General features: G+C 56.5%; 40 protein-coding genes. 22 read left to right on the top strand and 18 right to left on the bottom strand.

The features are described from left to right. Positions 1 to 43: 43 nt before the first annotated feature. A complete protein-coding gene (locus RT018_RS09975; protein ID WP_312941525.1) occupies positions 44 to 970 on the bottom strand; it encodes a MoxR family ATPase in 927 nt (308 codons plus the stop codon). Between the two features lie 168 nt (positions 971 to 1,138). On the opposite strand from RT018_RS09975, the gene RT018_RS09970 reads away from it, so the two are divergent. The 3 genes from RT018_RS09970 (at position 1,139) to RT018_RS09960 (ending at position 2,252) form a co-directional block, all read left to right on the top strand. Beyond that, on the top strand, positions 1,139 to 1,330 hold the full coding sequence (locus tag RT018_RS09970) for an iron hydrogenase small subunit (RefSeq protein ID WP_312941524.1): 192 nt from the start codon (positions 1,139 to 1,141) through the stop codon (positions 1,328 to 1,330). A 65-nt stretch (positions 1,331 to 1,395) separates the two neighbouring features. Then, on the top strand, positions 1,396 to 1,767 hold the full coding sequence (locus tag RT018_RS09965; RefSeq protein ID WP_312941522.1) for a RidA family protein: 372 nt from the start codon (positions 1,396 to 1,398) through the stop codon (positions 1,765 to 1,767). Positions 1,768 to 1,910: 143 nt separating this feature from the next. Then, positions 1,911 to 2,252, top strand: a complete 342-nt coding sequence (locus RT018_RS09960) for a phenylpyruvate tautomerase MIF-related protein (protein ID WP_312941520.1) — start codon at positions 1,911 to 1,913, stop codon at positions 2,250 to 2,252. 178 nt (positions 2,253 to 2,430) lie between these two features. On the opposite strand, the gene rpoC is transcribed toward RT018_RS09960, so the two are convergent. The 16 genes from rpoC to smc all read right to left on the bottom strand — a co-directional run bounded on the left by rpoC (position 2,431) and on the right by smc (position 28,240). Beyond that, positions 2,431 to 6,219 carry a DNA-directed RNA polymerase subunit beta' gene (gene rpoC / locus RT018_RS09955; protein WP_312941518.1) on the bottom strand — a complete coding sequence of 1,263 codons (3,789 nt, stop codon included), beginning with the start codon at positions 6,217 to 6,219 and terminating at the stop codon, positions 2,431 to 2,433. A gap of 67 nt (positions 6,220 to 6,286) precedes the next feature. Then, on the bottom strand, positions 6,287 to 10,006 hold the full coding sequence (rpoB, locus tag RT018_RS09950; protein ID WP_312941516.1) for a DNA-directed RNA polymerase subunit beta: 3,720 nt from the start codon (positions 10,004 to 10,006) through the stop codon (positions 6,287 to 6,289). 349 nt (positions 10,007 to 10,355) lie between these two features. After that, on the bottom strand, positions 10,356 to 10,541 hold the full coding sequence (locus tag RT018_RS09945) for a hypothetical protein (protein WP_294855775.1): 186 nt from the start codon (positions 10,539 to 10,541) through the stop codon (positions 10,356 to 10,358). A 150-nt stretch (positions 10,542 to 10,691) separates the two neighbouring features. Further along, entirely contained in the window at positions 10,692 to 10,883 is a 192-nt protein-coding gene (locus RT018_RS09940; protein ID WP_312941514.1) for a hypothetical protein, read from the bottom strand. Between the two features lie 223 nt (positions 10,884 to 11,106). Beyond that, complete coding sequence (locus RT018_RS09935; RefSeq protein WP_312941512.1) at positions 11,107 to 13,239, bottom strand: methyl-accepting chemotaxis protein; 2,133 nt, start codon at positions 13,237 to 13,239, stop codon at positions 11,107 to 11,109. Positions 13,240 to 13,388: 149 nt separating this feature from the next. Beyond that, positions 13,389 to 14,498: a redox-regulated ATPase YchF gene (ychF, locus tag RT018_RS09930; protein WP_312941511.1), complete on the bottom strand. Its 1,110-nt coding sequence runs from the start codon at positions 14,496 to 14,498 to the stop codon at positions 13,389 to 13,391. Between the two features lie 1,050 nt (positions 14,499 to 15,548). Then, positions 15,549 to 17,975 carry a leucine--tRNA ligase gene (leuS, locus tag RT018_RS09925; protein ID WP_312941509.1) on the bottom strand — a complete coding sequence of 809 codons (2,427 nt, stop codon included), beginning with the start codon at positions 17,973 to 17,975 and terminating at the stop codon, positions 15,549 to 15,551. 419 nt (positions 17,976 to 18,394) lie between these two features. Beyond that, entirely contained in the window at positions 18,395 to 18,754 is a 360-nt protein-coding gene (rsfS, locus tag RT018_RS09920) for a ribosome silencing factor (RefSeq protein ID WP_312941507.1), read from the bottom strand. An 84-nt stretch (positions 18,755 to 18,838) separates the two neighbouring features. Further along, positions 18,839 to 20,449, bottom strand: a complete 1,611-nt coding sequence (locus RT018_RS09915) for an LCP family protein (protein WP_312941505.1) — start codon at positions 20,447 to 20,449, stop codon at positions 18,839 to 18,841. A 10-nt stretch (positions 20,450 to 20,459) separates the two neighbouring features. Beyond that, positions 20,460 to 21,653, bottom strand: coding sequence for a bis(5'-nucleosyl)-tetraphosphatase (symmetrical) YqeK (gene yqeK, locus RT018_RS09910; RefSeq protein ID WP_312941503.1), 1,194 nt, complete (start codon positions 21,651 to 21,653; stop codon positions 20,460 to 20,462). Positions 21,654 to 21,680: 27 nt separating this feature from the next. Next, positions 21,681 to 22,013, bottom strand: coding sequence for a YhbY family RNA-binding protein (locus tag RT018_RS09905; RefSeq protein WP_312941501.1), 333 nt, complete (start codon positions 22,011 to 22,013; stop codon positions 21,681 to 21,683). 170 nt (positions 22,014 to 22,183) lie between these two features. After that, entirely contained in the window at positions 22,184 to 22,783 is a 600-nt protein-coding gene (gene rdgB, locus RT018_RS09900; protein WP_312941499.1) for an RdgB/HAM1 family non-canonical purine NTP pyrophosphatase, read from the bottom strand. A 2-nt stretch (positions 22,784 to 22,785) separates the two neighbouring features. Further along, the gene (gene rph, locus RT018_RS09895) at positions 22,786 to 23,502 is read right to left on the bottom strand and encodes a ribonuclease PH (protein ID WP_312941497.1); all 717 of its coding nucleotides are present in this window, start codon (positions 23,500 to 23,502) and stop codon (positions 22,786 to 22,788) included. A 14-nt stretch (positions 23,503 to 23,516) separates the two neighbouring features. Next, positions 23,517 to 24,395: a signal recognition particle-docking protein FtsY gene (gene ftsY / locus RT018_RS09890; protein ID WP_312941495.1), complete on the bottom strand. Its 879-nt coding sequence runs from the start codon at positions 24,393 to 24,395 to the stop codon at positions 23,517 to 23,519. Positions 24,396 to 24,414: 19 nt separating this feature from the next. Beyond that, complete coding sequence (locus RT018_RS09885; RefSeq protein WP_312941493.1) at positions 24,415 to 24,651, bottom strand: hypothetical protein; 237 nt, start codon at positions 24,649 to 24,651, stop codon at positions 24,415 to 24,417. A 13-nt stretch (positions 24,652 to 24,664) separates the two neighbouring features. Continuing rightward, on the bottom strand, positions 24,665 to 28,240 hold the full coding sequence (gene smc / locus RT018_RS09880; protein ID WP_312941532.1) for a chromosome segregation protein SMC: 3,576 nt from the start codon (positions 28,238 to 28,240) through the stop codon (positions 24,665 to 24,667). A 202-nt stretch (positions 28,241 to 28,442) separates the two neighbouring features. Between smc and RT018_RS09875 the strand changes: the two genes are divergently transcribed. Then, positions 28,443 to 29,024, top strand: a complete 582-nt coding sequence (locus RT018_RS09875; RefSeq protein ID WP_312941491.1) for a helix-turn-helix domain-containing protein — start codon at positions 28,443 to 28,445, stop codon at positions 29,022 to 29,024. Between the two features lie 73 nt (positions 29,025 to 29,097). Here the strand turns inward: RT018_RS09875 and RT018_RS09870 are convergent, their stop codons facing one another. Continuing rightward, on the bottom strand, positions 29,098 to 29,862 hold the full coding sequence (locus RT018_RS09870; RefSeq protein ID WP_312941489.1) for an ATP-dependent Clp protease proteolytic subunit: 765 nt from the start codon (positions 29,860 to 29,862) through the stop codon (positions 29,098 to 29,100). Between the two features lie 135 nt (positions 29,863 to 29,997). Here RT018_RS09870 and proB point away from each other — a divergent pair, with 135 nt between their 5' ends. From proB to rpmA, 18 genes are all read left to right on the top strand, one after another. Then, complete coding sequence (gene proB, locus RT018_RS09865; protein ID WP_312941488.1) at positions 29,998 to 30,792, top strand: glutamate 5-kinase; 795 nt, start codon at positions 29,998 to 30,000, stop codon at positions 30,790 to 30,792. Between the two features lie 22 nt (positions 30,793 to 30,814). Beyond that, the gene (locus RT018_RS09860; protein ID WP_312941530.1) at positions 30,815 to 32,065 is read left to right on the top strand and encodes a glutamate-5-semialdehyde dehydrogenase; all 1,251 of its coding nucleotides are present in this window, start codon (positions 30,815 to 30,817) and stop codon (positions 32,063 to 32,065) included. Between the two features lie 63 nt (positions 32,066 to 32,128). Further along, positions 32,129 to 32,929, top strand: a complete 801-nt coding sequence (gene proC, locus RT018_RS09855) for a pyrroline-5-carboxylate reductase (RefSeq protein WP_312941487.1) — start codon at positions 32,129 to 32,131, stop codon at positions 32,927 to 32,929. Between the two features lie 272 nt (positions 32,930 to 33,201). Further along, on the top strand, positions 33,202 to 33,687 hold the full coding sequence (locus RT018_RS09850) for a sigma-70 family RNA polymerase sigma factor (RefSeq protein WP_312941485.1): 486 nt from the start codon (positions 33,202 to 33,204) through the stop codon (positions 33,685 to 33,687). Continuing rightward, a complete protein-coding gene (locus tag RT018_RS09845) occupies positions 33,677 to 34,711 on the top strand; it encodes a hypothetical protein (protein ID WP_312941483.1) in 1,035 nt (344 codons plus the stop codon). The genes RT018_RS09850 and RT018_RS09845 overlap by 11 nt, the downstream gene beginning before the upstream one ends. 147 nt (positions 34,712 to 34,858) lie before the next feature. Continuing rightward, a complete protein-coding gene (locus tag RT018_RS09840; RefSeq protein WP_312941482.1) occupies positions 34,859 to 35,314 on the top strand; it encodes a spore coat protein in 456 nt (151 codons plus the stop codon). A 171-nt stretch (positions 35,315 to 35,485) separates the two neighbouring features. After that, positions 35,486 to 36,202: a hypothetical protein gene (locus tag RT018_RS09835; RefSeq protein WP_312941480.1), complete on the top strand. Its 717-nt coding sequence runs from the start codon at positions 35,486 to 35,488 to the stop codon at positions 36,200 to 36,202. Positions 36,203 to 36,243: 41 nt separating this feature from the next. Continuing rightward, on the top strand, positions 36,244 to 37,179 hold the full coding sequence (locus tag RT018_RS09830) for a hypothetical protein (protein ID WP_312941479.1): 936 nt from the start codon (positions 36,244 to 36,246) through the stop codon (positions 37,177 to 37,179). 6 nt (positions 37,180 to 37,185) lie between these two features. Further along, positions 37,186 to 37,875, top strand: a complete 690-nt coding sequence (locus RT018_RS09825) for a hypothetical protein (protein WP_312941478.1) — start codon at positions 37,186 to 37,188, stop codon at positions 37,873 to 37,875. A gap of 4 nt (positions 37,876 to 37,879) precedes the next feature. Then, the gene (locus RT018_RS09820) at positions 37,880 to 38,347 is read left to right on the top strand and encodes a hypothetical protein (RefSeq protein ID WP_312941476.1); all 468 of its coding nucleotides are present in this window, start codon (positions 37,880 to 37,882) and stop codon (positions 38,345 to 38,347) included. A 20-nt stretch (positions 38,348 to 38,367) separates the two neighbouring features. Next, a complete protein-coding gene (locus RT018_RS09815) occupies positions 38,368 to 38,493 on the top strand; it encodes a hypothetical protein (RefSeq protein ID WP_312941474.1) in 126 nt (41 codons plus the stop codon). A 2-nt stretch (positions 38,494 to 38,495) separates the two neighbouring features. Next, complete coding sequence (locus RT018_RS09810; protein ID WP_312941473.1) at positions 38,496 to 39,188, top strand: hypothetical protein; 693 nt, start codon at positions 38,496 to 38,498, stop codon at positions 39,186 to 39,188. 4 nt (positions 39,189 to 39,192) lie between these two features. Further along, complete coding sequence (locus tag RT018_RS09805; protein ID WP_312941471.1) at positions 39,193 to 39,660, top strand: hypothetical protein; 468 nt, start codon at positions 39,193 to 39,195, stop codon at positions 39,658 to 39,660. Between the two features lie 214 nt (positions 39,661 to 39,874). Continuing rightward, positions 39,875 to 40,558 carry a 5'-methylthioadenosine/S-adenosylhomocysteine nucleosidase gene (gene mtnN, locus RT018_RS09800; protein ID WP_312941469.1) on the top strand — a complete coding sequence of 228 codons (684 nt, stop codon included), beginning with the start codon at positions 39,875 to 39,877 and terminating at the stop codon, positions 40,556 to 40,558. Between the two features lie 12 nt (positions 40,559 to 40,570). Further along, positions 40,571 to 41,161: a DUF3841 domain-containing protein gene (locus tag RT018_RS09795; protein ID WP_312941467.1), complete on the top strand. Its 591-nt coding sequence runs from the start codon at positions 40,571 to 40,573 to the stop codon at positions 41,159 to 41,161. Positions 41,162 to 41,306: 145 nt separating this feature from the next. Then, a complete protein-coding gene (gene rplU, locus RT018_RS09790) occupies positions 41,307 to 41,618 on the top strand; it encodes a 50S ribosomal protein L21 (protein WP_312941465.1) in 312 nt (103 codons plus the stop codon). Positions 41,619 to 41,621: 3 nt separating this feature from the next. Continuing rightward, entirely contained in the window at positions 41,622 to 41,951 is a 330-nt protein-coding gene (locus tag RT018_RS09785) for a ribosomal-processing cysteine protease Prp (RefSeq protein ID WP_312941462.1), read from the top strand. A 48-nt stretch (positions 41,952 to 41,999) separates the two neighbouring features. Next, positions 42,000 to 42,281 carry a 50S ribosomal protein L27 gene (gene rpmA, locus RT018_RS09780; protein ID WP_312941460.1) on the top strand — a complete coding sequence of 94 codons (282 nt, stop codon included), beginning with the start codon at positions 42,000 to 42,002 and terminating at the stop codon, positions 42,279 to 42,281. Positions 42,282 to 42,283: the final 2 nt, after the last annotated feature.

Genomic DNA, 42,283 nt, shown 5'->3' with positions numbered 1-42,283 from the left:
CTCTGATTTTTTGCCCGGCGCTGCTCGTGTTCGTGAATCTCCATCAGAGCGCAAACGCCTCGTGGCCTGACAGGTCCTCCGGCACCCGGCTTTTCACCACATCCTCCACCAACTGGCGCTCGAACTCGTCAAAGCACTTGTTCACGATGCCAAGCTCCAGCGCCCGGCCGGCGGGCAAACCCTGCCGCATCAGGCGGACAGCGGCAAGCAAGCCCCGCAGGTCCAGCGCCTTGGTGGAAATCTCCGCACTGTCGCATTTTCTGCGGATGTCGGAAAACAAGCTCGTCATCTGGTCAGCATAGGCGGGCTTCAACTCCGGAAACTCCCGGTGCAGTAACTTTAGAAGATTTTCCTCCGTAATGGACGGCATGTTGATGACAAGAAATCGGGAGGCCAGCGCTTCATTCAATTCTCGCGTTCCGGCGTAGCCATAGTTCATGGTGGCGATAAAGCGGGTGGCATCGGACAAGGGGATTCGGTCATAACCCGGTACGTCAATGCAGCGGCGAAAGTCCAGCGCAGCATGAAGAACCGCCAACGATTCATTTTTTGCCATGTTGATCTCGTCCAGCACACCGAAGCCTCCCTCCAGCGCGCAGCGGGCAATCGGCCCATGGCGCAGGGAAACCTCCCCTCCGCAAAGGGTATCCGTTCCGATCAGGGAGGCTGCGTCGGTGTTGATGTAAAACGACACGTCCCATTGGGGTCGTCCGAACAGGGCGGAGAGGTTCTCTGCCAAATCGTTTTTGCCCGTGGCTTTAGGGCCTGCCAGCAGAAGGTGCTCGCCGCTTAAAAGAGCGGAGATAGCCTCCTCCCAGATTTCCTTGCCGTAATAGGGATAGCGGGGCTTCGGAATGCGGTGGGCCACCGCCGCCCGGACCGGAAGCTGGTGATTTTTCCAATCCTCCGTCGCTTTCAAAAGAGCCTCACTCACACCCTCGGCCCGTAAAAACTCCATCAGCTCGACCATATCGTCCTCCGTTCCATAGGCGGCTGTACGCCGCCTGCTCGCGTTTTACCTTCTTTTGTTATACGCGGGTTTTTCCGTCTTGTCAAACTTCACCCCGAACTTCCAACAGTATTTTATGAAAAACCGACAAAAGACGGTTGGAGCTGATGGAAGCGGTGGAGAGAGGTGATGGCCTCTCCCCGGGGCGACCTGCTCTGGAAGTTGGACGTGGCCAGCAAGCTCCGCTTCTCCCATGAAAATCCCGATGTGAAAAGCCTGTACAGCAAATATCTCCGGGAGCCGCTGAGAAAACGGCCCCACCATCTGCTGCATACAAACCATTCCGCCTGGGTGATTTCCTTCGAGAATCATTCCCGGTAAAGGGTTGAAATTTTCCAGCACATGAAGTACCATAAAAGAAACCGGAATTTGGAAAGGAGCTTCTTATGAAACTGATTCACACTGAATACGCCCCTGCCGCCATAGGCCCCTATTCTCAGGGCTATGTTGTAAACGGCCTGCTGTTCACCTCCGGTCAACTGGGGCTGGACCCCGCCACCGGCGCGATGGCAGGCGAGGACATCGTCTCTCAATCCGAGCAGGTAATGAAAAACCTGTGCGCTCTGCTGGCCGCTGCGGGCAGCGATCCCTCCCGCGTGGTGAAAGCCACCTGCTTCCTCTCCGACATGGGGAACTTCGCCGCTTTTAACGAGGTGTACGGTAAATACTTTACCGAAAAACCCGCCCGCTCTTGCGTGGCCGTGAAAACCCTGCCCAAGGACGGACTTGTGGAAGTGGAAATCATCGCGGAGGTCTGATGCTTACGTTTGCCGGGTGAATTTTTAAAGACTCACTTCCCCGCCCACGGGAGACCCAGCATTCAGAACGGCGTTCGCATCAATTTCGCAAAAGCATATAAGAAGGGCATTCAATTTATCCTGTTAAAATGGAGGGCAGCTCTATGCCTTATATTGGGATTAACATCTCAAAGCTTCTGTCCGACCCGCAGAAGGACACACTGAAAACCGCGCTGGGTGCGAAAATTTCGCTGATTCCTGGGAAGAGCGAAAGCAAGCTGATGGTGGACATTTCCGACGGGCACACCATGTATCTGGCCGGTGAGAAGCGGGATCTTGCCTATGTGGACGTGAAGTGCTTCGGTGCCGCCGAGTTTGCGCACAAAAAGACGTTTACTGAGGCTGCGTTTGAGGCAATCCAGCAGACCACCGGCCTGCCGCAGGACGGCATTTATCTCACATACAGCGAGTTTGAACACTGGGGCACTCAAGGCACGATGAAATAAGTCGCCGATTCCCTTCGCAAGCGGTTTTTTTCCTTCTGCACGAGAAGGCACCAGCAAGTCCCTGTGCTTTGGAGAACTTTGTATTTTTGAGCTCATTAGTATGCTCTATCCTGCCAACATATGAAAACCGCCCGGACGCAATCGCGTCCGGGCGGGTTTTGTAAGCTCAATGTGGAATTCAGTCCTCATACGCGGGGAGTTCATCTCCCGCGCCGACCATGGCCGGAGCAGGAACCAGCTCCTCCGCAAATTCCTTGTAGGCCGCAAGGCCGGTACCGGCGGGAATCAGCTTGCCGATAATCACGTTCTCCTTCAGACCCAGCAGATGGTCCACCTTGCCCTTGATAGCGGCCTCGGTCAGAACCTTGGTCGTCTCCTGGAAGGAGGCTGCGGACAGGAAGGATTCAGTGGCCAGAGACGCCTTGGTGATACCCATGAGAAGCTGGGATCCCGACGCGTGGCGCAGAAGTTCGCCGTCTTCCCGACGCTCGCCCACCGCGTTGCGGCGGTCAACCTGTTCGTTGGCGTCCTCCAGATCCAGAAGATCCACCATGGAGCCGTCCAGCAGTTTGGTGTCGCCCGCGTCCTCCAGACGGACCTTGCGCATCATCTGGCGGACAATTACTTCGATGTGCTTGTCGTTGATATCCACGCCCTGCTGGCGATAAACCCGCAGGACTTCCTGAATGAGATAGTTGTACACCGCATCGCTGCCCCGCAGGCGCAAAACCTCGTGGGGATTCAGCGCGCCGTAGGTCAGGGCAACGCCCTGCGCCACGCGGTCCCCGTCCTTTACCAGAAGGCCGGTGTGCGGCACGGAATAGATGCGGGAATCGCCGTCATCCGCAGTGATAATGATATTCAATAGGCTACCCTTGGTGGCCTCTTCAAACTTAATTACGCCGGAAATTTCCGCCAGTTGCGCCATCCGCTTGGGCTTGCGGGCCTCGAACAGTTCTTCCACTCGGGGAAGGCCCTGCGTGATGTCGCCACCCGCCAGACCGCCGGTGTGGAAGGTTCGCATGGTCAACTGGGTACCGGGTTCGCCGATGGACTGAGCCGCGATGATTCCAACCGCCTCACCAGGGCCAACGGGCTGGGAGGTGGCAAGGTTCATACCGTAGCACCGGGCGCAAACGCCGCTGTGCGCTCCGCAGGTAAGCACCGTGCGGATCATCACCGTGGGCTTTCCGCCCTTTTCCGGATCAAAGGAGCACATGTCTCCCTCCCGGTTGTTTTTCTGAATCCAACGGCGGCCTTCCAGCAGCTTGGCGTCGTTTTCGTCCATCATCCGTTCGCTGGAGATCAGTTCCTCACCGGTGTCTGCATCCAAAACGCTGCTCACCAGGAACCGGCCCCGTAGACGGTCGGAGAATTTCTCGATGACCTGCCCATTTTCGCTGATTTCGGAAACACGGATGCCGTGGGTGGAGCCACAATCCTGCTGACGGATAATCACGTCCTGAGAAACGTCCACCATTCGGCGGGTCAGATAGCCGGAGTCCGCCGTACGAAGGGCGGTGTCGGCCAGGCCCTTTCGCGCGCCTCTGGAGGAAATGAAATACTCCAGCGCGGTCAGGCCCTCGCGGTAGTTTGCCTTGATGGGGATTTCGATGGTGCGGCCCGCCGTGTTGGCGATCAGGCCGCGCATGCCCGCAAGCTGACGAATCTGCTTCATGGAACCACGGGCGCCGGAGTCCGCCATCATGAAGATGGGGTTATACCGGTCCAGGTTCTTTTGCAGCGCGTCGGAAACCTCATTGGTGGTCTTTTCCCACTCGGCCACCACCTGCTTATAGCGCTCCTGATTGGTCATGAAGCCCATTTTATACTGGCTTTCAATGTCCAGCACCCGCTTTTCCGTCTGGGCCACCAGCTCGTATTTTCTGGGGGGGACGGCCATGTCCGCGATGGACACGGTAATGGCAGCGCGAGTGGAGTACTGATAGCCGGTGGCCTTCACCGCGTCCAGCACTTCGGCGGCGATGGTGAAGCCGTGCTTATTAATAGTGCGGTCCACGATGCGGCTCAGTTCTTTCTTGCCGCACTGGAAGGCCACCTCATAATCCAGCGCCTTATCCGTGTCGCTGCGGTCCACAAAGCCCAGATCCTGAGGAATATTGCGGTTGAAAATGATGCGGCCCGCAGTGCCCCGGATGATTCCGGTGCGCTCTACCCCGTCCACGGTCCGGGTGACCCGCACCAGAATCGGGCAGTGGGGGCCGATAACGTGGCTGTTGTAAGCCATCAGTGCTTCGTCCTCGCCCGCGTAGACATGGACGGGCCGGAAGGTGGCTTCCTTCTTCCCCTCGTTCTTCGCTGCCTTGTTGACGGCTAGGAACTCGTCGGCATCCACCTCCGCATCGGGGGTAAGGCCGGTTTCGCCCGCGTCGTCCACATACACCGTCTCCGCGCCCGTCTCGGCCTTGCCGATGCGCTCGTAGGTCAGGTAATAGGCGCCCAGCACCATGTCCTGCGTGGGCACGGTGACGGGGCCTCCGTCCTGCGGACGCAGGAGGTTATTGGCGGAAAGCATGAGAATCCGGGCCTCGGCCTGCGCTTCGGCGGACAGGGGCACGTGAATGGCCATCTGGTCGCCGTCAAAGTCGGCGTTGAACGCCGTGCAGTTCAGGGGATGGAGCTTTAATGCACGGCCGTCCACCAGCACCGGCTCGAAGGCCTGAATGCCCAGACGGTGCAGCGTGGGGGCGCGGTTGAGCATAACCGGGTGATCCTTGATAATCATGTCCAGCGCATCCCACACGTCGGTAGTGCCCTTATCCACCATTTTCTTGGCGGACTTGATGTTGTTGGCAGTGCCGTCCTCCACCAGCTTTTTCATGATGAAGGGACGGAACAACTCCACAGCCATCTCCTTGGGTACGCCGCACTGGTAAATTTTCATCTCAGGACCGACGACGATAACACTTCGGCCGGAGTAGTCCACGCGCTTACCCAACAGGTTCTGACGGAACCGGCCCTGCTTGCCCTTGAGCAGATCGCTCAGGGATTTCAGTGCCCGGTTGTTTGCGCCGGTGACGGCGCGGCCACGGCGGCCGTTGTCAATTAGAGCATCCACAGCCTCCTGAAGCATCCGCTTCTCGTTGCGCACGATAATGTCGGGTGCATTGAGCTGGATGAGCCGCTTGAGGCGGTTATTACGGTTGATGACCCGGCGGTAAAGGTCGTTGAGGTCGGACGTTGCAAACCGTCCGCCGTCCAGCTGCACCATGGGACGCAGCTCTGGCGGAATCACCGGCAGCACGTCAATCACCATCCACTCGGGCTTGTTTTGAGAGATGCGGAACGCGTCCACCACCTCAAGACGCTTGACAATCCGAGCCTTTTTCTGGCCGGAAGCGTCCTTCAGTTCGGTGTGGAGCTGCTGGGAAAGTTGATCCAGATCCACATCCTGAAGCAGCTTTTTCACGGCCTCCGCGCCCATTCCGGCGTGGAAATCGTCCTCATACTTCTCCCGATAGTCCCGATATTCCTTCTCAGAGAGAATCTGATTGCGTATCAGGGGCGTTTCGCCGGGGTCGGTGACGATATAGTTTGCGAAATACAGGACCTTCTCCAGAATCCGGGGGCTGATGTCCAGCAGCAGGCCCATCCGGGATGGAATGCCTTTGAAATACCAGATGTGGGAGACAGGGGTGGCCAGTTCGATGTGGCCCATGCGCTCCCGGCGCACCTTGGCCCGGGTAACTTCCACGCCGCAGCGGTCGCAGACCTTCCCCTTGTAGCGGATTTTCTTATACTTTCCGCAGTGGCACTCCCAGTCCTTGGTGGGCCCGAAAATCTTCTCACAGAATAACCCGTCCCGCTCGGGCTTTAAGGTGCGGTAGTTGATCGTCTCCGGCTTTTTGACCTCGCCGTAGGACCACTCTATAATCTGTTCGGGAGAGGCCATGCCGATTTTAATCGCGTCAAAGGCAACATTGTTGCCGGTAGCAGTGTCAATCATTTGGTTTCCTCCTATCATGATTCAGAAATGATGAGTTCTTCCGTATTGGTATCGCTCAAGCTCTGAATCACTCGTCGTCAAACCCGGTTTCCTCGCTCACGTCAAGGCCAGCGTCTGCGCCGGCATCTTCGGGAGCGTCCTCAATGTCAAATCCGGACTCCTTGAACTCCGTCTCCTCCACCACCGTTTGGTGGCGCTCTTCCTCAGCGTCCATGCGGGCCAGGTTAAAGGTGTCCATGGCGTCCTCGTCTTCCTTCAGCTCGATCTGGTTGCCGTTCTCGTCCAGCACCCGGATGTCCAGGCACAGGGATTGCAGCTCCTTCACCAGCACCTTGAAGGCCTCCGGCACGCCGGGCTCGGGCACATTGTGGCCCTTGACAATCGCCTCATAGGTCTTCACACGGCCCGTCACGTCATCGGACTTAACCGTGAGCATTTCCCGCAGGGTATACGCCGCGCCATAGGCTTCCAGCGCCCACATTTCCATCTCGCCGAAGCGCTGGCCACCAAATTGGGCCTTGCCGCCCAAGGGCTGCTGGGTTACCAGAGAGTAGGGGCCGGTGGACCGGGCGTGAATCTTATCGTCCACCAGATGGTGGAGCTTGAGGAAGTACACATAACCCACGGTTACTTTATTGTCAAAGGGCTCACCGGTCCGTCCGTCATACAGCAAGCTCTTGCCCTCGGGGTCCAGCCCCGCCTGCTGAAGCATGTCGGTGATGTCGGCTTCGTCGGCTCCGTCGAAAATGGGGGTGGCCACCTTGCAGCCAAGTGCATGGGCCGCATAGCCCAGATGGACCTCCAGCACCTGCCCGATGTTCATACGGGAGGGCACGCCCAGAGGGTTCAGTACGATGTCCAGCGGCGTACCGTCGGGCATGAAGGGCATATCTTCCTGCGGCAGAACCCGGGAAACCACGCCCTTGTTGCCGTGGCGGCCGGCCATCTTGTCACCCACCTGAATCTTACGGCGCTGGGCCACGTATACGCGAACCACCTGATTCACGCCCGGCCCCAGCTCGTCGCCCGCCTCGCGGGTGAACACCTTCGCGTCCACCACGATGCCGGTTTCGCCATGGGGAACCTTCAAAGAGGTGTCCCGGACCTCACGGGCCTTTTCACCGAAAATGGCCCGCAGAAGCCGCTCTTCAGCAGTGAGATCCGTCTCGCCCTTGGGCGTGACTTTTCCCACCAGAATGTCGCCGGCGTGGACCTCAGCGCCGATACGGATGATGCCGTTTTCGTCCAGATCCTTCAGCGCGTCCTCGCCCACGTTGGGGATATCACGGGTAATCTCCTCGGGACCAAGCTTGGTGTCCCGGGAGTCAAGTTCAAATTCCTCGATGTGAATGGAGGTGTACATATCCTCCCGGACCAGTCGCTCGTTAAGCAGCACCGCGTCCTCGTAGTTGTAGCCTTCCCAGGTCATGAAGCCAACCAGAATGTTCTGGCCCAGGGCAATTTCGCCCTGCTCAGTGGCGGGACCGTCCGCCAGTACGCTGGGCGTGATCTCCCTGCCGTTGGCGTCGAATCCGGGGCCGTGTACCCGCTCGCCCACATCCACAATGGGACGCTGGTTGATGCAGGTGGTGTGGTTGGAGCGGAGGAACTTCACCAGCTTATAGTCCTTCGTTTCGCCGGAGTCGTATTTCACGGCAACGTGCCGCGCGTCCATGGATACAACTACGCCGTCGCCCTCCGCCAGCACCGCCACCTCGGAGTCGATGCAGATCTTGTGCTCCATGCCGGTTCCGACAATGGGGGCGTGGGGTTTGAGCAGAGGCACGGCCTGCCGCTGCATGTTCGCGCCCATCAGTGCGCGGTTGGCGTCATCGTTAGGCAGGAAGGGAATCATGGCTGTTGCGATGGAAACCATCATTCGGGGGGACACGTCGATATAGTCCACCCGGTCCCGGTCCACCTCCACGATTTCGTCCCGGTGCCGTGCGGTGATACGGGTATTGATGAGACAGCCGTCCTCATCCAGAGGCTCGGCAGCCTGACCGACGATGTAGTTGTCTTCCTCGTCGGCGGTCATATAGGTGATATCCCTCGCCACGTGGAAGCTCTCCTTGTCCACCGCGCGGTAGGGGGCCTCGATAAAGCCATATTCATTAATACGGGCATAGGTAGCGAGATAGGAAATCAAGCCGATGTTGGGACCTTCCGGCGTCTCGATGGGGCACATACGGCCATAGTGGCTGTAATGCACGTCACGGACTTCCATGTTGGCGCGCTCGCGGCTCAGACCGCCGGGTCCGAGAGCGGAAAGACGGCGCTTGTGGGTCAGCTCCGCCAGCGGGTTCGTCTGGTCCATGAACTGGCTGAGGGGGCTGGAACCAAAGAACTCCTTGATGGCGGCGGTGACAGGCCGGATGTTGATCAGGCTCTGGGGCGTGACGATGTCCATGTCCTGAATGGTCATGCGCTCCCGAATCACCCGCTCCATCCGACTGAAGCCGATGCGGAACTGGTTTTGCAGCAGCTCGCCCACGCACCGCAGGCGGCGGTTGCCCAGATGGTCGATGTCGTCCCGGTTGGAAACATTCCGGGCAAGACAGTTCATATAGTTAATCGAAGTGAGGATATCGTCAATATTGATGTGCTTGGGAACCAGCGCATCCCGATGGAGGCGGATCTGCTCTTTCAGCTCCTCGCCGGAGTATTGGCCCAGCAGCTCCTGAAGCACGTTGTACCGCACCCGCTCTTTGATTTTGCACTCGGCAAAGGGATCAAAGTCCACAAAGTGCTGCAGGTCACACATACCGTTTCCGATGACCTTCATAGCTTCGCCGTCTGCAATAATGCTGACCTCGCTGACGCCGCAGGCGTCCAGCCGCTTGGCTTCCTCCACGGTGAGCAGGTGTCCGTCCTCAAACAGGATTTCTCCGGTGGAGGGGTCCGCCACGGGCAGGGCCAGCTTGTATCCGGCTACACGGGGCCACAGGCACAGTTTTTTGTTGAACTTATATCGGCCCACGATGGACAGATCGTAGCGCCGGGGATCGAAAAACAGATTGTTCATCAGCGTCACGCAGGCTTCCACCGTGGGGGGCTCGCCGGGACGAAGCTTGCGGTAAATCTCCAGCATGGCCTCTTCATAGGTCTTGCAGGGGTCTTTCTCAAGGGTCGCCAAAATACGGGGATCATCCCCGAATCGGGCGAGGATCTCCGCATCGGTCTTCAGCCCAAGAGAGCGCAGCAGGCAGGTGACGGGCAGCTTCCGGTTTTTGTCAATCCGAACCCAGAAGCACTCATTGGCGTCCGTTTCATACTCCAGCCAAGCGCCCCGATACGGAATCACGGTGGCACTGAGAATGGGAAGGTCCGTCTTCAGGTCAATTTCCTTGCCATAGTACACACCGGGGGAACGGACAATCTGAGAAACCACAACCCGCTCCGCACCGTTGATGACAAAGGTGCCTCCGTGGGTCATCAGAGGGAAATCTCCCATGAAGATTTCCTGCTCCTTAATTTCTTCCGTCTCCTTGTTGCGCAGGCGGACGGTCACCTTCAAAGGCGCGGCGTACGTGGCGTCGCGCGCTTTGCACTCCTCCACATTGTACTTGGGAGCCTCGTCCATCTTATAGTCGATGAAGGTCAACTCCAGATTTCCCTGATAGTCGGCAATGGAACCCACGTCGGCGAAGACCTCACGCAGGCCTTCCTCCCAGAACCACCGGTATGATTTCTTCTGAATCTCCAGCAGGTTGGGTACGGGCATGACTTCCTCGTACCGGGCAAAGTTCTTACGAAGGGTCTTTCCGTAATACTTGTCTTTGGACATCTCTGATTCACGCAGCCTTTCTGTCCGCTCCTCCGGCCCTGTCCGGCCGGGAAAGGGGACTTTAAGTTGTGAGCGGACAATTAAAACGACACACCCGGATGGGTTGTTAAAATTTCATTGCTCGCTCTTGCTTTTTTATAGGAACTATGCTATCTTAATAATAGTAAATAAGAGTGGATTGGTATCTGTTCTGTCCACAAAGCATCTCATTATATCATTTTTATTCCCGCCTGTCAAGGCGGTTTTTCTATTTTAAGGGTGTTTTTAAGGCATTTTCGCCCAGTGCATTTGGCCAAATTTTACAAAGTAAAAAAACGGGCCGCCCATTGTTAAGGGCGGCCCGTTTTTTTCAAGAATATAGCTGCTCGTCGTTGTAATCATCGTATTCGCTGCCAAAGCGCTGATCCATCCGCTTTTTCAGGCCGCTGTACCCCACGCTGAGATCGTGCCAGCCACCGATGAGCAGGCAGACGAACGCCGCCAGAGCCAGACTTGCTCCCACAATTTTCATCACCATGCGCGCGGTTTTACTCATATCATGTCCTCCTTTTACGGGTGCTTTTCACTGCTTCATCAATTAACCTTGAACTGCATTAATATGATACACCAGTGCGGAAAATATTACAAGTATGGCATCTCGTAATTCTTTTCTGCAAGAGCGTTTTCCAAAATTTTTGGTCACATTTCACAGAAGTAGGCGGCGCAGCAACGGCGCAAAGCGGTCCAGACTGCCCGCTGCGTTGTCCACCTCGCCCGGCTTCACGGGCAGACCGCCAATCACAGTAGAAAAGGACTTCTTTTTGGGGCTAATCCAACGGGTTTCTGTTGCCGCCAGCACACCCCGCAGCGTCGGGGCTTCTCTCCATACATCGCTCATACGGGTCTCTCCCCACGCAGACATTGTTCATCCGTTGCCCTCCTGTATGAAATAGCATATCACTTTGTGCCCCGCGCAGCGCTCACTTTTTTCGGGCGGCACGATTTTTCCGGAAGGTTCTTAATTGTCAATAGAACATGTCCCACTTTCCAAAAAAGCGGGAATCAATCTTGATTTGTGCAAAAAGGCCTCCGCGCCATCGGTGCGGGGGCCTTTCAATGGCTCAATATTTCCCCGCAAATGAGAAGGGCATGGCGCCTGCACCGGACTCCGCCTGGGGTTCTTCCCGGTTCTGGACCGCTGGAATGAGGGCAACTTGCTCGTCTTTCAACTTGAACTGCCCCACCAGTTCCCGCAGCGTCTGTGCCTGAGCGGACATCTCTTCACTGGAGGCTGCGCTCTCTTCACTGGTGGCGGAGTTGTTCTGCACAACACCGGAAATCTGGTCAATTCCCCGAGAGATTTGGGCAATGGCGGCTGCCTGCTGCTGGGCAGCATCCGCAATTTTCTCCACCATCTCTGCCGTGGTCCGGGAGCTAACGGCCGCTGCATCTAGATTTGCGGCTGTGGTGTCCACAATCCCGGTGCCCTTGGCAACAGACTGCACTGCGGACTCAATCAGTGTAGCAGTATCCTTAGAGGCCGCGGCAGATTTTCCGGCAAGGTTGCGCACCTCGTCCGCGACCACAGCAAAGCCCTTGCCTGCTTCTCCGGCTCTGGCGGCCTCCACAGCGGCATTCAGCGCCAAAATGTTCGTTTGGAACGCAATGTCCTCAATGGTTTTGATGATGCGCCCAATCTGTTTGGAGTTTTCGCTGATTTCGTCCATGGCGGATACCATGTCCTTCATTTGCCGGTCGCACTCCCGCATCATCGTCCCCGTCTCGTCCACCTTACGGCGGGCCTCTTCTGCGTTTTTGGAGGTATCCCCGATTTGAGTGGAAACCTCCGTCACGGTGGCCGCCAACTCCTCCACGGAGGACGCCTGCTCTGTGGCGCCCTGACTCAGCGCCTGTGCGCCTGCGGCCACCTGCTCGCTGCCAAGAGCCACCTGATCCGCAGACAGGCCAATCTGCCGCATGGTTTCATTCATGCGTATCAGCATGTTGCCCAAAGAGGCACGCAGCGCCGTATAATCGCCCTGATACAGCGCGTCATTGGAGGTAGAAACTGTTAAATTGCCCTGGGCAACGCCGCTCAGGCCCTGTTCAAAGTCCACGATAATCCCCGAAATGGTCCGGGTGATGGAGGATGTTGCCTCCGCAAGACGTTTTGTCTCATTCCGACTGCGAACCTCCGGCACCGGTGACGTCAAATCCCCCTGGGCCAGCAGCTCCAGCCGGTGAGTGCATTTTGCCACGGGTTCACCAATCCGCTTGGACACCCGCAAAGCAACCACCACAGCCCACACAATCGTCACCACAATCAAAACCATGGTAATAAAGATCGCCCGGAAGGTGGAGTCCATAAAATCATTCATAGGCGCATTGATGGCAAGGCTCCACCCGTCGGAATCTTGGATTGGCGCATAGGCCAGAAATTTGGTCACGCCGTTATAGGCGTACTGTCCAAAGCCGACCTCTCCTCCTGTCATTTTTCCTTCCAGCGCAGCCAACCCCGCAAGGGACGCGTCCGATTTGGCTTCCTCAGAAGTGTTTTTCTGACTGATCACAACGTCCATGCCTTGATCGGCAATGACCGTGCCCTGATTATTGAGCATGTAAGCGCTCCCGTTTTCGCTGACATGAATCTCGGACACGATATCATTGAGAAATGTTTCCTTGGGAACGAAATACACAACACCGGTCACCAGGCTTCCAGAAACGCCGCCTTGCCAGATGGGCGCGGCGACCACCACGGTCATGGCCCCGGTCTTCTTGCTCACCAGCGGGTCAGAAACCCATACCTTGCCCGCCTTTGCCTGCTTGAAATACTCACGGTCGGAATAGTTAACCCCGTCAAGAATACTCTTTCCGTCCAGATTTAGTACATTTCCCCGCTGATAGCCGTGATCCTTGGCCCTCTGGTCAATGATGGCCTGCTTGTCCTCCTTTGTAACGGAGTCATTGGAAAGCCGCGCCACGCAGCCGGTTTCCATCGCCACGTTTTTAATCGCATCCAGTTCTGCCTGCACCTTGTCGGCTGCCGCGTCGGAAATCTGCTCCATAGTCATTTCCAAGGTGTCCTTTGTACTGCTAAAAATCAGGAATGAGGTAAGTGACCCCAGCAAAATGGTGGAAACGGCCGTCAGAATGCAGATTGCCAGCATTAGTTCCTTTCGGATCGTGCTTTGCCGTTTTCTCCGTCCGTTCATTTGCCCGCTGGATTTCTCTTTCTTCTTTGCCGCTCGTTTCATAAGCACTCTCCTCTTTCTACCTTTTCTATCTAAGCCGCACAGCGGTGGACTTACAAAGCTGCCGTCCGCCATAAAACGGGCCGCATGTATGAAAAAGCGCTTTTCTCCCGCGCGGTCCGAAACCTCCCCGATCCGACCCCGGCGAAAATTTACACGTTGAAGCGGAAATAAATCATGTCCCCGTCCTGAACTACATAGTCTTTGCCCTCACTGCGCAGAAGACCCTTCTCTTTGGCCTGATTGACTCCCCCGCAACTTACCATGTCCTCATAGGCAATGACCTCCGCCCGGATAAAGCCTCGCTCGATGTCGGTATGGATTTTTCCGGCGGCCTGAGGGGCCTTTGTCCCCTTCTTGATGGTCCACGCGCGGCATTCGTCCTTTCCATAGGTCAAAAAGGAAATCAGGCCCAGCAGGGAATAAGAGCATTTAATCAGCCGGTCCAAACCGGACTCCTTCACGCCCAGCTCCTCCAGAAACAGCTCCTTCTCCTCGCCCTCCAGCTCCGCAATGTCCTGCTCCAGCCGGGCGCAGATGGGCAGCACCTGACTGCCCTCCCTTTCGGCAAGCGCGCTCACCTGCTGATAATACTTGTTTTCCTCCAGCTTGGTAAAGCCCGCCTCGTCGGTGTTGGCAGCGTAAATCACAGGCTTCAGGCTCAAAAGGTCAGCGGTGGCAATCATCGCCAGCTCGTCCGGCTCGCAGTCATACGTACGGGCAGGTTTGCCCGCATCCAGATGTGCCGCCAGAGCGCGGAACACCGCCTCCTCCCTGAGAAACTTTTTATCGCCCTTGGCCGCCTTGGCGGCCTTTTCGGCGCGGCGGTTTACCATTTCAAGATCGGCCATCACCAGCTCCAGATCAATGGTCCCAATATCGCCCAGCGGATCCACGGGCATATTCGTCCCCGCGTCAGCCACCACGTGCATAATGTTTTCGTCGTCAAAGCAGCGGACCACGTGAACAATGGCATCCGTCTCCCGAATATTGGCCAGGAACTTATTGCCAAGGCCCGCGCCCTGACTTGCCCCCTTCACCAGGCCCGCAATATCCACAAATTCCACCACGGCAGGGGTTTTCTTGTCCGGCTCATAAATCCGGGCCAAATCGTCCAGCCGCTCGTCCGGAACAGCCACCACACCCACATTGGGCTCGATGGTGCAGAAGGGATAGTTGGCGCACTCCGCGCCCGCGTTGGTGATGGCGTTGAACAAGGTGCTCTTGCCCACATTGGGCAGGCCCACGATTCCTAATTTCATGAAAGAATCCTCCACATTTGTCATATTGTAACATTTATTTTTCCAAAATACAAATTTTTTTCAACTTTTTAACAAAATCCCCAATATCTAATCACGGCCTGAGCACCGCAAATCGGGCCCGTGCCAATTTACTTTCTTTTATCGGTAGACCCGAACCGCTGGTCAACATCCATTTTGGCCATTACGCTTCCGCATCATGTGCCGTTTTCTTCAACCCCTCTAAACAGTATCCGTATATTTTCCACGACGACTTAAACTTTCATGTTGTTACAATTCTTAAAAATCATTTGGAAAATATTGTAACGATTTCGGGTATTCTAACGTCTTAATAGTATGTAGGGAATTGAAAACCGGCGCTCCCACGTCCCTGAAGGCACGAAAAGAGCAGTCCGATGCAGTAAACTTGCAGCAACTATTTCGCAATATCTCTGTCAACTGCTAATATCAGTGTGGGACAAATGGATAAATCTTTTAAGGTTGATTGCATTAAAAACTCATTTTCCCGCAGATAATTTTTAAACATTTTGTTTTTAGGATAACTGGAGTAAGGAGAAAAACAATGATTTGCATGATATGTGCAATGGCAATTATCGGAGCCCTATGTACTGCAACGGGAGGAATTGGCATAAATCTTATATATGCCGCCGAAAATCGAGAAGCTTACAGTAATCAATCATATATGCCTGCCACTGAAGTAATTGCTATGACAAGAGCATCAAATATTCTATTCTTCGACATCGGATTGACCGTTGCCGGTCTATTCATCTTATCTCTCTCACTCTATTTGGGTTTTAAATATATGAGCAACACTCGATAAAATAGGAAACAGGTTCTTTAATATCCCTTTTTCAGACGGAACACTCACCCGTACGCTCGGCATGGCTGCGGAGGATTTGCTTCAGAGACAGCGTAAGTACCATGCCGCAGTCACAGGCCGAGTATCCCCCGGCGAAGAGCAAGCGCCTGCGTTGCAGGCGCTTGCCGTTTTTTATTTTGGGCGGGTCCGCCGCCAACAGGGGTACATCTCCGTGTGCAAATACTTCGTGGGGCTTAGCGCGGCTTTACAATCAGGTTGATCAGGCGGTTTTTTACATAGATGGTCTTGACAATCTCCATGCCCTCCACGGCCTTTTGAACCTTCTCCACTTCCAAAGCGGCGGTCTTCACCGCCTCCTCGCCGCAGTCGGCAGGCATGACCACGGTGCCCTTTAGCTTGCCGCCCACCTGTATCGCCATCTCCACGGTGGCGGCGGCGGTTTTGCTCTCATCAAAGGCAGGCCACGGCTGCCGACAGGCCATGTCACCCGTCATCCCGGCAAAGCCCAGACTCTCCCACAGCTCCTCCGTGATATGGGGCGCAAAGGGGCTGAGCAACAGCAGCAGATATTTCATATCGCCCCGGCTGGCGCCGTTGGCATAAAACTCGTTCACCAAGGTCATCATGGCGGAGATGGCGGTGTTCATCTTCAGCTCGTCGATGTCCTCCGTCACCTTCTTGATGGTCTTGTGGATCATCGGCTCGTTGGCGGGGGTTACTTCATAGCTGTCGGAGGCGGACTCCGCCAGATTCCACACCCTATCCAAAAAGCGCTTGGAGCCCTTCACGGCCTCGTTGGACCAGGAGACAGCCTTTTCAAAGTCCCCGATGAACATGATATGCAGGCGCATGGTGTCTGCGCCGTACTGCTCCACAATGTCGTTGGGATTCACCACATTGCCACGGGACTTGGACATCTTCTCGCCGCCCTCGCCCAAGATCATGCCGTGGCTGGTGCGCTTCTGATACGGCTCCTTAGTGGGAACCACGCCGATGTCGTAGAGGAACTTGTGCCAGAACCGGCTATACAGCAGGTGGAGCGTGGTGTGCTCCATGCCGCCGTTGTACCAGTCCACGGGGGACCAGTAGTCCAGCGCTTCCTTGGAAGCCAGCGCATTTTCATTGTGGGGGTCCATATACCGCAGGAAATACCAGCTGGACCCAGCCCACTGGGGCATGGTGTCCGTCTCCCGCCGGGCGGGGCCGCCGCAGTGGGGGCAAGTAGTGGAAACCCAGTCGGTCATGGCGGAGAGAGGACTTTCGCCGTCCTCCGTCGGCTCGTAGTTCTCCACGTTGGGCAGCACCAGAGGAAGCTGCTCTTCCGGCAGGGGGACCCAGCCGCACTTTTCGCAATTCACCATGGGAATCGGCTCGCCCCAATACCGCTGACGGGAGAACACCCAGTCCCGCAGCTTATAGTTGGTCTTGGCCTGGCCGATGCCCTTTTCCACCAGCCAATCTTTCATGGCGGGGATGGCCTCTTTCACGGTCATCCCGTCTAAGAAGCCGGAGTTCACCATGATCCCGGTGTCGTCCTTCAGGGCGAAGGCCTCCTTGATGATATCGCCGCCCCGGACAACCTCCACGATGGGAAGGCCGAACTTTGTCGCAAACTCCCAGTCGCGCTGGTCATGGCCCGGCACACCCATGACGATACCTGTTCCATAAGTGATCAGCACATAGTCGGAGACAAACACAGGGATTTTATCGCCGGTGACGGGATGGACGGCGGAAATGCCCTCCAGCCGCACGCCGGATTTTTCCTTGTTCAGCTCCGTGCGCTCCAGATCAGACTTGCGGGCCGCCGCGTCCATATAGGCCGCCACCTCGTCCCAGTTCTTGATCTGATCCTTCCACTTTTTAAGATATTCATGCTCTGGCGACAGGACCATGTAGGTCACGCCAAACAGCGTGTCGCACCGTGTGGTGTATACCGTAAGTTTATCTCCGTTGTCGGCGGTGAAGTCTACCTCCGTGCCCTCGGACCGGCCAATCCAGTTGCGCTGCTGGATTTTCACCCGCTCGATATAGTCCACATCTTCCAGATCGTCAATCAAACGCTGGGCATACTCGGTGATTTTCAGCATCCACTGGCTCTTCTCCTTGCGGACCACGGCGCTGCCGCAGCGCTCGCACACGCCCTCAACCACCTCTTCGTTGGCCAGCACGCACTTGCAGGAGGTGCACCAGTTGACGGGCATGGTGGACTTATAGGCAAGCCCCTTTTTGAACATCTGGAGGAAAATCCACTGGGTCCACTTGTAGTAGCTCGGGTCGGTGGTGTCCACCTCCCGATCCCAGTCGAAGGAGTAACCCAAAGACTGAATCTGGCGGCGGAAATTGGCAATATTGTCTTCCGTCACTTTCCGGGGATGGATGTGCATTTTAATGGCGTAGTTCTCCGTAGGCAGACCGAACGCGTCAAACCCCATGGGGAACAAAACGTTGTAGCCCTGCATCCGCTTTTTGCGGCAGATGATATCCATGGCGGTATAGGGCCGGGGATGGCCCACGTGAAGCCCCTGCCCAGAGGGATAGGGAAACTCGATCAGTCCATAGAACTTAGGCCTAGAGGTGTCGCCGTTGACGGCGGCGAAAGGCTTTTCCGCAAGCCATCGCTCCTGCCACTTTTTTTCTATGCCGGTAAAATCATACTTCATTTTACAAGACCGTTCCTTTCTGATGTTTGCCCCGGTCGGGCAACGAAAAAATACGCCCCTGACCGCAGCGGTCAGGGGCGTTGTGACGCGATACCACCCTGATTCAGCCGCCGGTCGCCCGGTCGGCCCTCTCAGGTCCAAACAGCAGCAGGCCCGGAATTCCGGCCAACGCCGAAAACCCGCCCGCGCCCTCTCGGACCATCAGCCTGTAACGGGGCCGCCCGCCCCGCCCTACATTTCTTCAGGCGGGAAACTCCGGGACCAGTTATCCACGAACTTTCTCCACCGGCTCGCACCAGCCGCCGGCTCTCTGAGGCAGAACAACTCGTCTTTTATCCCATCAACGTTTTTGAACACCGCTATTTTACGGGGGTTTTCCTTTTTTGTCAAGGGAAATCCACATTCCTCCCGAAGGCGGCTCAGTCCCGAGTCAAAACCTCCGTCAGGTCCAGCCGCTTGCCGTCCCGCCACAGGCGCTCCAAATCATAAAATTCCCGAGCCTCCTGAGAAAACACATGCACGGCCACGCAGGCGTAATCCAGCAGCACCCATGTTCCGTCTCGATAGCCCTCCCGGCGCAAGGGCATCTCTCCCTGCTCCTTCAGTCGTTTTTCCACCGCGTCGCACAGGGCGTTGATCTGGGTGTTGGAGGTACCGGTGGCGATAACGAAATAATCCGCCAGTGCGGTCAGGTCCGCAATCTCAATGGCGGCGATTTCCCCGCCCTTCTTTTCATCCAGCGCCGAAACGGCACTGATCGCAATTTCCTTTGGTGTCATGCATCTCTTCCTTTCAAATTGAGGCCGCCTGAAAACGCGGCGATTTCGCAGGATTCCGGGGCGCAAAGCGCCCTTGTCTTCTTGTCACTCAGCCAGACCGGACGGCACCTCGGTGACCTCTGGCGGAATAAACACCCCTTCGCCCGGCGGGTCAGTTTGGGTTCCGGACCCAGGCGAGCTTGATCCGCCCGGATCGGTAGTCCCGGGGGTCGTCGTACCCGGGTCCGTCGTACCGGGAGTGGTCGTTCCGGGCGTCGTCGTGCCAGGGGGCGAGGTATCAGGGCTAGTCGTACCCGGATTGGTCGTATCCGGATTGGTCGTGCCCGGATTGGTCGTACCCGGATTGGTCGTACCCGGATTGGTCGTATCCGGATTGGTCGTGCCGGAACCGTCCTCCGGCGCGACGGGCAGTCCTGTCTGAGGGTCGACGGGATTGCCGTCTCCATCCGTCACCGACTCTACGGGTTCTTTCGTATCGGTCTTTTTACCATAGAGAAGTACCGGAGCTTTTGCGGCTCTGGAGTCCTCCACATGGCCTGTGGAGGAGCTGACGGAGCCATCGGCGTTCACACTCATAATGTCCAGATCCTTGAGGGTAAATACCTCCGAAAAGGGGCTTAGCTTGTTGTTTACCAAATCCAGAAGCTCCTTGGCGTTGGGTACCACGTAGGACTGCCAGTTGTTCTTTCCCACCTGTCTGCTGACCGAAGGACTGTAACAGGATTTCATGGTGTTGGGCATGGTGACAAACTCCACATTCTCCATGCTCAGTCCGCCCATAATGGCGGACTTTCCAAACCAGAACAGATTCTGCACGCTGAGGTCTGTTTCCACGTTCTCCTGAAAGATTTTGGAGAATTGGTTGATCTTCCCCACATTTTTCACCTGCAAAAGCTGCTGGATCACGGCCTTCAAAAATGCCTGCTGGGTTTTGATGCGGCCCAAGTCCCCGTCGGCATAGCCATATTTCATGTTGTTGTCGTGGCGATAGCGGATGACGCCCATAGCCTGCTCGCCGTCCAGCAGCTGATCGCCCTTTTGGATGTGGATAGACAAATCCTGATAGGGATCGTTATAATTCATGTTCCGGGGCACGTCGAACTGGACTCCGCCGATGGCGTCCACCAGCTTGCCCACCGCATCCCACTCGATAATCACCTGATAGTCCGGTTCAAAGCCCACAAGCTGCGAGATTTCCTGATACACCTTTTTGACGCCCTTGTCGCCTCCTCCGTAGTAATTGTATACGGAGTTAATGCGCTTGATGTCCCAGGACACGTTTACCATGGTATCCCGGGGAATATTCATCACGGTGAGCTTCTGGTTCGTCACGTCGTAGCTGGCTAGCATCATGGTGTCCGTGTTGCCGCCGCCGCCGGTGTCCCGGCCCATCACCAGAATCGTGTAATAATCCTTGCTTTTGCGGGTCCCGTCGCTGCGGGGACGCATCCCGTCGCCATAGTCGTCATCCTCCTCCTGAGAGGAGGTCGGGTCCTCCTTCTGGGGCAGCTCCGGCTTGACAAACACCGCCCGATAGGCCAGCGTCACCGACAAAACCGCCGCCAGCACGCACGCCAGCGCGATCAGGGACCGCTGTGTCCCTGTCAGTCGGCGCTTTCTCGCTTTTCTTTCCGTTTTTCCGGGGCCGGCCTGCTCGTCCCGCCGCCCACCCGGGCCTTTCTTTTTCTCGTTCATCGTTTGCCTTTCAGTTTCCTTTCAGATACTCCACTGCTTCCAGCGTGGCGTTGTGGACGGGATTGCCCATCTCGCGCATCTCCTGAACCGACATGGTGAGACCCAGCAGAAGTCCCTTGTCCAAATCCTCGTCGCAGGCCGCGCGCAGTGCGTCTACGCCAGGAAAGCTGCGAGTGGGCTCGATGTAATCCGCCAGATATATGATTTTTTCCAGAAGCGTCATTTCCGCATGGCCGGTGGTGTGCCAATAAATGGCAGTGTAAATCTCGTCGTCCACGCCGAACACATCCCGCGCAATCGCCGCGCCGGTCTTGGCGTGGAGCAGCTTCAGCGCCATGCGCTCCAGCTCGTCCATGGGAATGTCAAACTGCTTGCAAAGGGCCGATTGTTGCTCCATTCCCAGCTTTTTTGTGCAGTCGTGCAGCAGGGCTGCCACCCGAGCCTTGTGTACGTCTGCGCCATACCGCAGAGCCAGACGGATGGCCGCCTGCTCCGTCCCCAGCACATGGGGGATGCGGCTGTGGCTGAGGTAGCTCAGCGCCACAGGTCGGAGCTGATTGAGGCTGAGCGCATGCGAATCTTCGTTTGTCCCATACAGCCTGTCCCGAAGAATCCGGCCATATACCGCCGGAGCAAGATACCGGCTTCCGTCGCCTGCCGCCAGCTTGTCCCGCAGATCCGTGGAGGAGATGTCCACCACGCCGGGAACCGTGAGGGTAAAAATGCGGGCGGAGGGATACCTGTGGTAAAGATACTCCCGCTGGGGCGCAAACAGTTCCTCCGTGTCCGCTTCCGTCCTGCCAAAGGCCGCGATCCCCGCCAAATTCACAATGCGCTCCGGCTCATGCCAGAGGTGAAGGGTCAGAAACATATCCGTCCCTATCAAAAGCCACAGTTCGTCGTCCGGATGCAACGCATGGATGGCCTCCAGTGTGTCCGCTGTGTAGCTGGTTCCACCCCGGCGAAGTTCTATATCCAGCGTCTCCACTCTGTCGCCAAGCCCTGTCTGCTCTCCCGCAAGGCGCGTCAGCTCCAAGCGCTGCTCCGCCGTGGGGCTGCCGGAGGGAAGGGACTTGTGGGGCGGAAGACTGTCGGGTATCAGCAGAAGCTTATCCAGTTTCAGCAGTTCAAACACCGCCCGTGCCGCCGTGATGTGGCCTAAGTGAGGCGGGTTAAAGGTCCCGCCGTAAATGCCGATCCGCATGCGCTCTCCCCCCTTGCGTCCTCAAAATCAAGCCTTGCGCTCTTTGCGAGGCTTGTCCTTCACCAAAGCAATCCGCTTGTCCTTCGGCTTAGAGTGGGTTTCCCGGTAGAGCACGAATTTGCTTCCGATGACTTGCACCGGTTCGCTGCGGGTGGGCAGCGTCAACTGGCCGCAGGCTTCCCGCGCGGTGAGCAAAGAATTTTCCAAAACCCGGCCCTTCACCAGTTCCCGTGCTTCCAGCGCTTCGTTTGCCTGCTGGATGACCGCCTCGGTGACGCCTTCCTTGCCAATGTGCAAAATCGTGTCGATGGTATTTGCCATGCCGCGCAATTGCGCGCGCTGTTTGCTTGTCAGTTCCATAAATTTAAGATAATCTCCCCTTATAAAGCTTGTAAAGCTTGATTTTTATATTTCTATGTCAGACGCGGGAATTTGTCAATAAGTTTCCTAAATTTCCGCAAAAATTTTTTAAGTGCAACACTCCGCTTGTGGCCACCACATGTCGTTTTTCCACATGGGTCGCCGGGTTCTCACTTTCCGAGGTGTGTCCTCAGCTCTTCGGCAAATGCCCACAGCGCCTTACCCCGGTGGGAAACTTCAGCCTTTTCCCCATCCGTCATCTGACCGAATGTCTTGGCCTTTTCCGGCACGAGAAACACGGGGTCATAACCAAATCCGCCGCTTCCGATGGGGGCAAAGGCAATTGCCCCTTCACACCGGCCGGTCGCCGTCAGGGTATCCCCATCGGGAAACGCGCAGGCTACCGCGGTTTCAAAGTGGGCCGAGCGGGTAGGCACGCCCCGCATCGAGTTTAAAAGCAGCAGATACCGTCCCCGGTCGTCCAGCTCCGGGCCTCCGTACCGGGCGGAGTAAACCCCCGGTCCGCCGTTCAGCGCATCCACGCACAAACCTGAATCGTCGGCAATGGCAGGCAGGCCCGCCGCCTCGCACACGGCCTTTGCCTTGAGCATTGCGTTTTCCAGAAAGGTTTCACCTGTCTCTTCCACATCCACATGTAGCCCCAGCTCGGCAGGGCTGACGACGTCCACCCCTAAGATTTCCAGAATTGCGGCCATTTCCCGAAGTTTGCCGGGATTTTGAGTCGCCAGCACAAATTTTGTTGCTTCCATATTCATCCTCCCAGTGCAGCCCGCTGCATGGCCCCAAGCTCCCGAATTCCCTTGGCGCACAGGTCCACCAGCTTCCGTTGTTCTTCTATGGTAAAGGCCCGGCCCTCACCAGTACCCTGCAATTCCACCAGCGCCCCATCTCCGGTCATCACGCAGTTTAAATCCACCTGCGCGGCCGAATCCTCCTCGTAACACAGGTCCAGCAGCAGTCGATCGCCCACAATTCCGGCGGATACCGCGGCCACTGGGGTTTTCAGGGGATTTTGCCGGAGCGCCCCTTCCTTCATCATCCTGTGCACCGCAAGCGCAAGAGCCACGTAGCCTCCTGTGACGCTGGCTGTCCGGGTTCCACCGTCGCCCTGAAGTACGTCGCAGTCCACGGTGATGGTCCGTTCTCCCAGCTTGGTCATATCCACGGCGGCCCGGAGAGATCGACCCACCAGCCGCTGGATTTCCGCGCTGCGCGGAGACAGTTTTAGCTTGGAAATATCCCGTTTGGACCGATCCCGGTTGGCCTGAGGCAGCATACTGTACTCCGCCGTCACCCATCCAGTCCCCTCCGGCACATGGAACGGCGCGCGCTCTTCCACGCTGGCGCAGCAAAGCACCTTGGTGTTTCCACAGGTAATCAGGCAGCTTCCCTCCGGAAACTCCACAAAATCCGTGGTAATGGTCACAGGCCGCAGCATATCAAAGGCCCGTCCGTCGATTCTGGTCATGGCTGTTCTCCTTTTTATATAATGGCCTCCACGTATTCCTTCGCGTCGAAGGGGCGAAGGTCGTCAAGTCCCTCACCCAGACCCACGAATTTCACGGGCACGCCCAGCTCTCTTGCGATGGCGATGACGATGCCGCCCTTGGCTGTTCCGTCCAGCTTGGTGAGGACAATGCCGGTAAGTCCCGCCGTATCCCGAAAGCCCCGGGCCTGAATCAGGCCGTTCTGCCCGGTGGTGGCGTCCAGCACCAAAAGGGTTTCCCGGCTGGCGTCGGGGCACTCCCGGTCGATAATCTTCGAGAGCTTTGCCAGCTCCTTCATCAGATTTTCCTTGTTGTGGAGCCGCCCGGCGGTGTCGCACAGCACAGCGTCCACATTCCGGGCCTTGGCAGCGGAGAGCGCGTCAAACAGCACCGCGCCGGGGTCCGCCCCCTCCTTGGCGCGCACCAGCTCGCACCCGGCCCGCTCCGCCCAGATTTGAAGCTGGTCGGCGGCGGCGGCGCGGAAGGTATCCGCCGCGCAGAAGAGGACCCGCTTGCCATCGGTCTTCATGCGGTGGCCCAGCTTGCCGATGGAGGTAGTTTTCCCCACGCCGTTCACGCCGATGAACAGCACCACGGCGGGCTTTTCCTCCAGATTGAGCGCGGCATCGCCCACGTTCAACATCTCCGCCAGAATTTCCCGCAGAGCGGCGCGCACCGCCGTTTCTCCGGATACGCCCTCCCGCTTCATTTTAGACCGGAGCCGCTCCACCGCCTCGGCGGCGGTGTCCACGCCCAGATCCGCCAGAATGAGGCTTTCCTCCAAATCGTCGAAAAACGCCTCGTCATCGGGGGAAATGGTATAGCCGGTGATGTCCTCCTGCCAGATTTTTTTCAGTTTGCTGAAAAAGCCCATAGTACCCGTCCTTTAAAATTTATTCAATGATTTCGCCGCAGTGGGGGCAGTGCTTTCCGGGCCGGAAGTTCCTTCCCAGCCACCGCTTGCAGTTGGGACAGCGGAAGAAAATGATCTCCAGCACCAGCACGGACAGCACCAGCACCACACCGGCGGACTTCACCAAATCACTATCCATCATTCCTCCCGCCAGCACCACGATGCATCCCAGCACGGCTACGACAATTACCAGCAGATTTTTCTTCTTAGCGGACATCGTCTGCCCCTCCTCATTTGATGTTCAATTCCTTGGCCATATCGTTGAGATTGATGGTCAGAATTTTGCTCACCCCCTGCTCCTGCATGGTTACTCCATAGAGTACGTCGGCCTCCTCCATGGTGCCCCGGCGGTGAGTGATGACGATAAACTGCGTCTTCCCCGCAAGGGTGCGCATATACCGTGCGTACCGCGTGACGTTGGCGTCATCCAGCGCCGCCTCAATTTCGTCCATCACGCAAAACGGCGTGGGATGTACTTTCAGAATGGAGAAATACAACGCGATGGCCACAAACGCCTTCTCTCCGCCGGAGAGGAGGGAAATGGTTTTCAAAGTTTTCCCCGGTGGCTGGGCCTTGATTTCGATGCCGCAGTTTAAAATATCGTTCTCATCCTCCAGCTCCAGCGTAGCCTGTCCACCGCCGAACAAATCCACAAAGGTGGACTGGAAGCTCTCGCTTAAAAGCTTAAACTGCTGGGAGAAAATCCCTGTCATCTCGCGGGTCAGCTCTTCAATCACGCCCCGGATTTCGCTTCCCGCCTTCTCCACATCGTCTCGCTGCTCGCTGAGGTAAGTATAGCGGGTGTTCACCCGGTCGAATTCCTCGATGGCCCCGATGTTGGGTGTACCCAGTGCGGAAATTTCCCGCTTCAGCTCTGCGATTCGGCGATTGGCTTTCGACCGGCTCTCCAACTCCATCCGCTGGGCCTGCGCGTCGGAATGGCTCAACTCGTAGTGTTCCCACAGACGGTCCAAAATCTGCTTTTCCTCTAACGCACCAGTGGCCATTTTTTGCTCCAACCGGCTGGCGGTGCGCTCCAAATCCAGCAGATGTTCGTTCATCTCCTGTCCGGCGCGGCTCTTGGCCGTGCGCTCCGCTTCCAGTGTGATCTTCTCCCGGTCCAGCGCCGCAAGGCGATCCCGCAGGGCCTGTCCCTGTTCGTGCAGGGCCTGCGCACGGGCCTGTCTCGCGGCGATTTCCTCTTCCGCCCGGGCAATGGCCGCCCGGCCTGCATCCAGCGTCTCCTCCCGTATTGAGCGGTCGCCGGACAGGTCGGCTTTCAATGCCTGCAAGTCCTCTCCACGAAGGGCCGCCCCCTCCCGCTCCGCCCGCAGGGCGGCAAGGTGGGACTTCCGCGCGCTGACCGATTCGCTCAGCTCTCCCGCACGGGCCAAAAGCTCCGTCTGCCCAGAAAGCTGCTCGTCCGCCTTGGCCCGGTGGGTTGCGGCCTCGGCCTCTGCGGCGGCAATATCCGCCGCCGCCTTTGCCCTCCGGCTGTCGCATTCCGCGAGGCGGCCGGAAAGGGCTTCGCACTCACCTTCCAGCGTTTCAATGCTTGCACGCAGACTTTGCAGCAGGATGTCAAAGTGACTCTGCCGCCCCTCCAGACGAAGAACCTCGTCCTCCGCCGCCCGCTGCTGGCTCTGCGCCGTCTCCAATTCATACCGGGCCTTTTCCAGTTCCCGGTTCAACTCTTCCGCATCGGCTTTCGCCTCACTCAGACGGCGATTTAGGGTTTCCGCTTTTCCGTGAAGCTCCTTCAGTTCCGCCGCCCGGCTCAAAACGCCCGCGCTGCGGCTGATGCTGCCTCCGGTCATGGAGCCGCCCCGGTTCATCACTTGTCCGTCCAGCGTAACGATGCGAAAGCGGTTTCCATACTTCCTTGCCATGGCGATACCGCAGTCCAAGTCTTCCGCCACCACGGTGCGGCCCAGAAGATTTTTGAAAACACCTGCGTACTGCGGGTCGTATTCCACCAGTCGGGAAGCAAGGCCCACATATCCATACTCCCGCTCCAAGCCGCTTTCCCGCAGCTCGTCGCCCCGGATGGCAGACAGGGGCAAGAACGTAGCCCGGCCCGCGTCCCGCTGCTTCAAAAAGCCGATGGCGGCCTTCGCGTCCTCTTCCCGGTCCACTACAATATTCTGAAGACCCGCACCCAAGGCGATTTCAATGGCCACGGAGTATTTCCGTTCCACGCTCATCAACCCGGCCACCGGCCCGCGAATCCCCCGCAGGCTGCTTTGTGCCTGACACACCAGACGGACGGCCTTGGAAAAACCCTCGTACTCCTTTTCCATCTCCGTCAGCAGGCGGATACGGTGGTCCAGTCCTCCGGCGTCCATGGTCAGCTTATTTGCCATCTCCGCCGCTGCCCCGGCTTTGCGCTGGCGCTCCTCCATTTTCATGGAGTGCCCGGCGATGATGTTGGCAACGGCCCCCGCCTCGTCCTGGGCGGCCTCCAATGCGCGGCGGTTGGTTTTCGCCTCGTCGCTTGTCTGGTCCAGCCGCGCCTGGGCGCTTGCAAGCTCCGTTTCCGAAGCGGCTCGGCGTTCTGAAATCTGGGCGCGCTCTGCCTCCGCCGCCGAGGCCTCCGCCCGCGCGTCCGCAGCGGCGGACACCGCCAGCGTCTCCTTGGCTCGAAGGCGCTCTGCCTCGCTCAGCTTGCCTTCCGCCGTCTGGGATGCCTCCCGTGCCTGCGCCAGGAGAGCTTCCAGCGTCTCGGCCTCTTCGGCAAGCTGCCGGTCGATCTCGGCGATGTGAGCCGTCTGCTCCTCGATTTGCTTCGCGAGACCGTCCGCCCGGTTTTCCTGATCCCGCAGCTCCCGCTCCACCCGGTCAATGTTCTCCCGATGGTGGGCCGCAGTGGTTTTCAGCACGGCTACGGCGGATTCCTGCTCCGCCGCCTGTGCGTCCTTTTCTCCGGCTTCCGACCGCAGACTTTCCGCCTCCATGTCCTTTTCCCGCATCCGCTGGCCATATCGCTCGCTCTCGGCGTACAGCGCGTCCAATTGGACCCGGGCCTCGTCCCGGGCAGCCTCGGCGGTGTGGAAGTCGCTCTCCAGCTTTCTGGCTCCGGCCTTCAGCGTATCTAGATCCTCCAACCAGGTTGAAATCTCCAAAATTCGCAGCTCATCTCGGAAAACCAGATATTTCTTCGCCTTTTCCGCCTGATCCCGCAAAGGCTCCACCTGCAATTCAAGCTCCGCAATCTTGTCGTTGATGCGCACCAGATTTTCGTCCGTGCGCTGAAGCTTGCGCTCCGCCTCCTCCTTGCGGTGGCGGTATTTGGAGATGCCTGCGGCCTCCTCAAAAATCTCCCGGCGATCGCCGCTTTTGGTGGAAAGAATCTCATCAATTTTGCCCTGTCCGATGATAGAATACCCCTCCCGGCCCATGCCGGTGTCCAGAAACAGCTCCGTCACGTCCTTAAGCCGTACAGACTGACGGTTGATGTAATATTCGCTCTCCCCGCTGCGGTAGTACCGCCGGGTGACGGCCACCTCGGATTCTTCCATGGCGGGGAAAACGTGCCCCGTATTGTCCAGCACCAGCGTCACCTGCGCAAACCCCTGCTGGGGCCGTTTGGCGGTGCCGCCAAAAATCACGTCCTCCATCTTCGCGCCTCGCAGGCCTTTCACGCTCTGTTCTCCCATGACCCAGCGGATGGCGTCGGAGGTATTCGATTTTCCGGAGCCGTTGGGCCCCACAATGGCGGTGATGTCCTCGCCGAACTTCAAAATCGTTTTGTCGGGAAAGGATTTGAAGCCCTGAATTTCCAATGCCTTTAAGTACAATGAAGCCACCTCTGTCAATAGAGATACTGTAACTACTCTACTATATCAAAAAACCCGCTTATATTCAAGGTACAATTTGAGAACGCTGTGGGAAGAGCATCCCCCGAAGTGCTCCTGCTTTCAAACTCTGCGGAGCGTAGGTTGCCATTCCGCCCAAAACACGCTATTCTTCCCATAGCGGCAAATCCAATGAAAATGAGGACCATAATATATGAATCACTATGTAACGGGCCCAGTCATCCGGGAATTGCGGGAGAAAAAGCAGCTCACCCAGCGCCAGCTTGCGCAGACGCTTTGCGTCAGCGATAAAACCATTTCAAAATGGGAAACCGGCCGGGGCCTGCCGGACGTCTCCCTGCTGGAGCCTTTGGCATCGGCTCTGAGCGTCTCGGTGGCAGAGCTTTTGAGCGGCGAATGCTTTGTCAACGACAACCGCTCGGGAAATCTTCTGCGAAGTAAATTTTACGTCTGCCCCATCTGCGGAAACGTCCTGTGGGCCGCGGGAGAGGGTTCCTTTTCCTGCTGCGGCGTAAACCTTCCGCCGTTGGAAGCCGAGGAGCCGGACGAGGCCCACCCCCTGCAGGCACAGCGGCTGGACGGTGAGTGGTACGTAGAACTGGATCACCTCATGCGCAAGGACCATTTTATTAGTTTTTTTGCACTGGTAACGGATAACCGGACCGAAATCGTCCGACTGTATCCAGAGCAAAACGCCGAGGCTCGCTTTCCCGAACGAAGCGGCACGCTTTACGCCTGCTGCAACCGCCATAGCCTGTTTAAAATCCACCTGTAAACCTTGCTGCGGGAGCGACTTAGCCCCCGCAGCATTTTTCTGTTTACCCGCTCTGTCTACTTCGTACCGCTTTTCAGGAGGAGCGTTTTTTTCTTCCCGATTTCGGCTTTACTTCCCCGTACAGCCAATCCAGCGCGTCGGAGAGCGTGCCCACCTGATCAATCAGCCCCAGACCCACTGCTTCCTCTCCGTAAAGCACGGTACCCACGTCCGCTGCCATTTCGCCCGTTTTCATCATCAGGGACAGAAATTTCTCTCGGTCGATGGCGCAGTTGCGGGTGACGAAGTCCACAATGCGGTCCTGCAACCGCTCGAAGTAATGGTACGTCTGGGGCGCGGCAATCACCGTGCCGCTCATGCGGACGGGGTGGACCGTCATGGCCGCAGAGGGCACCGCAAAGCTTCGCTTTGCCGCCACCGCCAGCGGAATGCCAATGGAGTGGCTTCCTCCCAGCACCAGAGACGCCGTGGGTTTGCCCATGCCCGCAATCAGCTCCGCGATGCCAAGCCCCGCCTCGATGTCGCCGCCCACAGTGTTGAGAAGAAACAGCACGCCGTCCACCTCGTCGGACTGCTCCAGCGCCGCCAGCAGCGGCATCACATGCTCGTATTTCGTGGCCTTTGTGTTGGGAGTGGCGACCATGTGCCCTTCAATCTGCCCAATGATGGTGAGGCAGTGAAGACTTCCCCGCCGGGTTTTGGTGGTGACAGAGCCGCTGTCCACAATTTGCTGCTGCCAAGTCTCCGGGGCGGTTCCGTTCTTTTCGGAACCGGTGTCGGAGCCGGTGTCGACCTCGTCTTCACTCGTCTCCTTTTTTGTTTTCGTCTCTTCCGTCATGAAATCCCTCGCTTTCTGACCTAGCTTTTGCAAAAATTAGAGATTTACCCGGTTTCCTTTTGAAAAACACCGTGATATAATGCTTTAAAAACTGCTTTCGCATATTATCATTCTCGTGAGGGGAGCTGACGAACTTTGAAGCAGCAGCGTATTGTGGTGAAGGTGGGTACCTCGACTCTCACCCACGACTCCGGCGCACTGAACTTACACCGCATTGAACAGCTTGTGCGGGTTCTTGCGGATTTAAGCGGCATGGGCCATCAGGTGATTCTGGTGTCCTCCGGCGCCATTGCCGTGGGCGCCGCCCGGCTGAATATGCCGGAGCGTCCAAAGGAGCTGCGGCTCAAGCAGGCAGCAGCGGCGGTGGGCCAGTGCCGCATTATGCACATTTACGACAAGTTTTTTTCCGAGTATAACCGCACCGTTTCCCAGATTCTGCTGACGGGGGACGACGTGGACGATCCTATCCGGGCGGAGCATCTCACCAGCACCTTCGGGGCATTGCTGGAAATGCATGTGATTCCCGTGGTGAATGAAAACGACTCCGTGTCTTCGGCGGAGATTGAAACCGGGCGTCACAAGGTTTTGGGCGACAATGACACCCTCTCCGCCATCGTGGCTAAGCTTTGCCAGGCGGATCTGCTGATTCTGATTTCGGATATTGATGGTTTGTACGATGCGGACCCCCACGCCCACCCGGATGCAAAGCTCATCCGTCGGGTGGAGGCACTGACGCCGGAGATTTTGGAGATGGCGGGGGGCGCAGGTTCATGGCGGGGCACCGGCGGCATGGCCACCAAGCTTTCCGCGGCCAAAATCGCCACAGAGGCAGGCTGCGACATGGTGATTACCAACGGAGATCGGACCGAGGACCTGTACGGCATCGTGGACGGCGCGGAAATCGGGACCAGATTCTTAGCTTTGAAATGAGGAGGCGTGGAGCATGAAAACCATGACTGCTTTGGAGCGGCAGGGCCAATTGGCCCGGGCCGCCGGACGGGCGCTGGCCATCACCGGCACGGCACAGAAAAACGCCGCGCTGGAGGCCATTGCCGATTACTTGATGGAAAAACAGGACCTGTGGCTTGCTGCCAATGCGGAGGATGTGGCCGCCGCGTCAGCGGCGGGAATGCGCCCCGCCATGCTGGACCGGCTGGCGCTTACGAAGGATCGGATTGCCGGAATCGTGGAGGGCATCCGTCAGGTGGCGGCCCTGCCGGACCCCATCGGAACGGTGACAAAAATGGAAACCCGGCCCAACGGATTGATAATCGGGCGGCGGCGGGTTCCTCTTGGGGTCATTGCCATTATCTACGAGGCTCGGCCCAACGTCACCGCCGACGCGGCGGCCCTGTGCCTGAAATCTGGCAACGCTTGCATTCTTCGGGGCGGGAAGGAAGCCATCCGCTCCAACCGGGCAGTGGTGGATCTGATGCGCGCTGCGTTGGAACGTGTCGGTCTGCCTGCGGACTGCATCTCACTGGTGCAAGACACCAGCCGGGACACGGCGAACGAGCTAATGCACCTGACGGAATACGTGGACGTGCTGATTCCCCGGGGCGGCGCGGAGCTGATTCGCGCTGTGTCCAAAAATGCCGCTGTCCCCGTCATCCGCACGGGTGAGGGCGTGTGCCATGTCTATATCGACAGCGAGGCAGACTTGGATATGGGCGCCAAAATTCTGTTCAACGCCAAATGCTCCCGCCCCTCCGTATGCAACGCTGTGGAGTGCGTGCTGGTGGCAGAGGACGTGGCGGGCGCCTTTTTTGAAAAAGCTGTCCCCCTGCTGAAGGAGAAAAACGTGGAGCTGCGGTGCGACGAAACCGCTTTGAATCTCATCGGCGGGAACGCCATCCCCGCACAGGAGGAGGACTGGGACGCGGAGTATGACGACTATATTCTGGCGGTCCGCATTGTAAAGGACGCCGCGGAAGCCATTGAGTTCATCAATGCCCACGGCACCGGCCACTCCGAGTCCATTATTACCAAAAATTATTTTACGGCGCAGCACTTTTTGAACGCGGTGGACGCAGCGGCGGTCTACGTCAACGCCTCCACCCGGTTTACTGACGGGTTTGAGTTTGGTCTGGGCGCGGAAATCGGCATCTCCACTCAGAAGATGCACGCCCGGGGCCCCATGGGCTTAGAGGAGCTGACCAGCTCCAAATACGTGATTTACGGCGAAGGCCAGATTCGGGAATAAACGTTTCGGCCCCGGCGGACTCGTCCGCCGGGGCTGGGCAACCGTACGAAAGGCAGGAGCGATATGGCAACTTACGGATTTATCGGCGTTGGAAACATGGGTGGGGCGCTGGCCCGGGCGGTATGCCGCACGGTGGAGCCGGGCCAGGTGGTTCTCTCCAACCGCACCATGGCTAAAGCCGAGACACTTGCCGCGGAGCTTGGCTGCCGCACGGCGGACGGCGAGGCCGTAGCTGGGAGCGCGGACTTCATTTTTCTGGGCGTGAAGCCCCAAATGATGAAGGGGCTTTTGGCCAACATCGGCCCCATACTTGCGGCACGGAAAACGCGGTTTATTCTGGTGAGCATGGCGGCGGGCCTATCCATCGCGGATATTGGGGAGATGGCCGGAGAAGCCTACCCGATGATTCGCGTCATGCCCAATACCCCTTGCTCCATTGGAGAGGGCATGACGCTGTATTCCCTCAGCGATGACGTGTCCGCCGAAGAGGAACAGACCTTCCTTGCCGTCATGGCTGAGGCGGGAAAATTCATCGCGATGCCAGAGCAGTTGATTGACGCGGGCACTGCCGTTTCCGGCTGCGGCCCTGCGTTTATCTGCTTATTTTTGGAGGCCTTGGCGGACGGCGGCGTGGCCTGCGGTCTACCCCGGGCCACAGCCATGGAGCTGGCTGCCCAGACGCTGGTTGGCACGGCCCGCTTGCAGCAAGAGAGCGGAAAACACCCCAGCGCATTGAAGGACGCGGTGTGCTCTCCCGGCGGAACCACTATTCAGGGCGTTCGTGCGCTGGAGGAAGGCGGCTTCCGGGCTGCGGCAATGAGTGCGGTGATCGCCGCGTATGAGAAGACCGCCGCGCTTAAGTAATAAGGTTTTAGATCATCTAGCGTTGAACTTGCTGTATCTTTATGCGCGCGGCGGGCCTTAAACAAGGCTCGCCGCGTTTGCTCGCCCTTTTCAAAAACCACGCCTCCCTTTCGGGAATTTTTCTGCGCGATTTGGAAGTTTTAAATTTTTTTGCAAACTGTGAACCTTTTGATTCCCTATTCCCTCTAATAGTCAGAGCTCAAATTTGGATCGGCCATCCGTAAAAGGACTTTATATGTACCCAACCAGATACACAGAAAGGAACAACCGCTGTGGACAGAGATGATTTTGCCTCCCGCGTCATCGCGGCAGAGCCCACGCTGTATCGCATTTCCAAGTCCATTCTGAAAAATGACAGCGATTGCGCGGATGCAGTGCAGGAGGCGATTACTGTGGCATACAGCAAGCTCTCTTCCCTGCGAGAGCCAGGTTATTTTAAAACATGGCTCTGTAGAATTTTGATTCATGAGTGCTACCGCATCTACCGCGCAAGCCGAAACACCGTGTCCTTGGAGGAATATGCATTCCCGGAGACGTCCCCGCCCCAGAGCCGGGATTCGGGGCTATACGCCGCCATCATGGCGTTGGGTGAAGAACTGCGGCTGGTGATTGTGCTGCACTATGTGGAGGGCTTTCAGGTGACAGAAATTTCGCAAATGCTGAAAATTCCGACGGGAACGGTGAAAAGTCGTCTTTCCCGCGCCCGGGCCGCGCTGCGGTCCGCGCTTGAAACAAAGGAGGTACCGCATGACGCATGAAGATTGGGACAGCGTGTTTCCCGACGTGCCCCAGAGCTTCCACGGGGCCGTGGAACAGGCTTTGCGCGAATGCGCCCCCCCACAAACCGAAAGGAGATTCTCAATGAGACGAAAAGCACTTTTTATTGCCGCGGCGGCAGTGGCCGCCCTTTGCGTAACCGCAGCGGCCGCCTATGTTTTCCAGTGGAATGAGGCCATGGCCCGGCGCTTCGGCGCGGGCCCGGCGCAACAGGAGCTGCTGTCTTCCGCCGGGGCGGTGGGCACGCCCGAACAGTCTGTCACGGAAAACGGACTGACAATATCCGCCCTGCAAACGCTTGGGGATCAGAACGGCGTTTACCTGCTTCTTTCCGTCCAAGCGCCTGATGGCACGGCACTGACAGACGCCAGCGGTTTTGAAATGCTGAATGTGAAGTTTGAAGGCTCGGACGATATCAGTTGGAGCGGCGGGTTCATGAGCGGCCCATCCCAATCCGCCTCCCTTTCCGGGGCGGACAACGAGCGCTATTTCGAGTTGAGGTTGTACAATTCCCAGCAGGCCGACTGGAACGGCAAAACCATCACTCTGGATTTTGCAAATCTTCAGGCCGACCGGGGCAAGCAGGACATGTACACCGTGACAGAGGGGCAATGGTCCTTGGCCTGGCCCTTGACTTACACGGATGCCATGCAAAGCATTTCCTCCGGTGAGACCTATCAGGTGAACGGCCACGCGGTGACGGTGGATTCTGTCCAGCTCTCCCCGTTGTCTCTGGCCCTTTCTCTCAGCGGAGACGGGCTGGAAGCCCTCATTGAAAACTCTGATTTGAACGAGGCCGGTTCCCTGTGCACCGTGTCTTTGACCATGGAGGACGGAACCGTCCTTGATGAGCTGTACGGCCCCGGAACCGAAGGGTATACCGACGGGCTCTATGGACGCACCACCAGCTTCGATCAGATTGTGGACACAGACCGGGCAACAGCCCTCACCCTGACCTTCTTCTGGGAGAACGGCGACAACACCATCACGATTCCGTTGAACTGATCGGCGGCGCATTGCAAAGGCCAAGAGGAGCGGCCCTTTGGCCGCTCCTCCTCAATATTTTGCAGATTGGCAAAGGTACGTCCATGATTAAAAATTGCATAGAATATTTTCCCGTGAACCGCGCATACTGGGGCCAGAGGTGATTTTATGCAGTTAAGTCAAAAAGAAAGCAGTCTCTTAAAGGATTTGAAGGGGCAGGAACAGCTGTGCGTGGATAAATACACCAAGCATGCCTCCTGCGCGGTAGACCCCCAGCTAAAGGACCTGTTTACGCAAATCGCCCAGACCGAGCAGCAGCATCTGGACACCATCACCCAGATGGAAAAGGGCACGGTTCCATCCGCAGGCGGCGGGTCCCAGAAAAGTCAACCCACCTTCAAGGCAACCTATGGCGCGGCAGACAATCAGGACAAGCAAAACGATAGCTATTTGTGCTCCGACGTACTCTCCACCGAAAAGCATGCCTCCCATCTCTACGACACCTGTGTCTTCGAGTTCAAGGACGAACAAGCTCGCAACGCCCTGAACCACATCCAGAAAGAAGAGCAGGAGCACGGCAAAATGATTTACGATTATATGTCCGCCAACGGCATGTACTCGTAACCCTCCTCCAGCCCCGCCGAAAGGCGGGGCTTTTTTTCTCCCACGTCCCCCCGTCCTGAGCCACCCGGCAACTATACCCCGAACACAACTTATTTTGCAGAAAAATGTACGGCATCGTACAACCGCCTTGGCCTGCCTTCATTTAACAACACACAAAATAGGAGGTACGGCATGAGTAGAGAAGCAATTGGAGAAAACGGAGCCGTTTTGGGAAGCGGCGAGTATTGGAGTCGGGTGAACCGCTCCACCTTTTTCGGCGGACTGATGCGGCGAGTATCGGAGGCAATCTATCAGGAAACACTGCGGGAAACCGGCAGTCGGGCAAGCGACATGGTAGAAGAAATCCACGAAGATTTGCAGGAGCACAAAACGAGGCTCTCTTCCATTGACTCCGGGCGGAGAAATGCCCTTGCAAAGCAGGTTCAGGGGCTGTATGATGTTTGCAGAATGGCAGATACTTCCTGCCCCCACAGCGGCGAATGTATCACTATGCTGAACCTCTCGGGCCCTTTGGGCAATTCTTTCAGCGATGATCGCGCAATTGAAACCGCCATCCGCAAGCTCAAAAACAATCCGGATTTCTTTTCAAGTGAATGCATTGATCTGATTGAGAAGGCCGCGGACTGGGGCATCGCTTTCGCCGCCGGAAGCAGCGAGAAAAGCGGGCGTTTCTGGAAGCCGTTGCGCAGGGAAAGGGCAAGGACTTTTTTCAGGAGGTTGCGGACGCCTATCAGGCTGGAAGCGATACGGCGGATATCCGGGGGAAGTGCGGGCACTCCATCGAGAGCCGCGAATATCTGGACCGCATGGAGCGAGTTGTTTTCCGACAGGATGTCCCAACCATGTACAGCGCCCGCTGGGGAAGCCCAAACTATGACGGCCTGCTGAAAGGCGCGCTGGAATCCATTGCTCACCAGTTGGAGCGGGACTTGGAGCGCAATGAGCGGGAGAACAACTATATCACCGACGATACCGCCAAAGAACTGAAGCTTGCCGTCGGCGAGCTGGAACGCTGCGGTATCAGTACCGGCTCGGCCAGCGGCAAAATAGAAAAGCTAGCGTGGTTTGTGGGCGGCGACCCGGCAAAAATCCGGGAGCTGCAAAGTAAGCTTAACCAGTTGGGCATTGGGGAGCATCTCAATGAGGACGGCGTTTATGGAGAAAAAACGCTAGCTGCGTGGGAGAGACTTATTAAAAATTTGGAGCACGGAACGGTGCCGACACTTGCTTGGATTGACCCTTTAAAGAATACTTCTCCACTATTAGAGATTGGAAGCAGCCATAGTGGAATTAATAATACTATAAATAATGTAGATACTCATTTTCAATATTTGCGAGTTGATTCACCCCATATTAAATCCAATGGTGCAGTGCAAAACGGCTACTATCGTGAAACATGGCAGCCAATTAACTACAATCATATTAATATAAATTTGGGAAAAAATCCAACTGCATTTCAGAAGTGGTTGCAACAACGATATAATCACTATCCGCTCAGTGACAGCGCTTACGACATGCTAAAAGATTTGAAAAGCGCCGGCAAGAAGGTTCGTGTTGCCGGGAAAGTATTGCTGGTTGCAGGAATTGCACTGGATGTGCTGGAACTTGGAACGACGATTGATGCAGATTTAAAGGATGCAGATCGGAAACTTGGCAAAACAACGCTTTCCACCGCCGTCGGTATCGGCGGAAGCTGGGCGGGCGCCGCGCTGGGGGCAAAGCTGGGCGCACTTTGGGGCGTGGCAACCGGTCCGGCCGCATTTATTGCGGTCCCAGTATTAAGTCTTGCGGGCGGCATTGTCGGTGCTTTGGGCGGGGATGCCCTCGGGAGATACATCGTGGACATTACTTGTACGGAGGATTGAATTGAAATGAGCTTTATCAACGGCTTTTTTAAGCGAGCGCTTTCTGCGCAGTATGCCGTGCAGAATGAGCAGGCATGGTACGACAAAATGTACTTTCTGGAATGCACAGAAGGATCCTCAAAAAATATTTCAGGCACTTACATTCGGTACGAGTTTACACAGGATTTAGATGAATATGACGCCAGAATTGTAAGACTCAGCGAGGAGATTATGAAACGATTTTGCGGTTCCAGACAAGTTTTAACAAGAATTTACTCCGACAGGGAGTTTTCAAAAAAAGAGGCACGCAATTCAAAACATTTGCTCTTTACCGTGCGGTATCGTGAGTTTTTGGAGAGCATGGATTCCCCGATCTCAATGTACGCAGAAAACGAAAGAACGCTGTTTCTTCTGACGGACGGCTTTGACGGGACCGCCCTCTGGGCAAATCAGAAAATCGATACAGAAAATCGCTGCTACTTTGATTTTTATGTTTTGCCGGAAAACTCTGCGACTTTTACCGCTAAAAAAACTGCACAAGCGGTTGCCGTCGGAAATTACGATGTGTGGTTTCAGATCTGTGAGAATGGAGCTTCCGCTCTATATGTAACACTGAATCCCGAAACGGTTGACGTGGGTAAATTGCAGGAGTTGATTGCAGCCATTTGCACGGAAAATAATATTTTGTTTCAGAATCCGAAAGGATATGAAGGGTAGTTGTATGGCACAAAAACGGGATCATTCCACGCTGTATGTCGTGTTGGGTGGGCCTGGGCTTTTTGTGTTGCTGCCAATCTTCACTGTGCTGTTTTTCAAAGAGTTCTTTTATATATACTCGAAGATTCACCCTTTTTATCCCGAGGGAACACAGTTCACAGAAACTGATGACCGTGGATTTCGCGCGGGTGGAGCCGCAACTGATACGGCTTATATTCCGCCGGATGCCTCCGAAGAGTTTGCTCAAAAGTTGCGAGAGGACGGATTTAAAGAAACGCCGCTTTCTGATTTTGCACAGCAGACCTTGTCAGACATCAAGGAATTGGAATACGTCGGTCAGGTCACAAATGGCCTGTGGCTTTTCTGGGATGACAGTCCTGAAGAGACTTCAAACGGAGAGTGCACAGACTTCCGGATAGAAATTTACGATTTAGACGCCTGCATCTATTACAGCATCGAATACGATTCCTGAGCGACTGTGCGCTTGCGGGCGTGGCAACCGGTCCGGCCGCGCCCATTGTGATTCCAATTTTGAGTCTTGTAGGCAGTATCGGCGGAGCCATAGGCGGGGACGCGCTTGGGCGGTATATCGTGGACATTACCTGTACGGAGGATTAGATATGGGACTGATTAAACTTTTATGGGACCTTTACTATTTCCCACGGCATCACAAATCTACGTTGACGCCGGATGATTGGCCGCCGGACGGTAGTCTGCATTTTATTAAATGTGGCACTGCCTCTTGGAAATCCATACCAGAAACATATAGAAACTATGAATTTTCGCCAAACGAAGATGAGTATGATCATAGAATTGGGGAACTCGGCCTAGAGATTATGAAGCGTTTCTGTGTTTCCAGACGGGTTTTAACAAAAATAAGATCCGTCAGGGAGGTTTCTAAAAAAAAATCTCCACCCGATTGCTTTCCTGTGCGGTATCAGCGGTTTTTGCAACAAACTCAGCCGCAGACCCCTACCTATGCAGGATATGATAAGGAGCTCTTCTTTTGCACCTATGGCTTTGATAGAACCGCGCTGGCTGCATTTAAGGAGCTTGATCGAACGGATGACTGCTTTTTTGATTATTACGTTTTTCCGGATACGCCCGCGATTTTAAATGCGGAGGATGCCGCCAAAGCGGTTGCCGCCGGAAATTACGATGTGTGGTTTGACCTGAGCGAATGGGGGCCGTGCGCGCTTTATGTAACACTGAATCCCGAAACGGTTGACGTGGGTAAATTGCAGGAGTTGATTGCAGCCATTTGCACGGAAAATAATATTTTGTTTCAGAATCCGAAAGGATATGAAGGGTAGTTGTATGGCACAAAAACGGGATCATTCCACGCTGTATGTCGTGTTGGGTGGGCCTGGGCTTTTTGTGTTGCTGCCAATCTTCACTGTGCTGTTTTTCAAAGAGTTCTTTTATATATACTCGAAGATTCACCCTTTTTATCCCGAGGGAACACAGTTCACAGAAACTGATGACCGTGGATTTCGCGCGGGTGGAGCCGCAACTGATACGGCTTATATTCCGCCGGATGCCTCCGAAGAGTTTGCTCAAAAGTTGCGAGAGGACGGATTTAAAGAAACGCCGCTTTCTGATTTTGCACAGCAGACCTTGTCAGACATCAAGGAATTGGAATACGTCGGTCAGGTCACAAATGGCCTGTGGCTTTTCTGGGATGACAGTCCTGAAGAGACTTCAAACGGAGAGTGCACAGACTTCCGGATAGAAATTTACGATTTAGACGCCTGCATCTATTACAGCATCGGATACGATTCCTGAAGCGCTTTCAGCGCACAGCCGGACAAGGTTTCCTGTCCGGAAGTTTTTTTACATGCGTAAGCCGTGGCCTGCACGGTCTTTGCCGAGAGCAGAGTCAAAGCCCCTCTATATTTCCGTTGCCCCTCCCTTCTCCCTGTGCTACAATGAAGCTGTCATTTCCCGGCGGCGGAACGGCTTATGCCCTTTTGCCCGCCGGTACTTCAGGAGGAGCCTTATGAAAGTGGCCCTACAATTTGCCATGCCCGCAGAGCTGCATGCCCTTCCCGGCGCGCGGGAGCTGCCGGCTATTGAAACCATCTCCGGCATTCCATTTTTTGAAGTCGCGCCGGGAATCATTGCCTGCGCGGGTGGCGTGGGCAAGGTCAACGCCGCCGCTGCCGCCGAAATTCTCTGTCTGCGCTTTGGTGCGGAGCTGATTTTAAACGCGGGGGTGGCAGGCTGCTGCACGGACCTTGCCATCGGTTCCCTTGTGGTGGCCGACACGCTGGTGCAGCACGACGTGGACACCACCGCCGTGGGGGACCCCATCGGCCTTGTATCCACCGTGAACAAGACGGAATTTCTTACATGGGACCCGAACACCTGCCTATCTCTCCTGAAAAAACAGGGCGTGGACGCCGTAAAGGGCCGCGTAGCCACCGGGGACTGGTTTGCCGTGAAGGGAGATCGTGCACGCTGGATTGCAGACACCTTCCACCCCCTGCTGGTGGAGATGGAGGCATGCGCCGTGGCGCAGGTCTGTCTGCGTAACAATGTGAAATTTGCCGCGCTGAAATCTGTGTCCGACCACCTGTTTTTTGACAATCAGGCGGAGGAATATTTCGACTTTTCCCAGGCACTGGAAAGTCTTGGGCGGGTGGTCTTGCCCCTTGCTCAGACGCTGTCGGAACTTTCATAAGGGGGATTTTTCATGAACACCGTCCGTCTTTATACCCGCCAGAGTGACAAGACTCTACTGATGCTGGAGCATGGCGGGCGCATTGTGAATCAGCGGATTTACGTGCAGCTTCACTTCGGCGACATGGCAGGGCACTACCTCGAATGCTACGACTGGTTTGCCCGGGAAGCCGCCCGCCTTGTTCCCAAACCCGAGGGGGCGGAGCTGTCTATCTGGTGCACACCCAATGTGAAAAACTGCCTGCCGCCCATTGAGGGGACAGTGGTCTACACTCTGAATGTGCCCGAAGACCGGATTGTGTTTTTTGACGATGCAAAGTGGGACTATGTCCTTAATCACCGCTACCTCCCTATGGACGATGCAGACGAGGCCGCATACCGGAAACACCTGCAAGACATCGGCGTCACCAATTCCTTCGAGTTTTTTGAGGGGCGGTACGCCGGGAAATACCCGGAGGAGACGGCCCGGATTTTAGAGAGCTGGAAGCGTGTCTTTGCACCCATCGACCACGTCTCCCCCACCGCCTGCGGCAACCTCTGGGAGATCAGACAGGAGCAGATTATCCGCATTTTTCGCCCCGGCGAGGCAGTAGTCCCCGTATAGTTTGAAAAATATGCGGAAATGGGTCATTTTTGCTTGACAAGGCCGGATTTGGCCGCTATAATTAGTAAGCCGCTTTGAATGGGTAAAAGTGCGTCCGTTGGACGTCGCCCCCGACAGCGAGCCCGTATTGAAGGAGTTGAAACATATGCACGCAATCATTGAAACCGGCGGCAAGCAGTACAAGGTCGCAGAGGGTGACGTGGTCTTTATCGAGAAGCTGGACAACGAAGCCGGCGACGCCGTGAAGTTTGACCGCGTTCTCGCCATTCTGGACGGGGACAAGGCTACCTTTGGCGCTCCCGTTGTGGCGGGCGCCTGCGTGGAGGCCACCATCGTCAAAAACGGCAAGGGAAAGAAGGTTCGTATCTTCAAGTACAATGCCAAGAAGGGTTACCGCAAGCGTCAGGGCCACCGTCAGCCTTACACCAAGGTTGAGATCGGCAAGATCTCCGTCTAAGGCATGACCACCGTTACGTTCCATATGGAGGGCGAGCGCATCTGCGGATTCGACGCCCGGGGACACAGCGGATACGCCGAAGCCGGGTGCGATATCGTGTGCGCCGCCGTCACCAGCGCTGTGCGTTTGGTAGATGCGACGATTAACGATGTTTTGGGCCTGGCGGCCAGCGTGAAGGTGAGCGAGGTGGACGCGGATATCAGCTTTCGTCTTCCCGGCGGACTGTCCGCCGAATTGGAGGACTGCTGTCAGCCGCTTCTGACCGGCCTGATGGTCTATTTCGCCCAGCTTCACGACGAGTATCCCGAAAATATCGAGGTTTTGGAGGGCTGACCCCCTCCCCATCTAAAACAAGTCTGAAAGAAAGGATGGTTCTTCATTATGCTGAACATTGGTTTGCAATTTTTCGCCCACAAAAAGGGCGGCGGCTCCACCAAGAACGGCCGCGACTCCAACGCCCAGCGTCTGGGCGTGAAGCGCGCGGACGGGCAGACGGTTCTGGCCGGCAACATTCTGGTTCGTCAGCGCGGCACCCACATTCATCCCGGCACCAACGTGGGCAAGGGCAAGGACGACACTCTGTTTGCCACTGCCACTGGCGTGGTTCGTTTCGAGCATCTGGGCAGAGACCGCAAGAAGGTCTCCGTCTACGAGGAGCAGTAACC

The sequence above is a fragment of the Oscillibacter sp. genome (assembly GCF_032060045.1).
Classification (GTDB): Bacteria; Bacillota; Clostridia; order Oscillospirales; family Oscillospiraceae; genus Oscillibacter.
Note: the sequence above shows the minus strand (reverse complement) of the source record. Positions and strands in the feature narration are given on the sequence as shown.

What these genes read in the sequence shown, in the direction of transcription:
- RT018_RS09975 (WP_312941525.1), bottom strand. Translation starts at nt 970, where the DNA reads ATGGTCGAGCTGATGGAGTTTTTACGGGCCGAGGGTGTGAGTGAGGCT.
- RT018_RS09970 (WP_312941524.1), top strand. Translation starts at nt 1,139, where the DNA reads ATGGCCTCTCCCCGGGGCGACCTGCTCTGGAAGTTGGACGTGGCCAGC.
- RT018_RS09965 (WP_312941522.1), top strand. Translation starts at nt 1,396, where the DNA reads ATGAAACTGATTCACACTGAATACGCCCCTGCCGCCATAGGCCCCTAT.
- RT018_RS09960 (WP_312941520.1), top strand. Translation starts at nt 1,911, where the DNA reads ATGCCTTATATTGGGATTAACATCTCAAAGCTTCTGTCCGACCCGCAG.
- rpoC (WP_312941518.1), bottom strand. Translation starts at nt 6,219, where the DNA reads ATGATTGACACTGCTACCGGCAACAATGTTGCCTTTGACGCGATTAAA.
- rpoB (WP_312941516.1), bottom strand. Translation starts at nt 10,006, where the DNA reads ATGTCCAAAGACAAGTATTACGGAAAGACCCTTCGTAAGAACTTTGCC.
- RT018_RS09945 (WP_294855775.1), bottom strand. Translation starts at nt 10,541, where the DNA reads ATGAGTAAAACCGCGCGCATGGTGATGAAAATTGTGGGAGCAAGTCTG.
- RT018_RS09940 (WP_312941514.1), bottom strand. Translation starts at nt 10,883, where the DNA reads ATGAGCGATGTATGGAGAGAAGCCCCGACGCTGCGGGGTGTGCTGGCG.
- RT018_RS09935 (WP_312941512.1), bottom strand. Translation starts at nt 13,239, where the DNA reads ATGAAACGAGCGGCAAAGAAGAAAGAGAAATCCAGCGGGCAAATGAAC.
- ychF (WP_312941511.1), bottom strand. Translation starts at nt 14,498, where the DNA reads ATGAAATTAGGAATCGTGGGCCTGCCCAATGTGGGCAAGAGCACCTTG.
- leuS (WP_312941509.1), bottom strand. Translation starts at nt 17,975, where the DNA reads ATGAAGTATGATTTTACCGGCATAGAAAAAAAGTGGCAGGAGCGATGG.
- rsfS (WP_312941507.1), bottom strand. Translation starts at nt 18,754, where the DNA reads ATGACACCAAAGGAAATTGCGATCAGTGCCGTTTCGGCGCTGGATGAA.
- RT018_RS09915 (WP_312941505.1), bottom strand. Translation starts at nt 20,449, where the DNA reads ATGAACGAGAAAAAGAAAGGCCCGGGTGGGCGGCGGGACGAGCAGGCC.
- yqeK (WP_312941503.1), bottom strand. Translation starts at nt 21,653, where the DNA reads ATGCGGATCGGCATTTACGGCGGGACCTTTAACCCGCCTCACTTAGGC.
- RT018_RS09905 (WP_312941501.1), bottom strand. Translation starts at nt 22,013, where the DNA reads ATGGAACTGACAAGCAAACAGCGCGCGCAATTGCGCGGCATGGCAAAT.
- rdgB (WP_312941499.1), bottom strand. Translation starts at nt 22,783, where the DNA reads ATGGAAGCAACAAAATTTGTGCTGGCGACTCAAAATCCCGGCAAACTT.
- rph (WP_312941497.1), bottom strand. Translation starts at nt 23,502, where the DNA reads ATGACCAGAATCGACGGACGGGCCTTTGATATGCTGCGGCCTGTGACC.
- ftsY (WP_312941495.1), bottom strand. Translation starts at nt 24,395, where the DNA reads ATGGGCTTTTTCAGCAAACTGAAAAAAATCTGGCAGGAGGACATCACC.
- RT018_RS09885 (WP_312941493.1), bottom strand. Translation starts at nt 24,651, where the DNA reads ATGTCCGCTAAGAAGAAAAATCTGCTGGTAATTGTCGTAGCCGTGCTG.
- RT018_RS09875 (WP_312941491.1), top strand. Translation starts at nt 28,443, where the DNA reads ATGAATCACTATGTAACGGGCCCAGTCATCCGGGAATTGCGGGAGAAA.
- RT018_RS09870 (WP_312941489.1), bottom strand. Translation starts at nt 29,862, where the DNA reads ATGACGGAAGAGACGAAAACAAAAAAGGAGACGAGTGAAGACGAGGTC.
- RT018_RS09860 (WP_312941530.1), top strand. Translation starts at nt 30,815, where the DNA reads ATGACTGCTTTGGAGCGGCAGGGCCAATTGGCCCGGGCCGCCGGACGG.
- proC (WP_312941487.1), top strand. Translation starts at nt 32,129, where the DNA reads ATGGCAACTTACGGATTTATCGGCGTTGGAAACATGGGTGGGGCGCTG.
- RT018_RS09845 (WP_312941483.1), top strand. Translation starts at nt 33,677, where the DNA reads ATGACGCATGAAGATTGGGACAGCGTGTTTCCCGACGTGCCCCAGAGC.
- RT018_RS09840 (WP_312941482.1), top strand. Translation starts at nt 34,859, where the DNA reads ATGCAGTTAAGTCAAAAAGAAAGCAGTCTCTTAAAGGATTTGAAGGGG.
- RT018_RS09835 (WP_312941480.1), top strand. Translation starts at nt 35,486, where the DNA reads ATGAGTAGAGAAGCAATTGGAGAAAACGGAGCCGTTTTGGGAAGCGGC.
- RT018_RS09825 (WP_312941478.1), top strand. Translation starts at nt 37,186, where the DNA reads ATGAGCTTTATCAACGGCTTTTTTAAGCGAGCGCTTTCTGCGCAGTAT.
- RT018_RS09820 (WP_312941476.1), top strand. Translation starts at nt 37,880, where the DNA reads ATGGCACAAAAACGGGATCATTCCACGCTGTATGTCGTGTTGGGTGGG.
- RT018_RS09810 (WP_312941473.1), top strand. Translation starts at nt 38,496, where the DNA reads ATGGGACTGATTAAACTTTTATGGGACCTTTACTATTTCCCACGGCAT.
- RT018_RS09805 (WP_312941471.1), top strand. Translation starts at nt 39,193, where the DNA reads ATGGCACAAAAACGGGATCATTCCACGCTGTATGTCGTGTTGGGTGGG.
- mtnN (WP_312941469.1), top strand. Translation starts at nt 39,875, where the DNA reads ATGAAAGTGGCCCTACAATTTGCCATGCCCGCAGAGCTGCATGCCCTT.
- RT018_RS09795 (WP_312941467.1), top strand. Translation starts at nt 40,571, where the DNA reads ATGAACACCGTCCGTCTTTATACCCGCCAGAGTGACAAGACTCTACTG.
- rplU (WP_312941465.1), top strand. Translation starts at nt 41,307, where the DNA reads ATGCACGCAATCATTGAAACCGGCGGCAAGCAGTACAAGGTCGCAGAG.
- RT018_RS09785 (WP_312941462.1), top strand. Translation starts at nt 41,622, where the DNA reads ATGACCACCGTTACGTTCCATATGGAGGGCGAGCGCATCTGCGGATTC.
- rpmA (WP_312941460.1), top strand. Translation starts at nt 42,000, where the DNA reads ATGCTGAACATTGGTTTGCAATTTTTCGCCCACAAAAAGGGCGGCGGC.